Annotated in this window: 52 protein-coding genes, 1 tRNA gene, 1 pseudogene and 2 CRISPR repeat arrays (2 of these 56 only partly in view); of the genes and pseudogenes, 33 read left to right on the top strand and 21 right to left on the bottom strand. The window is 73.1% G+C overall.

All coding sequences use genetic code 11. The annotated features are described in order from the left end of the window. On the bottom strand, window positions 1-1,471 hold the 5' portion of the coding sequence (locus ACVMYR_RS01885) for a metallophosphoesterase family protein (RefSeq protein WP_457120961.1). Its footprint begins 284 nt before the window's first position; the window shows 1,471 of its 1,755 coding nt (coding positions 1-1,471); the start codon lies at window positions 1,469-1,471; the stop codon falls past the left edge of the window. 220 nt (window positions 1,472-1,691) lie between these two features. Between ACVMYR_RS01885 and ACVMYR_RS01880 the strand changes: the two genes are divergently transcribed. The 7 genes from ACVMYR_RS01880 (at window position 1,692) to ACVMYR_RS01850 (ending at window position 5,505) form a co-directional block, all read left to right on the top strand. Continuing rightward, window positions 1,692-1,765 (top strand) — tRNA-Thr (locus ACVMYR_RS01880). A 413-nt stretch (window positions 1,766-2,178) separates the two neighbouring features. After that, window positions 2,179-2,457, top strand: coding sequence for a hypothetical protein (locus ACVMYR_RS01875; RefSeq protein WP_431891656.1), 279 nt, complete (start codon window positions 2,179-2,181; stop codon window positions 2,455-2,457). A gap of 264 nt (window positions 2,458-2,721) precedes the next feature. Further along, window positions 2,722-3,645, top strand: a complete 924-nt coding sequence (locus tag ACVMYR_RS01870) for a hypothetical protein (RefSeq protein ID WP_457120960.1) — start codon at window positions 2,722-2,724, stop codon at window positions 3,643-3,645. A gap of 6 nt (window positions 3,646-3,651) precedes the next feature. Further along, a complete protein-coding gene (locus ACVMYR_RS01865) occupies window positions 3,652-3,966 on the top strand; it encodes a hypothetical protein (protein ID WP_043961506.1) in 315 nt (104 codons plus the stop codon). Then, on the top strand, window positions 3,963-4,613 hold the full coding sequence (locus ACVMYR_RS01860) for a hypothetical protein (protein ID WP_457120959.1): 651 nt from the start codon (window positions 3,963-3,965) through the stop codon (window positions 4,611-4,613). Before ACVMYR_RS01865 ends, ACVMYR_RS01860 begins: the two co-directional genes overlap by 4 nt. 39 nt (window positions 4,614-4,652) lie before the next feature. Next, window positions 4,653-4,913 carry a hypothetical protein gene (locus tag ACVMYR_RS01855; protein ID WP_077935728.1) on the top strand — a complete coding sequence of 87 codons (261 nt, stop codon included), beginning with the start codon at window positions 4,653-4,655 and terminating at the stop codon, window positions 4,911-4,913. 52 nt (window positions 4,914-4,965) lie between these two features. Continuing rightward, window positions 4,966-5,505 carry a DUF4240 domain-containing protein gene (locus ACVMYR_RS01850; protein WP_457120958.1) on the top strand — a complete coding sequence of 180 codons (540 nt, stop codon included), beginning with the start codon at window positions 4,966-4,968 and terminating at the stop codon, window positions 5,503-5,505. Between the two features lies 1 nt (window position 5,506). Here the strand turns inward: ACVMYR_RS01850 and ACVMYR_RS01845 are convergent, their stop codons facing one another. After that, a complete protein-coding gene (locus ACVMYR_RS01845; RefSeq protein ID WP_077935730.1) occupies window positions 5,507-5,992 on the bottom strand; it encodes a GNAT family N-acetyltransferase in 486 nt (161 codons plus the stop codon). Between the two features lie 127 nt (window positions 5,993-6,119). On the opposite strand from ACVMYR_RS01845, the gene ACVMYR_RS01840 reads away from it, so the two are divergent. Beyond that, entirely contained in the window at window positions 6,120-7,391 is a 1,272-nt protein-coding gene (locus ACVMYR_RS01840) for a serine hydrolase domain-containing protein (protein WP_457120957.1), read from the top strand. A 66-nt stretch (window positions 7,392-7,457) separates the two neighbouring features. Here the strand turns inward: ACVMYR_RS01840 and ACVMYR_RS01835 are convergent, their stop codons facing one another. After that, window positions 7,458-8,075, bottom strand: coding sequence for a pyridoxamine 5'-phosphate oxidase family protein (locus tag ACVMYR_RS01835; protein ID WP_077935732.1), 618 nt, complete (start codon window positions 8,073-8,075; stop codon window positions 7,458-7,460). 214 nt (window positions 8,076-8,289) lie between these two features. Here ACVMYR_RS01835 and ACVMYR_RS01830 point away from each other — a divergent pair, with 214 nt between their 5' ends. The 3 genes from ACVMYR_RS01830 to ACVMYR_RS01820 are packed head-to-tail and all read left to right on the top strand — an operon-like array spanning window position 8,290 to window position 10,540. Beyond that, complete coding sequence (locus tag ACVMYR_RS01830; protein ID WP_077935733.1) at window positions 8,290-8,796, top strand: DUF2231 domain-containing protein; 507 nt, start codon at window positions 8,290-8,292, stop codon at window positions 8,794-8,796. After that, window positions 8,793-9,392, top strand: coding sequence for an Hsp20/alpha crystallin family protein (locus ACVMYR_RS01825; RefSeq protein WP_457120956.1), 600 nt, complete (start codon window positions 8,793-8,795; stop codon window positions 9,390-9,392). Before ACVMYR_RS01830 ends, ACVMYR_RS01825 begins: the two co-directional genes overlap by 4 nt. A 14-nt stretch (window positions 9,393-9,406) precedes the next feature. Continuing rightward, window positions 9,407-10,540: a glycosyltransferase family 9 protein gene (locus tag ACVMYR_RS01820; protein WP_457120955.1), complete on the top strand. Its 1,134-nt coding sequence runs from the start codon at window positions 9,407-9,409 to the stop codon at window positions 10,538-10,540. Window positions 10,541-10,585: 45 nt separating this feature from the next. Here the strand turns inward: ACVMYR_RS01820 and ACVMYR_RS01815 are convergent, their stop codons facing one another. Together ACVMYR_RS01815 and rfaE2 are read right to left on the bottom strand one after the other, a co-directional pair. Then, window positions 10,586-11,398, bottom strand: coding sequence for a glycosyltransferase family 2 protein (locus ACVMYR_RS01815; protein ID WP_077935751.1), 813 nt, complete (start codon window positions 11,396-11,398; stop codon window positions 10,586-10,588). Between the two features lie 122 nt (window positions 11,399-11,520). Then, window positions 11,521-13,581, bottom strand: a complete 2,061-nt coding sequence (gene rfaE2, locus ACVMYR_RS01810) for a D-glycero-beta-D-manno-heptose 1-phosphate adenylyltransferase (RefSeq protein ID WP_457120954.1) — start codon at window positions 13,579-13,581, stop codon at window positions 11,521-11,523. A gap of 101 nt (window positions 13,582-13,682) precedes the next feature. Between rfaE2 and ACVMYR_RS01805 the strand changes: the two genes are divergently transcribed. Together ACVMYR_RS01805 and ACVMYR_RS01800 are read left to right on the top strand one after the other, a co-directional pair. Next, window positions 13,683-14,234, top strand: coding sequence for a type 1 glutamine amidotransferase domain-containing protein (locus ACVMYR_RS01805; RefSeq protein ID WP_043961515.1), 552 nt, complete (start codon window positions 13,683-13,685; stop codon window positions 14,232-14,234). Window positions 14,235-14,295: 61 nt separating this feature from the next. Continuing rightward, window positions 14,296-15,966 carry an MDR family MFS transporter gene (locus ACVMYR_RS01800; protein WP_077935737.1) on the top strand — a complete coding sequence of 557 codons (1,671 nt, stop codon included), beginning with the start codon at window positions 14,296-14,298 and terminating at the stop codon, window positions 15,964-15,966. Window positions 15,967-16,058: 92 nt separating this feature from the next. On the opposite strand, the gene ACVMYR_RS01795 is transcribed toward ACVMYR_RS01800, so the two are convergent. Further along, the gene (locus ACVMYR_RS01795) at window positions 16,059-16,550 is read right to left on the bottom strand and encodes an NUDIX domain-containing protein (RefSeq protein ID WP_077935738.1); all 492 of its coding nucleotides are present in this window, start codon (window positions 16,548-16,550) and stop codon (window positions 16,059-16,061) included. A gap of 56 nt (window positions 16,551-16,606) precedes the next feature. Here ACVMYR_RS01795 and ACVMYR_RS01790 point away from each other — a divergent pair. Continuing rightward, window positions 16,607-18,257, top strand: a pseudogene (locus ACVMYR_RS01790) (fatty acid--CoA ligase). 219 nt (window positions 18,258-18,476) lie between these two features. On the opposite strand, the gene ACVMYR_RS01785 reads toward ACVMYR_RS01790, so the two are convergent. Continuing rightward, complete coding sequence (locus ACVMYR_RS01785; protein ID WP_457120953.1) at window positions 18,477-19,502, bottom strand: NADPH:quinone reductase; 1,026 nt, start codon at window positions 19,500-19,502, stop codon at window positions 18,477-18,479. Between the two features lie 140 nt (window positions 19,503-19,642). Between ACVMYR_RS01785 and ACVMYR_RS01780 the strand changes: the two genes are divergently transcribed. Further along, window positions 19,643-19,822: a hypothetical protein gene (locus tag ACVMYR_RS01780; protein WP_457120952.1), complete on the top strand. Its 180-nt coding sequence runs from the start codon at window positions 19,643-19,645 to the stop codon at window positions 19,820-19,822. 55 nt (window positions 19,823-19,877) lie between these two features. Here ACVMYR_RS01780 and ACVMYR_RS01775 read toward each other — a convergent pair whose 3' ends face one another. From ACVMYR_RS01775 to ACVMYR_RS01760, 4 genes are all read right to left on the bottom strand, one after another. Beyond that, on the bottom strand, window positions 19,878-21,014 hold the full coding sequence (locus ACVMYR_RS01775) for a glutathione-independent formaldehyde dehydrogenase (RefSeq protein ID WP_077935742.1): 1,137 nt from the start codon (window positions 21,012-21,014) through the stop codon (window positions 19,878-19,880). Window positions 21,015-21,102: 88 nt separating this feature from the next. Further along, a complete protein-coding gene (locus ACVMYR_RS01770) occupies window positions 21,103-21,765 on the bottom strand; it encodes an HAD family hydrolase (protein ID WP_357746641.1) in 663 nt (220 codons plus the stop codon). Window positions 21,766-21,887: 122 nt separating this feature from the next. Then, window positions 21,888-22,712: an SCO6745 family protein gene (locus ACVMYR_RS01765; RefSeq protein WP_077935752.1), complete on the bottom strand. Its 825-nt coding sequence runs from the start codon at window positions 22,710-22,712 to the stop codon at window positions 21,888-21,890. A gap of 157 nt (window positions 22,713-22,869) precedes the next feature. Then, window positions 22,870-23,535 carry an FKBP-type peptidyl-prolyl cis-trans isomerase gene (locus tag ACVMYR_RS01760; protein ID WP_043961523.1) on the bottom strand — a complete coding sequence of 222 codons (666 nt, stop codon included), beginning with the start codon at window positions 23,533-23,535 and terminating at the stop codon, window positions 22,870-22,872. 164 nt (window positions 23,536-23,699) lie between these two features. Here ACVMYR_RS01760 and ACVMYR_RS01755 point away from each other — a divergent pair, with 164 nt between their 5' ends. Then, window positions 23,700-24,092: a PPOX class F420-dependent oxidoreductase gene (locus ACVMYR_RS01755; protein ID WP_043961524.1), complete on the top strand. Its 393-nt coding sequence runs from the start codon at window positions 23,700-23,702 to the stop codon at window positions 24,090-24,092. Window positions 24,093-24,180: 88 nt separating this feature from the next. Here the strand turns inward: ACVMYR_RS01755 and ACVMYR_RS01750 are convergent, their stop codons facing one another. The 3 genes from ACVMYR_RS01750 to ACVMYR_RS01740 all read right to left on the bottom strand — a co-directional run bounded on the left by ACVMYR_RS01750 (window position 24,181) and on the right by ACVMYR_RS01740 (window position 27,593). Further along, entirely contained in the window at window positions 24,181-26,565 is a 2,385-nt protein-coding gene (locus tag ACVMYR_RS01750) for an ATP-binding cassette domain-containing protein (RefSeq protein WP_457120951.1), read from the bottom strand. Between the two features lie 2 nt (window positions 26,566-26,567). Further along, entirely contained in the window at window positions 26,568-26,978 is a 411-nt protein-coding gene (locus tag ACVMYR_RS01745; RefSeq protein ID WP_077935753.1) for a VOC family protein, read from the bottom strand. A 150-nt stretch (window positions 26,979-27,128) separates the two neighbouring features. Beyond that, window positions 27,129-27,593, bottom strand: coding sequence for a nitroreductase/quinone reductase family protein (locus ACVMYR_RS01740; RefSeq protein WP_229406478.1), 465 nt, complete (start codon window positions 27,591-27,593; stop codon window positions 27,129-27,131). Between the two features lie 77 nt (window positions 27,594-27,670). Between ACVMYR_RS01740 and ACVMYR_RS01735 the strand changes: the two genes are divergently transcribed. Next, entirely contained in the window at window positions 27,671-28,477 is an 807-nt protein-coding gene (locus ACVMYR_RS01735) for a TetR/AcrR family transcriptional regulator (protein WP_457120950.1), read from the top strand. Window positions 28,478-28,624: 147 nt separating this feature from the next. Here the strand turns inward: ACVMYR_RS01735 and ku are convergent, their stop codons facing one another. Continuing rightward, a complete protein-coding gene (ku, locus tag ACVMYR_RS01730) occupies window positions 28,625-29,689 on the bottom strand; it encodes a non-homologous end joining protein Ku (RefSeq protein WP_396788827.1) in 1,065 nt (354 codons plus the stop codon). A gap of 87 nt (window positions 29,690-29,776) precedes the next feature. On the opposite strand from ku, the gene ligD (ACVMYR_RS01725) reads away from it, so the two are divergent. Both ligD (ACVMYR_RS01725) and ligD (ACVMYR_RS01720) read left to right on the top strand, forming a co-directional pair. Beyond that, window positions 29,777-30,718 carry a non-homologous end-joining DNA ligase gene (gene ligD, locus ACVMYR_RS01725; RefSeq protein ID WP_457120949.1) on the top strand — a complete coding sequence of 314 codons (942 nt, stop codon included), beginning with the start codon at window positions 29,777-29,779 and terminating at the stop codon, window positions 30,716-30,718. Next, window positions 30,708-31,613 carry a non-homologous end-joining DNA ligase gene (gene ligD, locus ACVMYR_RS01720; RefSeq protein WP_431891703.1) on the top strand — a complete coding sequence of 302 codons (906 nt, stop codon included), beginning with the start codon at window positions 30,708-30,710 and terminating at the stop codon, window positions 31,611-31,613. The genes ligD (ACVMYR_RS01725) and ligD (ACVMYR_RS01720) overlap by 11 nt, the downstream gene beginning before the upstream one ends. A 68-nt stretch (window positions 31,614-31,681) precedes the next feature. On the opposite strand, the gene ACVMYR_RS01715 is transcribed toward ligD (ACVMYR_RS01720), so the two are convergent. Next, complete coding sequence (locus ACVMYR_RS01715; RefSeq protein WP_457120948.1) at window positions 31,682-32,848, bottom strand: helix-turn-helix domain-containing protein; 1,167 nt, start codon at window positions 32,846-32,848, stop codon at window positions 31,682-31,684. A 323-nt stretch (window positions 32,849-33,171) separates the two neighbouring features. Between ACVMYR_RS01715 and ACVMYR_RS01710 the strand changes: the two genes are divergently transcribed. Continuing rightward, the gene (locus ACVMYR_RS01710) at window positions 33,172-33,702 is read left to right on the top strand and encodes a hypothetical protein (RefSeq protein WP_457120947.1); all 531 of its coding nucleotides are present in this window, start codon (window positions 33,172-33,174) and stop codon (window positions 33,700-33,702) included. Between the two features lie 352 nt (window positions 33,703-34,054). On the opposite strand, the gene ACVMYR_RS01705 is transcribed toward ACVMYR_RS01710, so the two are convergent. Both ACVMYR_RS01705 and ACVMYR_RS01700 read right to left on the bottom strand, forming a co-directional pair. Beyond that, the gene (locus ACVMYR_RS01705; RefSeq protein ID WP_457120946.1) at window positions 34,055-34,300 is read right to left on the bottom strand and encodes a hypothetical protein; all 246 of its coding nucleotides are present in this window, start codon (window positions 34,298-34,300) and stop codon (window positions 34,055-34,057) included. A gap of 67 nt (window positions 34,301-34,367) precedes the next feature. Continuing rightward, the gene (locus ACVMYR_RS01700) at window positions 34,368-34,664 is read right to left on the bottom strand and encodes a hypothetical protein (protein WP_396788833.1); all 297 of its coding nucleotides are present in this window, start codon (window positions 34,662-34,664) and stop codon (window positions 34,368-34,370) included. A gap of 367 nt (window positions 34,665-35,031) precedes the next feature. On the opposite strand from ACVMYR_RS01700, the gene ACVMYR_RS01695 reads away from it, so the two are divergent. The 11 genes from ACVMYR_RS01695 (at window position 35,032) to ACVMYR_RS01645 (ending at window position 50,140) form a co-directional block, all read left to right on the top strand. Next, window positions 35,032-35,250 (top strand): GntR family transcriptional regulator, encoded by a 219-nt coding sequence (locus tag ACVMYR_RS01695; protein WP_077935775.1) that lies wholly within the window; start codon window positions 35,032-35,034, stop codon window positions 35,248-35,250. Between the two features lie 196 nt (window positions 35,251-35,446). Further along, a CRISPR array of direct repeats spans window positions 35,447-36,887; the repeat unit is 28 nt; unit sequence GGATCACCCCCGCATGCGCGGGGAGCAG. Between the two features lie 233 nt (window positions 36,888-37,120). Then, the gene (locus ACVMYR_RS01690; RefSeq protein ID WP_457120945.1) at window positions 37,121-40,096 is read left to right on the top strand and encodes a CRISPR-associated endonuclease Cas3''; all 2,976 of its coding nucleotides are present in this window, start codon (window positions 37,121-37,123) and stop codon (window positions 40,094-40,096) included. A 247-nt stretch (window positions 40,097-40,343) separates the two neighbouring features. Continuing rightward, entirely contained in the window at window positions 40,344-42,023 is a 1,680-nt protein-coding gene (casA, locus tag ACVMYR_RS01685) for a type I-E CRISPR-associated protein Cse1/CasA (protein ID WP_457120944.1), read from the top strand. After that, complete coding sequence (casB, locus tag ACVMYR_RS01680) at window positions 42,020-42,715, top strand: type I-E CRISPR-associated protein Cse2/CasB (RefSeq protein ID WP_077935759.1); 696 nt, start codon at window positions 42,020-42,022, stop codon at window positions 42,713-42,715. The genes casA and casB overlap by 4 nt, the downstream gene beginning before the upstream one ends. 2 nt (window positions 42,716-42,717) lie before the next feature. Then, on the top strand, window positions 42,718-43,869 hold the full coding sequence (gene cas7e / locus ACVMYR_RS01675) for a type I-E CRISPR-associated protein Cas7/Cse4/CasC (RefSeq protein WP_457120943.1): 1,152 nt from the start codon (window positions 42,718-42,720) through the stop codon (window positions 43,867-43,869). Continuing rightward, window positions 43,866-44,588: a type I-E CRISPR-associated protein Cas5/CasD gene (gene cas5e, locus ACVMYR_RS01670; protein WP_457120942.1), complete on the top strand. Its 723-nt coding sequence runs from the start codon at window positions 43,866-43,868 to the stop codon at window positions 44,586-44,588. Before cas7e ends, cas5e begins: the two co-directional genes overlap by 4 nt. Before the next feature lie 8 nt (window positions 44,589-44,596). Further along, entirely contained in the window at window positions 44,597-45,280 is a 684-nt protein-coding gene (gene cas6e / locus ACVMYR_RS01665; protein WP_043963781.1) for a type I-E CRISPR-associated protein Cas6/Cse3/CasE, read from the top strand. Further along, window positions 45,277-46,248 (top strand): type I-E CRISPR-associated endonuclease Cas1e, encoded by a 972-nt coding sequence (gene cas1e, locus ACVMYR_RS01660; RefSeq protein WP_457120941.1) that lies wholly within the window; start codon window positions 45,277-45,279, stop codon window positions 46,246-46,248. Before cas6e ends, cas1e begins: the two co-directional genes overlap by 4 nt. Then, a complete protein-coding gene (gene cas2e, locus ACVMYR_RS01655) occupies window positions 46,248-46,658 on the top strand; it encodes a type I-E CRISPR-associated endoribonuclease Cas2e (protein WP_396788837.1) in 411 nt (136 codons plus the stop codon). The genes cas1e and cas2e overlap by 1 nt, the downstream gene beginning before the upstream one ends. Before the next feature lie 25 nt (window positions 46,659-46,683). Further along, a CRISPR array of direct repeats spans window positions 46,684-48,603; the repeat unit is 29 nt; unit sequence CTGCTCCCCGCGCACGCGGGGGTGATCCC. A gap of 322 nt (window positions 48,604-48,925) precedes the next feature. Continuing rightward, window positions 48,926-49,270 (top strand): type II toxin-antitoxin system HicB family antitoxin, encoded by a 345-nt coding sequence (locus ACVMYR_RS01650; RefSeq protein ID WP_457121283.1) that lies wholly within the window; start codon window positions 48,926-48,928, stop codon window positions 49,268-49,270. Between the two features lie 114 nt (window positions 49,271-49,384). Continuing rightward, complete coding sequence (locus ACVMYR_RS01645; protein WP_457120940.1) at window positions 49,385-50,140, top strand: TIGR03089 family protein; 756 nt, start codon at window positions 49,385-49,387, stop codon at window positions 50,138-50,140. 85 nt (window positions 50,141-50,225) lie between these two features. Here the strand turns inward: ACVMYR_RS01645 and ACVMYR_RS01640 are convergent, their stop codons facing one another. The 3 genes from ACVMYR_RS01640 to ACVMYR_RS01630 all read right to left on the bottom strand — a co-directional run bounded on the left by ACVMYR_RS01640 (window position 50,226) and on the right by ACVMYR_RS01630 (window position 53,562). Further along, window positions 50,226-52,547, bottom strand: coding sequence for an esterase-like activity of phytase family protein (locus ACVMYR_RS01640; RefSeq protein WP_457120939.1), 2,322 nt, complete (start codon window positions 52,545-52,547; stop codon window positions 50,226-50,228). A gap of 136 nt (window positions 52,548-52,683) precedes the next feature. Next, window positions 52,684-52,980, bottom strand: coding sequence for a hypothetical protein (locus tag ACVMYR_RS01635; RefSeq protein WP_074475262.1), 297 nt, complete (start codon window positions 52,978-52,980; stop codon window positions 52,684-52,686). Between the two features lie 96 nt (window positions 52,981-53,076). Continuing rightward, on the bottom strand, window positions 53,077-53,562 hold the full coding sequence (locus ACVMYR_RS01630; RefSeq protein ID WP_457120938.1) for a carboxymuconolactone decarboxylase family protein: 486 nt from the start codon (window positions 53,560-53,562) through the stop codon (window positions 53,077-53,079). A gap of 198 nt (window positions 53,563-53,760) precedes the next feature. Here ACVMYR_RS01630 and ACVMYR_RS01625 point away from each other — a divergent pair, with 198 nt between their 5' ends. Beyond that, the gene (locus tag ACVMYR_RS01625; RefSeq protein WP_457120937.1) at window positions 53,761-54,690 is read left to right on the top strand and encodes an RNA polymerase sigma-70 factor; all 930 of its coding nucleotides are present in this window, start codon (window positions 53,761-53,763) and stop codon (window positions 54,688-54,690) included. A 67-nt stretch (window positions 54,691-54,757) separates the two neighbouring features. After that, window positions 54,758-55,034 carry the 5' end (the start) of an Eco57I restriction-modification methylase domain-containing protein gene (locus ACVMYR_RS01620; protein ID WP_457120936.1) on the top strand. Its footprint extends 1,454 nt past the window's final position, so only the first 277 of its 1,731 coding nucleotides appear in the window; its start codon is at window positions 54,758-54,760; its stop codon lies off the right edge, out of view.

Raw genomic sequence — 55,034 nt, 5'->3', positions numbered from 1 at the left:
CGATCAGCGGGCCGTACACCACCGCCGCGGCGGCCACGGGCAGCGGCCACGGCCAGTCGTGCAGGGGCACCGACAGCCAGGCCCAGGTGCCGGCGGCGGCGAGCGCCACCTGCGCCAGCCCGTGCGTGACGCCGAGGATCCAGTGCCGCACGTGCCGCTTGCCGCCCGCGCTCGGCGGCTTCGCGAAGAAGACCGCACCGAGCATCGTCACCAGCAGCATCGCCACCAGGGGGACGCTCAGCAGCCGCTGCTCGGTGCCGCCGGCCCGGCCCGCCGCCACCCCGGCCATGGCCAGCATGAGCAGGGTGTGCACGGTGCCCAGCAGGGTGCCGAAGCCCGGGTTGCGTCTCGGCAGCCGGGCGAAGACGCCCCAGCCGTACCGGCGGGAGCGGGCCCGGTCGGGGAAGGTGGCCGCGAGGTCGTACGGGAGGCTGCGGCTGGCCCGCCGGGACAGGGTGTCGCGCGGGGGCACCTCGATCCGCTCCGGCAGGTGGTGGGTCGGGTACAGGTAGGCCCCGCCGCTGCCGCAGGTGACGAGCTGCCGGTCCGGGCCGGCGTACCGGGCGTAGTGGTGCAGGTCGCCGGAGACCAGCAGCCGCACCCGCGCCCCGGTCGGCGCGACGATGGTGCGGATGAAGTAGTCGATCGAGTCGTACGCCGTCGGGTGGTCGACGGCCTTGACCCACGTCGGCGCCGGCACGGCCAGGATCACCCGGCTGCCCGGCCCCAGCCGCTTCGCGACCGTGTCGAAGTAGGTGAGCTGCGGGTCGTCCAGGTACGAGCCGGACTGGTCGTCGAGGCCCAGCAGCCACCAGCCGGCGGGCAGCTCGACGGCGAAGTACGAGCGGGACTGGCCGGTGCCCCAGCCGCCGAAGTGCCGGTCCCGGGAGCGGACGAACAGCCGCAGGAAGGCGGTCAGCCCGTCGTACCAGTCGTGGTTGCCGGGGACCGCGAACAGCGTGGGCCGCTCGGGCGGCGTGACCGGCAGCGCGGCCTGGTACGGCCCTTTGCAGCGGTCCTCGTACGCCTCGTAGGAGGCCGACGGGTAGACCTGGTCGCCCCCCATCACCAGGGTCTGCGCGCGGGGTAGCCGGTGCCCGTCGACGGTCAGCTCCGGCTGGGCGAGCAGGTACGCGACCGAGTAGGTGGCGTCGAAGCCGTCGCCGAGGTCGGCCACGTAGTCCAGCCACAGCCCGCCGTCCGGCCCGACCTGGCGCTCGATGCGGGCCTCCAGCGAGTTCTGCAGCTCCCGCTTGTCCAGGTACGCCCCGAACAGCATCGCCAGCAGCGTACGCAGGCCGGTGCTGATCAGCAGGAGCGGCGCGAGCCACGGCACCGGCCTGCGCGGGGTGAAGCCCAACTCCGGCGGGTCGATGCTGCGCGGCCGGCGGGCCGTGCGGGCGAAGGCGCGCTCGTCGTCGGGATCATCGAGAGGGGCCGGGCCGTCGACGGGGGTGCGATCGTCGGTCACCAGCCGCAGCGTAGTCCGGGTGGGGCCGATCCGCTGTCGGGTGTGAGCAGGGACGGGCCGGATGTCCGGTTGCCGGGCCTGGGTGCCGGGGTCCGGGTGCCGCTGGGCCCGGATGCCGGGCGCGGGTACCCGTCGCCGTGGCTGTTCCCGCCGTCGTTCCGTTGCGGGAGGCATCCCGCTGTGGTGGAGGCGGGGGCGTGCCGTACACTCGACGTTCGTTGCCGCCTTAGCTCAGTCGGCTAGAGCGACGCACTCGTAATGCGTAGGTCGACGGTTCGATTCCGTCAGGCGGCTCGGTGACGAAGCCCAGGTCAGATGGCCTGGGCTTCGTCGTTTCCGGTATCTGTCGCGCCGCGCCGCCGCCCGGGCCGGGCCCTGCCGCGTGCGGCCGCCGCGCCGCAAGCTCTCCCGCCCGGCGTGACACGGGTGTGCCTCCACCGGTCGACGCCACCCGTCCCGCTCCCTTTGCTCTGCACCCAGATACGCAACGGCTTACCCAACGTGATCGGCCGTCCCCCGCCGCGCCCTGCGTCACCGTGGCGGAGATGCAGGTCGGCGCTGGTGCTGCGGATATGGGTGCAGAGCAAAGGGAGCGCGAGGTGTGGGCGAGGGCGGGCGCGGGGTCACCGTGGGTGGCGGCTGCCCCGCGCCCCGCGCCCCGCGCACCGGCTGGTCCGGGGGTGGGCGGGCTGTGGGAGCCTGTCGTGATGTCCCGTAGCCGCGTGGCGTTGTCCGTCGGGGTTCTCCTGCTCCTCGCCTCCTGCCTGCTGCCGTGCCTGCCCCTGTTGCAGGTGGCCGGGACGTCACTGCCCTATCAGGACCCGACGCCCGAGATGCTGCAACAGCACGCCGCGAACGTCGCGGCGGCCGAACGCCGGCTCGCCGTGTGCGCGGCCGTCGCCGCCGCTCTGGCTCTCCTGGGTCTGGCCGCCCTCGTCCTCGCCTATGTCTGGAGGCGGCGACGCCCGCCGGCGATGTCGGCCTAGTGGCGGATCCGGCCCGCCGGATGCCCCCATGTCGCCGCCCCGCCGCCCCTGCCCGCCCGCCCGGTCCGGGTGTTCGGGCAGGTCAGGGCTTGGATAGCACTATCCGAAGCTGGGGCGTTTGCCCTGGTGAAAGCGTGATTATCTAGTTACCCTTGGGTCAACTGCCCGCCGTTGTGCACCACTTGGTCGGGCTTGTGCCTAACGGAGGGTATGCGTACTCGGTAGTCATCTGGCCCGGCTCCCAACTACCCGAAGGGAGCGCCCATGACCCGGGCCCCGGCGAACCTGATGGCCGTCCGAAGCCTGCTCCTGACCCACCTGGACGTCGACCCGAAGACCTCACGCCCGCAGGACCTGGAACCAGCGGAGGTCGGCATCGTGGGCGACGCCTCCCACCGGGGCGGCTACCACTGTGGCTCCGACCGCGTCGTGCCCGGTGACTACTCCGTGGTGGAGTCCACCCGGGACAGCTCGGGGCTGACCCTCGACGCGTCAGCCCTGGACGTCGGCGGCTTCAGCGTGAAGTCCGGCGGCCGCACCCACGACCTGCGTTCGTTCTCGGTCTGGTGTGTGCAGCAGTGCACCGCCGGCACGGCCGACACGCGGGACATCAGGGAGATCATCTATTCCCCCGACGGCAAGACGGTCAAGCGGTGGGACCGGCTCGGCAAGCGCAGCACCGGCGACAGCTCCCACCTCTGGCACACCCACTTCAGCTTCTTCCGCGACTCGACCAAGGCGGGCCGGGACCAGACCCCGCTGTTCCGCCGCTACCTGACCGAAATCGGGCTGATCAGCCCCCCGACACCGGAGGACGACATGAGCGAGAAGGCCGAGAACGAAATCCACCAGGTCTACCTAGGCACGTTCTACGGCGGGAGCAGCATGGGCCGAGCCGTCGACCCGGACGGCGCCGGTCCGGCGGCGGCCAGCAACAGCCTCGTCGCCAAGCTCGACTACCTGATGGCCCGCCTGGACGGCGTCGTCGCCGGGGTCACCACCCTGCAGGGCAAGGACTGGACGGACGAGCCCGCCATCATCGCCGGGGTGCTCTCCGGCCTGTCCCCGCAGCGGCTCGCCGAGGCGCTGGCGACCGCCGGGCTCACCCCGGCGGCCATCGCGGCGGCGGTGCCGCAGGACATGGCCCGCAAGGTCGTCGACGAGTTGACCGCCCGGCTGTCGAGCTGACGTCGTGTGGACCTGGCGACTCTCGTCCCGCCCGGTGGCCTCGGCGCGGTCGGAGCCGGCGGGTTGCTCGTCATGGTCGTCCTGTACCTCCTCAACGCGAACCGGGCCGACCGCAAGGAGTACCAGGAGGCCATCGACCGGGCCGAGCGGCGCGCCGACGAGGCGGAGGTGCGCCGCTCGGCCGCCGAGGCCCGGCTCGACACCCTCCAGCAGGCCGTGGACGAGGCGCGATCCGCCCGGCGGGCGGCCGAGGACCACGCCGACTCCCTGCTGCGGGAACTGACGAGACTGCGTCCGCACGAGCCAGGCGGTGATGCGTGACCGACGAGACCCTTCAGCTACGGCTACGGATGAACCGTCTGGGCCGCCGCCGCGCGGTGATCGCCGTCGCGGCCACCGCCCTCATCGCCGCCACGATCGGCTGGTGGGCGGCGTCGATGGGGCGGCAGACCGTCCAGCAGCAGCAGCGGGCGGCCACCGCGGTGTCCGGCGCCGAGCAACTGTGCCAGCAGGTCCGGCAGCTCGGCGGGACGTGCGTCGTCGACCCGGAGGATCTGAAGGGCGTACCCGGGGATCCCGGCCCGGCCGGTCCGCCAGGGCCACCGGGGGTGCCCGGCCTCGACGGTGCCGCCGGTCCCACCGGCCCGCCGGGACCGCGCGGTGAGCAGGGCCCGCAGGGGCCGTCCGGCCCCGCCGGATCCGCCGGCCCGGCTGGCCCGGGTGGTCCGGCTGGTCCGGGTGGTCCCGTGGGCCCGCCGGGGCCGTCCGGGCCGGAGGGGCCCAGGGGCGAGATGGGGCCGCAGGGCGAGGCCGGCCCGGACGGCCCAGTCGGCCCAGTCGGCCCAGTCGGCCCGAGCGGTCCGAGCGGTCCGCCGGGGCCCTGGTGCCCTGACGGTACGACCGCACAGGTCGTCACCGTCGTCACCGCCGACGGCCCGCAGCGCATCGTCGCCTGCGTGACCGAATGAACGACCGATGTCCGCGACCGAGCCCTTAGGAGGCCCGTCATGCCCGAGTCCGTTCCCGTTCCCCTTCCCGCGCACGCGGCGGCGGCCTCCGAGCCGCTGCTGACCGTCGGCGGGGTCACCGCCGCCGGTGCCGCCGTGCTCAGCCTGCTGGTCGCCTTCGGGCTGCCGGTGTCGGCCGACCAGCAGACCGCGCTGCTCGGCCTGGTCGCGGTGCTCGCCCCGCTGGTCGTGGCGGTGCTTGCCCGTGGCCGGGTGTACTCGCCGGCCACCGTGGCCGACCTGCTGGCCCGCCACCGGTAGCCGCTCCGCCCGCCCGGGGAGGATGTCGGTGCCGCCCGCTAGCCTGCGGCTCATGAGCGTGTCGGTGGACGGTGTCGCGAAGCTGCCCGGTGTCGAGGACGAGGCCCGGTTCTGGGCCATGGTGGAAGCCGCGTGGGAGCGGCTGGGCCCCGAGCCGGCGGCGCTGCGCCGGGCCCTGCGGGAGCGGGACCCGGCGGCCGGCGACGTCGACCCGGACGCCCTCGACGAGTGGTTGGACCCGTTCGTCGACCAGTTGCGCGCCCTCGCCGCCGACCTGTCGAGCGAGGAGCTGACCACCCTGGACCGGGTGGTCGAGCGGAAGCTCTACGACCTCGACCGCGCCGACATCCACGCCGTCACCGACGGCTCCGACGACGGCTTCCTCTACGCCCGGGGCCACATCGTCGCCCTCGGCCGCGAGTTCTACGAGGCGGTGCGGGCCAACCCCGACCTGGCGGTCACCGACGCCGAGTGCGAGAGCATCTGTTACCTGTTCGCGCACCTGCACGACAAGCTGTTCGGCGACTGGCCGCACACCGGGTCGGGCATCTCCCGGGAGTCGTTCGGCAACGCCGACGGCTGGCGGCAGTAGCTCAGAACGCGCAGTACATGACGTGCAGGCCGACCCGGCCCAGGGTCGGGTGCGCGAACGCGCCGGGCACGGTGCCGACCACCTCGAACCCGAGCCGGCGGTAGATTGCGACCGCCGCGTGGTTGGACTCGGCCACCGCGTTGAACTGCATCCCGGCATAGCCGCGCCCGCGCGCCCAGTCCAGCGCGTGCCGGCACAGGGCCGTGCCGACCCCGTGCCCGCGGGCGGCGGCGGCCACCATGAAACTCGCGGTGGCCACGTGCGATCCCGGCCCCGGCCGGTTGGTGCCCATCTTGGCCGTGCCCAGCACCCGGTCACCGTCGACCGCCACGACGGTCCGCCCGGGCGGGTGCTCCACCCAGATGTCGTACGCCTGCTCGGCGGTCGTCGCCGGGTCGTACGTGAAGGTGTCCCCGGCCCGGACGACCTCGGCGACGATCTCCCACACCCGGGGCCAGTCGGCGTCGGTGAACTCCCGGATCAGCACGCCCGCGACGCTACCGCAGCGCGGCGCGGGTAGTGCTGGCACCACCGTGGACGGTGGTGTGCCCTGGACGACGGTCGGGCAGTGGGCGGCAATGACCCGACGCCGGAAGGTCGACATGCTCGAATGCATGACGACGACGCGGAACACCACCCCCAAGCAGTCCCGCCTGATGCGCGCCACCGCGATCCTGGCGACCGCCGCGGCCGTGCTGGCCGCCCCCGGGGTCGCCACCGCCGCCGGGGCCGACGGGCACCCGGCGGCGTCCGCCCCCGCCCAGCGGGGCGGCAACCCCGTGCTGGAGGACGTCGCCCGCCGGATGATGGCGGTCGGCCCGCCCGGGTACGCGGCCCGGATCGGCGACGGCCCCCGGGTGACCCGTACGGCCGCCGGGCTCGCGGACATCTCCACCGGGCGACGCATGGCCGCCCGCGACCAGTTCGAGGCGGGCAGCAACACGAAGACGTTCACGGCGGTGCTCGCCCTGCAGCTGGTGGACCGTGGGCAGCTCAGGCTGGACGCGCCGGTCTCCCGGTATCTGCCGCAGGTCGTGCCGAACGGCCGGAACATCACCGTCCGGATGCTGCTCAACCACACCAGCGGCCTGTTCAGCTACACCGGCGACGAGGCGTTCATGGCCGGCCTGGCGGGCGACCCGCAGCGGGTGTGGACCGAGGCGGAGCTGCTTGCCGTGGCGTTCGCGCACGAGCCGAACTTCGCGCCGGGCACGGGCTGGTCCTACTCGAACACCAACTACACGCTGCTCGGAATGATCATCGAGAAGCTGACCGGCAGGGGCCTGCCGGAGCTGGTGCGGCAGCGCATCGCCGCGCCGCTGGGCCTGCGGCACACCTACTTCGCCGACCCGCGCGCGGTCCACACCGGGCCCGGCTACGCCCACGGCTACGGGGTCAGGCTCGCCGGCCCGCAGCCCAGCTACGTCGACACGGCCACCTGGCCGATCGGCGGCTGGGGCGGCGCCGCCGGGGCCGTCATCTCCACCACCGACGACCTCGCCCGGTTCTTCTCCGCCGTGCTGCGGGGCGAGCTGTTCTCGGCCGAGCAGCTCAGGCAGATGACGACCACGGTCGAGCTGCCGGCGGACTTCCCCATGAAGGGCGGCTACGGCCTCGGGCTGATCAGGCTCGACTCGGCGTGCGGCACGGTGTGGGGCCACGGCGGCGACACCCTCGGCCACCACAGCATCGCCCTGGCGACCGCCGACGGCCGGCGCACCGTGGTCAGCGTCGCCAACGCGGAGCCGTTCGACGCCGAGCCCAACGCCGGCTGGGACCGCTACTACCGGGTGGCCATGGCCGCCACCGACGCGTCCGTCTGCGCGATGCTCGGCAGGCCGGTGCCGGCCTCCGTGCTTGAGGACCTGCACAGCGTGGGTGGCTGACGAGATCACGTCGGGGAGGTGGCGGTATCCGGAGCCGGGGATACCGCCACCTCCCCGACATTCGCGTCAGCCGTAGATCTTGCGCTCGTATGCCGGGCCGTAGTAGACCTCCAGGTCTTCCAGGCTCTCCGTCGGGACCTCGAGCTCCTTGGCCAGCCGGGCCCGGGACGGCAGCGCGTCGGGCTGCCAGGTCTCCGGCCGCCACAGCTCCGAGCGGAGGAACGCCTTCCCGCAGTGGAAGAAGATCTGCTCGATCTCCACGACGATCGCCAGGACGGGCCGGTGGCCCCGGACCACCATGTCATCGAAGAACGGGGCGTCGCGCACCAGGCGGGCCCGGCCGTTGATCCGCAGCGTGTCCGTCCGGCCGGGGATCAGGAAGATCAACCCGACGTGCGGGTTGTCCACGATGTTGTGGTAGCCGTCCGCCCGCCGGTTGCCCGGCCGCTCCGGGATCGCGATCGTCGTGTCGTCCAGGACCAGGGCGAAGCCGGGCGGGTCGCCCTTCGGCGAGACGTCGCAGGCCCCGTCCGCACCGGCCGTGGCGACCAGGCAGAACGGCGAGGCCGCCAGCCACTGCCGGTCCCGCTCGTGCAGGGCCCGCCGCTCCTTGGTCACCGCCCGGGGCATCGGCGCCCCCAGCAGCTCGCGCAGTTCCTCGTGCGAGGTGATCTCCACCGTCACGTCAGCCTCCCCGTAACCGTTGACCCCGGTGGCGGCCCGCGGCGGCGCTGCCCGGCCCGTCAGGGTCGAGCCTAGGCGAACGCCGCGAGCGCGAGGTTTGTCACCGGACGTCCCGGGTACGGCCTCAGGCGGCGCAGCCGAGCCGTGACAGCAGCCCAGCCCGCACGTTCGCCCAGCCGGCAACTCGTGCACGGACCGACCAACGGAGGCCGCGATGGAGAGCCGACTCAAGGTGCTCGGGCACCCCGTGCACCCGATGCTGATCACGTTCCCCGTCGGTCTGCTGGTCACCGCCGTGATCTTCGACGTCGTCGACACCGTCGGCGGCCCGGCCTTCCTCGGCGAGGTGGCGTACTGGAACATCACCGTCGGCCTGATCGGCGGCCTGCTGGCCGCGGCGGCCGGCGCGTTCGACCTGCTGGCCATCCCCACCGGCACCCGCGCCAAGCGGGTGGGCCTCACCCACGCCGCCGCGAACCTCGCCGTGATCCTCCTCTTCGCCGCCGTCTGGGTGGTCCGGCTCAACGCCGAGTCGCGGGCCGCCGGCGGCGCGCTGATCGCCATCGAGGTCGTCGCGCTGGCCATCCTCGGCGCGAGCGCCTGGCTCGGCGGCGAGCTGGTCGACCGGCTCGGCGTCGGCGTCGACACCGACGCCGACCTCGACGCGCCCAGCTCGCTGCGGCCCCGGGCGGCCGGCCAGCGGATCGGAGACGTGCGATGAGCCAGCAGTCCGACGGCCGTGGCTGGCGCGGCCGGCAGCAGAGCTGGGACCCGATGGGGGAGCTCCAGTCGCTGCGCGCCGAGCTGAGCCGCCTCGTCGGCGGCGGCCGGTCCGGCCCGCCCGAGGTGGAGCTGGGCGAGACCGCCGACGGCTGGGAGGTCGTCGTCCGACTGCCCGGCGTCGCCCCCGAGGAGGTGGCCGTCGAGCTGGACGACCGGGAGCTGTGCGTCCGGGCCCGCTCGGAGGCCGAGGTCAACGCCGACCAGGGCATCCCCGGCGGCTTCGAGACCCGGGGCTTCGAGTACCGCGTCGGCCTGCCCGCCCGGGTGGACCCCGACCGCATCGACGCCGTGATGGACCACGGCCTGCTCCGGGTCCGGCTGCCCCGGGCGGCCCGGCCCACCCCGCGCACCATCACCGTCGGCCGCACCGGCTACCGGGGAGCCGACGGGGGCCCGGCACACCGGGCAGTCGGCACCGGCCCGGGCCACCGGACGAGCACCGGCTCGACGGGCGCGCCTGCCCCCGTCGATCCCGCCGCCGACCGGGAGCTGCATCACCCGGACACGGCCGTCGACGAGATCGACCGGCCGTAGCGGGTCGGGCAGAGATGGTCACCCCGTCGACGTCCGGCCCGCAGGGCGGTGCCGCCGCACCGGCCGCGCTGGGCGAGCGCGTCCCCGACGTCGCGCGGATCGCCGTGCTGCGCGCCAACGCGCTCGGCGACTTCATCTTCATCCTGCCCGCCCTGGAGGCGCTGCGCGCCGCGTACCCGGAGGCGGAGATCGTGCTGCTCGGCGCGCCGTGGCACGCGCAGCTCTGGCGCGACCGGCCCGGCCCGGTGGACCGGGTGCTGGTGGTCCCGCCCGCGCCCGGCATCCGCGAGCCCGGCGCGGGCGAGCCGGAGTCGTCGATGGGCGACTTCCTCGCCGCCGCGCGCGCCGAACGCTTCGACCTGGCCCTGCAACTGCACGGCGGCGGGGGCAACTCCAACCCGATCGTCGGCGGCCTCGGCGCGCGGGTCACCGCCGGGCTGCGCGCCGAGGACGCCCCGCCGCTGGACCGGTGGATCCGCTACGTCTACTACCAGCACGAGGTGCTGCGCTACCTGGAGGTGGTCGGCCTGGTCGGCGCGCCGCCCGCCGGGATCGTCCCCGTGCTGGCGGTCACCGACGCCGACCGGGCCGAGGCCGACGCGGTGCTCGGCCCGCCGGGGCGGCCCCGGGTGGCCCTGCACCCCGGGGCCACCGACACGCGGCGGCGCTGGCCGGCCGAGCGGTTCGCCGAGGTGGCCCGCGCCCTGGCCGGCGACGGCTACGAGGTGCTGGTCACCGGCACCCCCGCCGAACGCGACGTGGTGGACCGGGTGGTCGCGGCGGCCGGCGTGCCGGTGCGCCCGCTCGTCGGCGCGCTCGGCCTCGGCGGGCTCGCCGCCTGCTACGCCGGCTGCGCGCTGGTGGTCTCCAACGACACCGGCCCGCTGCACCTGGCCGCCGCCGTCGGCACCCCCACCGTGGGCGTCTACTGGATCGGCAACCTGATCAACGGGGGGCACCTGCTGCGCGGCCGGCACCGCCCGATCGCCTCCTGGACGGTGCGCTGCCCGGTCTGCGGCGTCGACTGCACCCCCGGGATCTACCCGCACCGCCCCGGCGACGGCGAGTGCCCGCACCGGGACTCGTTCGTCGCCGACGTGCCGGCGATCGAGGTGCTGGAGGCGGCGCACGACCTGCTGGCCGGGTAAGGAAGGGCCCCCTGTTAACGCATACGGTCGAGAAGGGTCCCCTGCTCACACCCGCTCGGGGGAGTCGGCGAGCACGACCTCCCACGCCTCGACGTCCCGCTCGGTGACCGTGGTCGGCGACTCCAGGTGGTAGGCGCCGCTGGGCAGGACGCCCGCGCCGCCGTGGCGCTCCAGCACGGCGAGCTGGGCGGCCACGTCCTCGCCCTGGTGGTTGGGCTGCACCCGCCGCCAGAAGTCGAAGCCGCCCGAGTCGACCAGCGCCGCCCGGTCGTACAGCACGCACCCGCCGACCCAGGAGACCTTGTACGCCCGCCACGCCCCCGCCGGCAGGCGCAGCCCCTCGGTGACGTGCAGCAGGTTCGCCGCCGAGTGGATCGCCGCGCGCTCCCACTGCGGCGTGCCGGGGCGGACCCGCTCCGGCACCGGCCGGCCCGCCCACTCCTCGTAGTGCCGGTGGGTCTGCGGCCGGACGTCGTCGACGTACGACAGCCCGTGCACCGCGTTGCCGACGAAGCCGCAGCCCAGCTCGCCGATCGCGGTGACCAGCCGGCGCAGGGTTCCCGGCTCCAGCCAGACGTCGTCGTCGAGACAGAGCACGTAGCGGGCGACCGAGGCGTCCAGCAGGTACGCCCGGTGCTCGGCCAGCCCGCGCCGGGGCAGCCGGCGGGTCAACAGCACCGGGTGGCCCCGGTGGCGCAGCGCCCGCACCATCGTCGCGGCGGCCGGATGGGCGTACGCGGGGTCCCCGTCGGACTGGTCGCTGACCACCACGCCGAACCCGGCGACGCCCTCCTGGGCGGCCAGCCCGGCGAGGGTGACCGCCAGCTCGGCGGGCCGGTTGCGCGTCGGGATCAGCACGTCGAGCTGCCGCGGGAGGCGGAAACCGTCGGCCGTGCCGGGGTCGAGCGGTCGGCCGACGCCATCCGAGGCGGGGGCACGCGGCCGGTCGACGCCACCAGCGCCGGGGTCGAGCGGTCGGTTCACGCCGGCCGGCCCGGCGTCGACGCCGTGGAACCGTAGGCGTCCACCTGCTCCGGCTCGCCCGGGACAGCCGATCGGCCGTGGGCGTCCACCCGCTCCGGCCCGCCCGGCACGGTCCCGTGGCCGTGCGCCCGGATGCGGTCGATGATCGCGGAGGTGGAGCGGTCGGGCACGTACCCGAGGGTGCGGACCTGCCCGCCGAGCCGGCGCACCAGCGGGGCCTCCGGCACCATCTCCGGCGGGTAGTCGCCGCCCTTGACGTACACGTCGGGGCGGACGACCTCGATCAGGTCCGCCGGGGAGTCCTCCTCGAAGATCACCACGTGGTCCACGCAGGCCAGCGCGGCGAGCAGCGCGACCCGGTCCTCCACCGGGTTGACCGGCCGGTCCGGGCCCTTCAGCCGGCGTACGCTGCCGTCGGAGTTGACCGCCACCACCAGCAGGTCCCCGAGGGCCCGCGCCTGCTCCAGGTAGCGCACGTGCCCCGGGTGCAGCACGTCGAAGCAGCCGTTGGTGAAGACCACCGACCGGCCCGCGCCGCGCTGGGTCTCCACGATGGCCGCCAGCTCGTCCGGGGCCACCAGCACGGGGTGCCCGGCGTCGTCGCCGCGCGCGCCGAGTGCGTGCAGCAGGTCCTCCCGCCGGCACACGCAGGTGCCGGTGTCGGACACGGTGATGGTGGCGGCGAGCTGGGCGAGCTGCGCGGCGGTCGGCAGGGGCGCGGTGGCGGCCAGCGCCAGCGTCATCGCGGCCAGGTAGGCGTCGCCCGCGCCGACGGCGTGGCTCGCCGGGACCGGGGTGCTGTGGCTGCGCCGGGAGGCGCCGTCCGCGCCGCCGACCACCGCGCCCTCGGTGTCCAGGGTCACCGCGACCACGTCCGCGCCGGTGTGCGCGCGCAGCTCGGCGAGGCGGGCCTCGGCCAGCACGGCCCGGTCCACCCCGGCGCCGGCCAGGGCGCTCACCGTCACGCCGGTCCCGGTGACGCTGAGCCCGTCGCCGGTCATCGCCACCCGGTCCTCGCCGGGCGTCGGCTCGCCGGTCCCGCCCGTGGGCGGGCCGAGCGGCACCCCGGCCGGCGGCGGCGTGGCCCCCGGCGCTCCGGCTCCCGGCGCTCCGGCTCCCGGTGCTCCGGCTCCCGGTGCTCCGGCTCCCGGCGCTCCGGCTCCCGGCGCTCCGGCTCCCGGTGCTCCGGCTCCCGGTGCTCCGGCTCCCGGCGCTCCGGCCCCCGGTGCTCCGGCTCCCGGCACTCCGGCCGGTGCGGCGGCCGCCGGGGATCCCGCCGCGCCCGGCGCGGTGCCCACGCTCAGCTCCGAGGGGCCGTCCGCCGGGTCGGCCGCCGGGTGGTCCAGGTGCAGGTGCGAGTCGGTACGCGAGGCGGCGCGGGCGAGCAGTCGGGTCGCCTCCGCGAAGCTGGGGGTGACCACGGTCGGCGCGAGCCCCCGCCAGTCGGCCAGGTCGTGGGCGTCGAGGGCGATCGTGGCGTACCGGTCGCGGGCGGCGACCAGCCAGGCGCGGACGGGCGCGGGCAGCGCGCCCAGCCCGTAGTCGCAGACCACCAGGGTCGGCGCCTCGCCCCCGGCGGCGGCCCGCAGCTCCTCGGTGGCGCACTCCAGGGCGGTGAGCAGCCGCTGCACCCCGTCGCCGTCGAGCGCGTCGTCGGGGTCGCCGGAGTCCTCGCGCAGCAGGATCTGGTTGCCGGCGAGCATCCGCCGCTTCACGGGGGTGTGCCGGCCGGGCTGGGCGACGGTGCGGTCCCAGACCCCGGCCCGGTCGAGGCAGTCGTGCAGCTCGTCCCCGGCGACGTCCGCGCCGACCGGGGCGACCAGCACCGCCCGCCCGCCGAGGGCGGCCACGTTGACGGCGGTGTTCGCCGCCCCGCCGGCCGCCGAGATGCGCCGGCGCAGGGTGAGGACGGGGGCCGGGGCCTCCCGGCAGAGCCGGTCGGACTCGGCGAACCGCCACTCGTCGAGCATGGCGTCGCCGATCACCAGCACGGGGCGGCCCAGCCAGCTCTCCACGACGGTGGCGAGCCGGCGCTCTTCCGCTGCTGCTCCTGCCATGCCACCCGGGTCCCCCGGCCCTGCGGGATCAAACCTGGGCCGGTTTCGGGCGGCGGGCCCCGGGAACCGTCCAGAGGAACCCCGGAGAGGAGAGACACGACATGGCAGGCACGACACTGCAGGGCAAGCGGATCGCCTTCCTGGCCACCGACGGCGTGGAGGAGGTCGAGTACACCCGGCCGCGCGAGGCGGTCGAGAACGCCGGGGCGACGGCGGAGCTGGTCTCGCTCAAGCCGGGCAAGATCCAGGCATTCGACCATCTGGACCACGGCGGGACGTACGACGTCGAGGTGACCGTCGCCGACGCGGACGCCGGCCGGTACGACGGCCTGGTGCTGCCCGGCGGGGTGGCGAACCCGGACTTCCTGCGCACCGACCCGGACGCGGTCCGGTTCGTGAAGGCGTTCTTCGACGCCGGCAAGCCGGTCGGGGTGATCTGCCACGGCCCGTGGACCCTGGTCGAGGCGGACGTGGTGCGGGGCCGCCGGATCACCTCGTGGCCGAGCCTGCGCACCGACCTGACGAACGCGGGCGCGACCTGGGTCGACGAGCCGGTCGTCACGGACGACGGTCTGGTCAGCAGCCGCAAGCCGGATGACCTGCCCGCCTTCTGCGCCAAGATCGTCGAGGAGTTCGCCGAGGGCCGCCACTGAACGGGGAACGCTTCTTCCCGCCCGGCCCGCATGATCCGCGCCGGGCGGGAAAGAAGGCGGGATGACCACGCAAGAAAGCCCGGTGTTGCACCCCCGGCAGCTACGCCTGCTCATGTTCGGCCTGATGACGGGCATGCTGCTCGCCGCGCTGGACCAGACCATCGTCGGCACGGCGCTGCCCACCATCGTCGGCGAGCTGGGCGGGATCGACCACTACTCGTGGGTGGTCACCGCCTACCTGCTCGCCTCCACCGCCTCCACCCCGCTGTACGGCAAGATGGCCGACCTGTACGGCCGCCGCCCGGTGTTCCTCTTCTCGATCGGGACGTTCCTGCTCGGCTCGCTGCTGGCCGGGCTGTCGCAGGACATGACCCAGCTGATCGTGACCCGGGGCGTGCAGGGCCTCGGCGCGGGCGGCCTGATGACGCTCGCGTTCACGATCATCTCGGATGTGGTGTCGCCCCGGGAACGCGGTCGCTACCAGGGCCTGTTCGGGGCGGTGTTCGGCATCGCCTCGGTGGCCGGGCCGCTGGTCGGCGGCTACTTCGCCGAGGCCAACTGGCGGTGGATCTTCTACCTGAACGTGCCGCTGGCGATCCTGGCCATCGTGGTCTGCTACCACGTCATGCGGCTCATCCCGTTCCAGCGGCGGGAACACGCGATCGACTGGCTCGGGGCGGCGCTGCTGGTCGCCGGGGTGAGCTGCCTGCTGCTCGCGCTGAGCTGGGGCGGCAACTCGTACGCCTGGGGCTCCGCCGTGATCATCGGGCTGTTCGTGGCCGGGGCGGTGCTGGGCGGGCTGTTCCTGCTCCAGGAGGCGCGGGTCGCCGAGCCGATCCTGCCGCTGCGGCTGTTCCGCAGCCGGACGTTCGCCCTGGCCAACGGGGCCGGCTTCGTCCTGGGCCTGGTGATGTTCGGGTCGATCATCTTCATCCCGCTGTATCTCCAGATCGTCAAGGGCGCCTCGCCGACCCGCAGCGGCCTGCTGATGCTGCCGATGATGGCCGGCATCATCGTCACCTCGGTCCTCACCGGCCGGGCGATGACCCGGATCGGCCGGTACAAGTGGTTCCCGGTCGCCGGGTCGGCGGTGCTGCTCGCCGGCATGCTGCTGTTCACCCGCCTGGCCGTCGACACGTCGCTGTGGGTGGCGTTCGGCTATCTGACGGTCATCGGCGTCGGGCTGGGGCTGTCCATGCAGTCGCTGATCCTCGCCGTGCAGAACTCGGTGGGCCCCCGGGACCTCGGCGCCGGCACCTCCTCGGCGACGTTCTTCCGGTCGCTGGGCGGCTCGTTCGGGGTGGCGATCCTCGGGGCGGTGCTGTCGTCCCGGCTCGCCGACCAGCTCGCCGCCCGGATGCCGGCCGCGCTCGCGCAGCTCCCGCCACAGCAGCGGGCGGCGGTGCTGGCCGGCGGCGGCAACAACGTGTCGATCAACGACCCGGCGACGATCCTGGCCCTGCCCGGCCCGGTCCGCGCCGCCATCCAGGCCGCCTTCGTGGAGTCGCTGCACCTGGTCTTCCTCACCACCGGGCTGGTCGCCGTCGTGGCGGTGCTGGTGACCCTGGCGCTGCCCGACGAGAAGCTGCGCGGGGCCGGGCCGCGCGGCGCGTCGGGCGGGGCGGACCCGCTGGGCGGGAAGGCCCCCGCCCCGGGCGGCAAGCCGCTGGCGAAGGAGTCGCGGGACGAGGCCGCCGCCGAGATGGAGGCCAAGAGCCAGACGATGCTGTGAGCCCCGCCCCGCCCCGCCCCTTCCCGGGCGGGCTGGGGCCGGGCGGCCGGGCCCAGGCGGGGTGGAGCCGGGCGGCCGGGCCCGGGCGGCGGCTACTTCAGGATCATCCGGTTGGCCTGCTCGAAGACGTCCAGGTCGGCGAGGGTCTCGGTGACGGAGGCCGACAGCGGGGTGGGGAACCGGTCGCGGTGGAAGAAGCCCGCGTCGGTGGTCTCGTCGGTGGCCCGGACCAGCTCGCCGTCCCAGTCCTCGACCCGGAAGGCGACGGTGAAGACCTGGTAGGTGTGGCCGTACATGTTGGTGGTGATCCGGTCGGGGCCGGTGTAGAGGGCGAACGCGCCCACCCGCAGGGCGCGCAGCCCGGTCTCCTCGCGCACCTCGCGTACCGCGCAGTCGGCGATCGACTCGCCCAGCTCCATCGCCCCGGCCGGCATGGCCCACTGGCCGTTGTCGGAGCGCCGGATCAGCAGCACCCGGCCGGCGCTGTCGCGGACCACCGCGCGGGCGCCGACGAACATCAGGGTGCGGTCACCGGCGAGGGCGCGAAGCTGCCCCACGTACGAGTCGGCCCAGGAGATGCTCACCCGGACAACCTAACGGGGGTTCCCAACGGATGACCGCCGACACTAGCTTGTTACCCATGCGTAGCACGATGATGGACGCGCCGCTCCAGGTCGCCCGGATCCTCGAACACGGCGCCACGGTGCACGGCACCGCCGAGGTGGTCACCTGGACCGGCGGCGAGCCGCGTCGCATGTCGTACGCCGAGGTGGGGCGGTCGGCGGCCCGGCTGGCCCACGCGCTGCGCGACGAGTGCGGGGTGACCGGCGACGAGCGGGTCGCCACGTTCATGTGGAACAACAACGAGCACCTGGTGGCCTACTTCGCGGTGCCCAGCATGGGCGCGGTGCTGCACACGCTCAACCTGCGACTCTTCCCCGACCAGGTCGCCTACATCGCCAACCACGCGCAGGACCGGGTGGTGCTGGTCGACTCGACGCTGATCCCGCTGCTGGCCCGGGTCATCGGCGACCTGGCCACGGTGCGGCACGTGGTGGTCGTCGGCGGGGGCGACCCCGCACCCGCTGGTGGCGGCGGCCGGCGACCGGATCGCCGTACACCACTGGGACGCCCTGCTGGCTGGCAAGCCGGAGGTCTTCGACTGGCCGGAGGTCGACGAGCGCGACGCGGCCGCCCTCTGCTACACCTCCGGGACCACCGGCAACCCCAAGGGGGTCGCCTACTCGCACCGGTCGATCTACCTGCACTCGTTGCAGATCTGCATGCCGGAGGGGTTCGGCCTCGGGCCGACCGACCGGGAGCTGGCCATCGTGCCGATGTTCCACGCCATGTCCTGGGGGCTGCCGTACGCGGCGTTCCTCTCCGGCGCGTCGCTGATCATGCCGGACCGGTTCCTCCAGGCCGCCCCCATCGCCGCGATGATCGCCGCCGAGCGGCCCACCCTGGCCGGCGCGGTGCCGACCATCTGGAACGACCTGCTGGCCTACCTCGACGCGCACGACGTGGACACCTCCTCGCTGAAGGAGGTCATCGTCGGCGGCTCGGCCTGCCCGCCCGCTCTCATGCACGCGTTCGACGAGCGGCACCACATCGACGTGATCCACGCCTGGGGGATGACCGAGATGTCCCCGCTGGGCTCGGTGGCCCGGCCGCCGGCGGGGGCGACCGGCGAGGACGCCTGGCGCTACCGGTACACGCAGGGCCGCGTCCCGGCCGGTGTCGCCGCGCGGATCGTGGGCCCGCTGGGCGAGCCGCTGCCCGCCGACGGGGCCTCCGTCGGGGAGCTGGAGGTCCGGGGGCCGTGGGTGACCGCCCGGTACGTCGGCGACGACGCCCCGGACGAGGAGAAGTTCCGCGACGGCTGGCTGCGCACCGGCGACGTCGGGACGCTGTCGCCCGACGGTTACCTCACCCTCACCGACCGGGCGAAGGACGTGATCAAGTCCGGCGGCGAGTGGATCTCCTCGGTCGAGCTGGAGAACGCCCTGATGGCCCACCCGGCGGTGCTGGAGGCCTGCGTGGTGGGCGTGCCGGACGAGCGCTGGGACGAGCGGCCCCTGGCCACGGTGGTGGTCCGCGAGGGCGCCGAGGTGACCGCCGAGGAGCTGCGCGACTTCCTGGCCGGTTCGGTGGCGCGCTGGCAGCTGCCGGAGCGGTGGGCGTTCGTCGACGCCGTGCCGAAGACCAGCGTCGGCAAGTTCGACAAGAAGGTCGTCCGGTCCCGGTACGCCGAAGGGGTCCTGAGTGTCCGGGAGCTGACAACGCCGTAACAATTTCAGGCGCATCGTCGCCTGAATGGGCAGGGATGTACTCCTAGACCTCCCTCCCCCCAAGGGCGGCCCCGGCGTTCGCACCGCGCCGGGGCCGCCCGCCCAGGGGCGGTTCATCCGCCCCTTCATTCTTGCGAAACTTGTTCGGCTCTGTCCTGGCGACGGGGAAACAGCCGGTGAACGCGCCCGTTCGGTGCCGGTCCGGTCGGCGCCCGCGTCCTACCCGGCGCTCGCCTCCTCGGCGGTCGTGACCAGCACCTTGCCGACCACCGAGTTCTCCACCGCCTCGTGCGCCGCGGCCGTGGCCGCCAGCGGGTGGTGGTGCAGCGGCAGCCCCGCCTCCTCGCCCACCCGCACGCCGCCCTGCGCGGCAGCCGCCGACACGTCGGCGACGGCCTGTGCCTTGGCCACCGCCGGGGCGGTGTAGACCAGCACGAACTGCCAGCGGGCGTTCGGGGCCATCAGCGGCCGGATCGGCAGCGTCATCTCGCCCCCGCCGTCGTCGGCGTAGACGCAGACCGCCCCGCCGGCCCGCAGCAGCTGCACGTCGGCCGCCGCGTTGCGCGCCGCCGACACCTCGACGATCGTGTGTACGCCGTCCGGGGCGATCTTGCGGACCTCCTCGACGACGTCCTGCTCCCGGTAGTTCACGACGAACGACGCGCCGGCCGCCGCCGCGAGGTTGGCCTTCTCCGGGCTGCTGACCGTGGCGACGACGGTGGCGTCGGCCCAGCGGGCGAGCTGGATCGCCGCGTTGCCGACCGCCCCCGCCCCGCCCTGCACCAGCACGGTGTGGTCGGCCAGCGCCCCGGCGTGCAGCTTGCCCGGCATCATCTCCCCGGCGGTCAGGCAGCGGTGCGCGGTGAGGAACGGGATGCCCAGGGCCGCCCCCACGTCGAAGGAGGCGTCGCCGAGGGGCACCGCCTGCCGGACCGGCACCACCGTGTACTCGGCGGCGGTGCCCCACGGGCGCTGCCAGGCGGCCTCCCAGAGCCACACCCGCTCGCCGATCAGGTTCCGGTCGACCCCCGCCCCGACCGCCTCGACCACCCCGGCGCCGTCCTGGCCGGGCGTCTGCCAGCCCGCCGGCGGCGGCGACGCCCGGCGGGCCTTCCAGTCGGTCGGGTTCACCCCGGAGACGGCCACCCGGACGAGCACCTCGCCGGGCCCCGGTTCCGGCACCGGCCGGTCCACCAGGCGCAGCACCGAGGTGTCGCCGTTGCTCTCGTACACGATCGCCCGCATCGCCGTCGCTCCTCACCCTCGCCTGCGGCGGGCCCGTCGCGGACCCGTCCCCGGTCCGCTACCCGGGTGATCTCGCTTCATTCCGATCCCACCCGCCACCGGAACCGTATAACCAGGTACACGGAGGTAGGGGAGTGCTGATGCGGGACAAACCGGTGGTGGGCGCGCTGCCGCCCCCGACAGGCCGGACCGGACCGGGCGCGGGCCGGGCGAGGCCGGACGCGGGCCGCGCCGACCCGCCGCGCGACGAACCCCCGCCGGCCCCCGACGACCCGGCCGGGCGGCGGCTGCCGTGGACGAGCCGGAGCCGGGCGATCTGAGCCCTGCCCGAGCTGGCCGCGCGGTCGGCTTCAGCACCAGCCGCGCCGGGCCGGACTATGCGGCCGGCTTCAGCACCACCTTCGAGTAGCCCGCCTCCCGCTGGTCGAAGCGCTGGTACGCCTCCGGCGCGTCGGCCAGCGGCAGCTCCTTGCTCACCACGAAGCTCGGCTTCGCCCGCCCCGCCATGATCATGTTCCGCAGGTACTCGTTGTACGACTTCACGTTGGCCTGCCCCGTCCCCATCCGCAGGCCCTTCTCGAAGAACTTGCCGACCTTGAACACCAACTCGCCCCGGCCCGCCCGCTCGTCCGGCGCACCCGGGTCGTGCGCCAGATACAGCCCGACCACCCCGAGCGACCCCGTCGGCCGCACGACGTCCACCAGGCTGTTCAGCACCGCCGCCGGGTGCTCCTCGCCGCCGGCCCCGGACGCCTGGTAGCCCACCGCGTCCACGCCCCGGTCGGTGCCGACCCCGTCGGTCTGCTCCCGGATCTGCTCGACCGGGTCGCCGGCGGTGAAGTCGACCGGGATCGCGCCGATCGACTCGGCCAGCCGCAGCCGGTCCGGGACCTTGTCCACCAGGAACACCTCGGCCGCGCCCATCAGCAGCGCCGAGTACGCGGCCATCAGCCCCACCGGCCCGCCGCCCATCACGGTGATGTTCTCGCCGGGGCGCAGCCCGGTCATCGCCACCCCGTGGTATCCGGTCGGGAAGATGTCGGCCAGCATCGCGAAGTCGTTCTCGTGCTCCGTGCCGGGCGGCAGCCGCAGGCAGTTGAAGTCGGCGAACGGCACGCGCAGGTACTCGGCCTGCCCGCCCCGGTACGGCCCCATCGCGACGTAGCCGTACGCGCCCCCGGCGAAGCCCGGGTTCACCGTGAGGCAGAACCCCGTCTTCCCCTCCCGGCAGTTGCGGCAGAACCCGCACGCCACGTTGAACGGCATCGAGACCCGGTCGCCCTTGCGGATGTGCACGACCCCGGGCCCGACCTCCTCGACCACGCCCATGTTCTCGTGGCCGAACACGATGCCCGGCTCGGCCAGCGTGCGGCCCTCGTACATGTGCAGGTCCGAACCGCAGATCGCGGTCGTGGTGATCCTGACGATCACGTCGTTCGGCGCCTCGATCCGCGGATCGGGGACCTCGTTGACCGCCACCTCGTGCGGCCCCTGGTACACCACAGCTCTCATGCCACCGACGGTAGGCGGGCAAGCCGGGTGAAGGCCGCGATTCAGGCAGACCGGCCGCCCGGCCCGCATGGCCGGGCTGCCCGCGCGGTCAGCCGAGGTCGGCGACGACCTCCGGGGTCAGGTCACCCACCGCCGGCAGCACCACGGCCGCCAGCGCCTCGGCGTCCGGATCCAACGGGTACGCCCCGTGCGGCACCGCCACCACCCGCATCCCCGCCGCGGCGGCCGAACGCACCCCGTTCGAGGAATCCTCCACCGCCACGCAACGCGCCGGATCGACACCGAGCCGACGGGCCACCTCCAGGTAGACGTCCGGGGCCGGCTTGCCCCGCTCGGTCTCCTCCGTCGACAGCGTCGCGCCGAACGCCTCCGTGAGCCCCGTCGCCGCCAGCGCCGCCGCGATCAGCCGCGTCGGCGAGGAACTGGCCAGCCCCAACGGCCACCGCGCCGCCAGCCGGCGTACCACCTCGTCGGCCCCGTCGATCACCGGTACTCGCTCGGCGTACCGCCGGGCCATCTCGTCGACCACCTCGACGGCGACCTGCTCGGCCGTCCGGTCGACGCCCAGCTCGCCGCTGAGGTAGCGGGCCCACTCGCCCGTGCTCATCCCCATCAGCCGTCGCTGGGTGTCGGGCTGCCAGGTGCCGCCGTGCGTCGCCACGTACGCCCGGCGCACCTCCTCCCAGACCGGCTCGGAGTCCACGATCACGCCGTCCAGGTCGAAGACCACCGCATCCGCCACGGGCACCATCCTGCCCGAGCCCTCGCCCGCCCGCTCTCCGGGGCGGCCCGCTACCGGCCTCGTCGGCGGCCGGTGGCCCGGCACCGGTCGCTCGTGGGCGGGCCCGGCGGCGTGTGCCGCCGCCCGGGATGTCAGGCCGGCAGCGGCGGCAGGCGGATCGGGTTCTCCGGCGGGATCACCGTGTGCCCGGCCCGGGCCAGCGGCTCCAGCAGCTCCCGCAGCCGGTCGGTGCGCTCCGCGCCGAGTGCCTGCCACGGATGCAGGGCGGCCACGTCGGTGGCGTCCTCCACCGCCCGGAACTCCGCCCGGCCGTGCTCGGTCGGCTTCCCGTCCCCGGTCAGCCAGCCCCGCTCGGCGAGCCGCGCGGCCGCCGCCTCCCACTCCTGCGGCGACCAGCCCCGGCCCAGCAGGTTCAGCTCCGGCATGCCCTCGGCGACCCGCCAGGCGAGCGTCTCCACCGGGTCCAGGCCGGCGGCGACCAGCGCCGCGATGTGCCCGTCGCCCCGGTGCTCCCGCAGCGTCGTCGCGGCCTGCCACAGCCGGGCCAGCGGGTATTCGGCGGCCGGCAGGGCCGCGTTGGCCGCACCCAGCACCCGGCCCTCCGGCCGCGCCGCCCCGGCCGCCTCCTCCAGCAGCTCGGCGGCCTCCGCGAGGTGCCGCTCCGGCAGCTCGTACGCCAGCTCCGCCAGCGCCTGCACGGCACCGGTGAGCCGGGCCCGCAGCGCCTCGGCCGGCGTCACCAACTGCCACACCGCCGGCACGGCCCGCGCCACCACGGGCGGGGCGAAGCTGAAGAACGCGGCCACCACCGGGGCGGCCTCCACGGCGCCCAGCGGGGCGGCCCGGCCGGCGAAGTAGCCCCGCCAGAAGCCGCGCAGCCCGACCGCCTCGAACGCCGCCCGCGCCCGGGGATGGAAGTAGGTCACCGTGTGCACCGGCTCGAAGTGGGTCCACATCAACCGGGCGATCCCCGGATCGTCCAGCGCCGCCACGTGCACCTCCGCGTCGATGGGGTCACCGTGCGGCGGGCGGGACCGCCCACGGTGACCCCGAACCTACTGGTCGTAGGCGACGGGAAGAAAGACTGTTGTGAACTACCGCACCAGGTGCGGGCTACTGCGCGGCGAGCACGTCGACGACGAACCGCAGCGGTCCGGCCGGCCGGCCGCCCGAGGAGTCGTTGCCGTACGCCAGGTCGGCGGGGATGTCGAGCTGCACCCGGCTGCCCACCTTGACCCCGACGAGGCCCTGGTCCCAGCCCTTGATGACCTGGCCGACGCCGATCGGGAAGGTGGCCGGCTGGCCGCTGTTCCAGGACGCGTCGAACTCCTTGCCGTCGGCGTAGAACACGCCCACGTAGTTGGTGGTGATCTGCTGCCCGGCCTTCACCGCCGCGCCCTTGCCCTCGATCAGCGTCTTGACGGTGAGCTTCTTCAGCTCGCCCTTGCCCGCCTCGACCTTCGGCTTGGTGGCCAGCGCCGGGTCCGACCCCTCGGGCAGCTGCGGGGCGGGCGGCGCGGTGGGCGGCTGCTCCTCGGCCGGCGCGGTCGCCGACGGGGCGGAGGCGACCTCCTCCGGCGCGTCGTCCTTACCCTGGTTGACCACCACGAACACGGTGATCAGCACGCCGACGACGGCGACACCGGCGAGCGCGCCGACGATCGACTGGAGGCGGCGCTTCTTCTCGGCGGCCTTCTTCGCCGCCAGCTGGGCGGCCAGTCGCCGCTCCGCCTTGCCCGGGCCCTGGCCCGCCGACCGGTTCTGCACACGCTCGCTCACGTCGACTCCCTGATCAAGAGGTGGGGGGCCCGGCGGCCGCTGCCGAGGCCAGCGCACACGGTACCCGCCCTGCTGCCCACGGTGCTGCCTCGGCCGCCACCCCCACCGGTCCGAGCGGCTGCGGTTGCCGGCGCGCGGGGGTCGACGGGGGTAACTTGTCGACCATGGCGATCCTCACCGAAGAAGACCTGGCCCTGCTGGCCGAACCGCAGCTCGCCCACGTGGCCACCATCGAGCCCGACGGCAGCCCGCACGTCACGCCGGTCTGGGTGGACACGGACGGCGAGCACATCGTGTTCAACACCGCCAAGGGGCGGCAGAAGTACAACAACATCCAGCGGACCCCGATCGTGGCCGTCTCGGTGGTGGACAAGGCCAACGACTTCCGCACCCTGTGGGTCAAGGGCACCGCCGAGTTCGTCGAGGAGGGGGCCGACGCGCACATCGACAAGATGGCGCAGAAATACCTCGGCCAGGAGACCTACCCGTTCGGGCAGCCCGGCGAGGTGCGGGTGATCGTCCGGATCACCCCCACCCAGAAGCTCGGCCGCGGCTGACCCCCACCTGCAAGGAAGGGCCCCCTATTAACACCTGTGGTGAGAAGGGGACCCCTCTCTACCGGATGCGTTAACAAGGGGCCCCTTCTTACCCCCCGATGTACGCCGCGAGGTGCTCACCCGTGAGCGTGGAGCGGGCGGCGGCCAGGTCGGCCGGCGTGCCCTCGAAGACGATCCGACCCCCGTCGTGACCGGCTCCGGGGCCCAGGTCGACGATCCAGTCGGCGTGCGCCACGACCGCCAGGTGGTGCTCGACGACGAGCACCGACTTGCCGGCGTCGACGAGCCGGTCGAGCAGCCCCAGCAGCTGCCCGACGTCGGCGAGGTGCAGGCCGGCGGTCGGCTCGTCGAGGACGTACACGCCGCCCTCGGTGCCCAGGTGGGTGGCCAGCCTGAGCCGCTGCCGCTCGCCACCGGACAGCGTGCTGAGCGGCTGGCCCAGGGTGAGATACCCCAGCCCCACGTCGGCGAGGCGGTCGAGGACCGCCCGCGCGGCCGGCGTACGGGCCTCGCCGGCGGCGAAGAACTCCCGCGCCTCGGTCACCGGCATCGCCAGCACCTCGGCGATGTCCCGGCCGCCGAGGCGGTATTCCAGCACCGACGCCTCGAACCGCCGCCCCTCGCACTCCTCGCACACCGTGGCGACCCCGGCCATCATCGCCAGGTCCACGTAGACCACGCCCGCGCCGTTGCAGCCGGGACAGGCACCCTCCGAGTTGGCGCTGAACAGGGCCGGCTTCACGCCGTTGGCCTTCGCGAACGCCTTGCGGACCGGGTCGAGCAGCCCCGTGTACGTCGCCGGGTTGCTCCGCCGCGAACCCCGGATCGGGCCCTGGTCGACCGACACCACCCCCGCGCCGGCCGGGATCGACCCGTGCACCAGCGAACTCTTGCCCGAGCCGGCCACGCCGGTGACGACGACGAGCACGCCGAGCGGGATGTCGACGTCGACGCCGCGCAGGTTGTGGGTCGACGCGCCCCGGATCGGCAGCCGGCCCGTGGGCGTGCGTACCGTCTCCTTGAGGGCGACCCGGTCGGCGAGGTGACGGCCGGTCACGGTGCCGCTGGCCCGCAGCCCCTCGACGGTGCCCTCGAAGCAGACGGACCCGCCGGCCGCGCCCGCGCCGGGCCCGAGGTCGACGACGTGGTCGGCGATCGCGATGGTGTCCGGCTTGTGCTCCACCACGAGCACCGTGTTCCCCTTGTCCCGCAGCCGTAGCAGCAGGTCGTTCATCCGCCGGACGTCGTGCGGGTGCAGGCCCGTCGTGGGTTCGTCGAAGACGTACGTGACGTCGGTGAGCGGGGAACCGAGGTGCCGCAGCATCTTCACCCGCTGCGCCTCGCCGCCCGACAGCGTGCCCGACGGCCGGTCCAGCGACAGGTAGCCCAGCCCGATCTCCACGAACGAGGCGAGGGTCTGGTGCAGCTTGTCCAGCAGCGGCGCGACCGACGGCTCGTCGAGACCGCCGACCCATTCGGCGAGGTCGCTGATCTGCATCGCGCAGGCGTCGGCGATGTTGACGCCGCCGATCCGGGCGGAGCGGGCGGCCTCGCCGAGCCGGGTGCCGCCGCACTCCGGGCACGCGGTGAAGGTGACCGCCCGGTCCACGAACGCCCGGATGTGCGGCTGCATCGCCTCGCGGTCCTTCGCGAGGAACGACTTCTGGACCTTGGGGATCAGCCCCTCGTACGTGAGGTTGACGCCCTCCACCTTCACCCGGGTCGGCTCCCGGTGCAGGAAGTCGTGCCGCTCCTGCGTCGTGAACTCGCGGATCGGCTTGTGCGGGTCGAGGAAGCCCGACTCGGCGTAGACCCGCACCGTCCAGAAGCTGTCGGCCTTCCAGCCGGGGATGGTGATCGCGCCCTCCGCGATCGACTTCGAGTCGTCGAAGAGCTGGGCGAGGTCGAGGTCGGAGACCGTGCCCCGGCCCTCGCAGCGTGGGCACATGCCGCCGGTGCGGGTGAAGGTCTGCCGTACGGTCCGGCCGCCGCCGCGCTCCACCGTGATCGCGCCGCTCGCCCGCACCGACGGCACGTTGAAGGAGAACGCGGCCGGCGGCCCGACGTGCGGCCGCCCCAGCCGGCTGAACAGGATGCGCAGCATCGCGTTGGCGTCGGTGACGGTGCCGACCGTCGAGCGCACGTCGCCGCCCAGCCGCTGCTGGTCGACGACGATGGCCGTGGTCAACCCGTCGAGCACGTCGACCTCGGGCCGGGCCAGCGTCGGCAGGAAGCCCTGCACGAAGGCGCTGTACGTCTCGTTGATCAGCCGCTGCGACTCCGCCGCGACGGTGCCGAACACCAGCGAGCTCTTGCCGGAGCCGGACACGCCCGTGAACACGGTGAGCTGCCGCTTCGGCAGGTCGACGCTGACGTCCTTGAGGTTGTTCTCGCGCGCGCCCCGCACCCGGATCAGGCCGTGGCCCCCGGCGCCGCGCCGGGCGGTCGACTCCGACGCCGTCTCCGCCGCCATGCTCAGCGCAGTTCCTGGATCCGGACGAGGTTGCCGGCGGGGTCGCGGAAGGCGCAGTCGCGCACCCCGTACGGCTGCTCGGTCGGCTCCTGGACGACCTCGGCGTCGCTGGCCTGGATCTTCTCGAAGGTGCCGTCCAGGTCGGGCGTGGCCAGCAGGATCCAGCCGTACGTTCCCTTCGCCATCATCTCGGCGATGGTGCGCCGCTCGTCGTCGGTGATGCCGGGGTCGACGGCCGGCGGGGCCAGGAGGATGCTGGTGCCGGGCTGGCCGGCGGGGCCGACGGTGATCCAGCGCATGGTGCCCGTGCCGACGTCGTTGCGGACTTCGAAGCCGAGCACGTCGCGGTAGAAGGCGAGGGACTCCTCCGGGTCGGTGTGCGGCAGGAAGCTCGTGTGAATGGTGATGTCCATGCCGATCACGCTAGTTGCGGCCGACTGACCTGTGCTTCTTGATTCCTGATCGGTCCGGCCGCCGGTTCGTGCCGCCGGTTCGTGCCGCCGATTCGTGCCGCCGATCCGGCCGTCGGTTCGTGTCGCCGGTCCGGCCTGCCCGGCGGCCGCCTAGGCGGGCACCGGGGTCAGGACGACGATCGCGGTGTCCCGGCCCCGGTGGGCGGCGAGGCCGTCCAGGTCGCCGTAGCCCCGGTAGTCGTGCAGCGCCGACCACAGCCGGTCGCGCTCGGCTCCGGTGGCCCGGTGGGCGGTCACCTCGCGGGACTCGCCGCCGAGGTCGACGGTCGCCCGGGGGTGGGCCTGGAGGTTGAGCCACCAGGCGGGGTCGGCCGCGTCCCAGCCGTTCATGGCGAGGGTGACGAACCGGTCGCCGTCGCGGATGTAGCCGACGATGACGGCACGTGGCCGGCCCGAGCGGCGGCCGGTCGTGTGCAGCCGCAGCATGCCGAACCGGCCGCCCGGCGTCGGGGCGCTCAGGCCCACCCGGTCGGCGGTGACGCGGAGGAGAGCCTTGTGGCCCAGCCAGGCGCTGCGGACGAACCACCTCGGCGGGGGCTTGGGGGAGGTGCCCATGGCGGCCTCGTTTCTACGGTGTAGGTCTACACCGTAGAGTAAGTCCTACGCCGTAGGGCGGCAAGTAGGATCCGAAGGTGCCCCGACACGCCGACGACCGCTCCGCGACCCGCGCCCCCGCCCGCCTCAGCCGGGAGGCGATCGTCGCCGCCGCGATCGGCCTCGCCGACCGGGACGGCCTCGCCGGGCTGAGCATGCGGCGGCTCGCCCAGCACCTCGGCGTGGACGCGATGTCGATCTACTACCACCTGCGCGACAAGGACACCCTGCTCGCCGCGATGGTCGACGCCGTCGCCGCCGAGATCGAGGTCGACGGCGAGATCGAGGCCGCCGCGCTCGGCGGCGGTGGGACCGAGGCCGCCGCAGTCGGCGGCGGCGGTGGGACCGGGGCCGGCGGCGAGGCGGCGGCCGGCAGCGGCCCGGCAGGCGCAGGCACCCCCGGGCCGTGGACCGACCAACTGCGGGCGCTGATCATGCGGGCCCGCCGGACGATGCTGCGCCACCCCTGGGCGGCCCGCGTGCTGGAGGCCCGCGACACGCCCACCCCGGCCGTGCTGCGGCACATCGAGCGGGTGCTCGCCGTGCTGCGGGGCGGCGGCTGCTCGGTGAGCCTGAGCCACCACGCCCTGCACCTGCTGGGCAGCCGGATCCTCGGCTTCAGCCAGGACCTGTTCGACGACTCGCCGAACACCCCCGCGACCGAGGCGGAGACCGCCGCGCAGGCAGCCGCCTGGGCCGAGAGCATGCCGCACATCGCGGAACTCGCCGTCGCGGTCTCGCACAGCGGCGCCCTCGGCGGCTGCGACGACGAGGACGAGTTCGCCTTCGCCCTCGACCTGCTGATCGAGGGGCTCGACCGCCGGCGGCTCGCCGAACAGGGCTGACCTCCCCTTGCGGGGCCCCGTCCGAGGTGCGCGCGATCAGTGGCCGGTTGCGGTGGAACCGCACCGGCGTGTCGTGTAGTGGAGGCAGCCACTCATCCCGGCCTGGTCACTCCGGGACGCCTCGATTCCCGGTGACACCGGCCCCGGCTAGGCGGTCTTGCGGGGCGCCGCCTTCTTCGGGGCGGCCTTTCGCGCCGGCGCCTTCTTCTCGGCCTTCGCCCCCGCCGCCTTCGTCGTGGCCTTCCCCGGGGCCGCCTTCTTCGTACCCCCGGTGGACCCGCCGCCGGTCCCGCCGGCCGCCTTCTTCGCCGCCGGCTTCTTCTCGGCAGCCTTCCGCGCCGGGGCCTTCGCCTCCTTCGCGGCCTTCGTGGCCTTCTGCGCCGACCGGGCCGACGTGATCGGGGTCGGCTCGCCGCTCCGCTCCGGCTGCTCCCCGCGCGCCGCCCGGGCCCGCTCCACCGACGCCTTCAGCGCCGCCATCAGGTCCACCGCCGCCGCCGGGGCCTCCTCGACCTCCTCCGGCTGGACGACCTCCCGGCCCTCCACCTTCGCGTCGATGACCTCCTGCAACGCCGCCCGGTAGTCGTCGGTGAAGACCTCCGGCTCGAACTCGCCCGCCATCGAGTCGATCAACGAGCTGGCCATCGCCAGCTCCGGCGGCCGGACCTTCAGGTCCTCGCCCAGGAAACCGAAATCGGGGGTACGCACCTCGTCCGGCCACAGCATCGTGTTGAGCAGCAGCACCCCCTCGCGCACCCGCAGGGTCGCCAACTGCTCCCGCTGGCGCAGCGCCACCTTGACGATGGCCACCCGCTCCGAGTCGACCAGTGCGTCGCGCAGCAGCACGTACGGCTTCGTCGCCGCGCCCTCCGGCTCCAGGAAGTACGCCTTGTTGTAGAGGATCGGGTCGACCTGCTCCGCCGGGACGAACTCCAACACGTCGATCGCCCGCGACGTGGTCAGCGGCAGGTCCGCGAAATCCTCGTCGGTCAGGATCACCATCTCGCCGCCGCCGATGTCGTACCCCTTGGCGATGTCGTCGTAGGTGACCTCCTCACCGCACACCGAACAGGTGCGCTTGTACCGGATGCGCCCCCCGTCCTCCCGGTGCACCTGGTGGAAGCGGATGTCCTTCTCCTCGGTGGCCGAATAGAGCTTCACCGCGATCGAGACCAGCCCGAACGAGACAGCCCCCTTCCAGATCGCCCGCATCCCCCGCTCCTCTCCCCGGTTAACGTTCAGGATCGCAAAGGATCGAAGCGGGCGCGATGACTTCTGTTGCCCTACTACAGTCAGGAAATGCCCGGCGCGCCGCTGAAGCCGATGCTCGCGACGACCGGCCCGCTGCCCGCCGGCGCCGAGTGGGCGTACGAGTTCAAGTGGGACGGCGTACGCGCGCTCGCCGACATCGTCGGCGGCCGGCAACACCTGTACGCCCGCTCCGGCGTGCAGATCACCGCCGCCTACCCGGAGCTGATCACCCTCGCCGAGCAGATCGACGACGCCCTGCTCGACGGGGAGGTGGTGCTGCTCAACCAGGCCGGTCAGCCCTCCTTCACCGCGCTCGCCGAACGGATGCACGTGCGCGATCCGGCGAAGGCGGCCCGGCTCGCGGCGAGCGTACCCGTGACGTACCTGATCTTCGATCTGTTGCGGCTGCGCGGCGCGGACCTCACCGGCCGGCCCTGGCGCGAACGCCGCGACCTGCTGGAGGGCCTCGGACTCGGCGGCGCCCGGTGGGCCGTGCCCCCCGTCTTCGCCGACGGGCCCGCCACCTACGAGGCGGCCGGCGAACACGGCCTCGAAGGGGTGATGGCCAAGCGCACCGGCTCGGCCTACCGGCCCGGCGTCCGCTCGCCCGACTGGGTCAAGGTCAAGCTGGAGGTCACCGGCGACTTCGTCGTCGGCGGCTGGCGGCCCGGGGCCCGCAAGATCGGCGGCCTGCTCGTCGGCGTGCCCCGCCCCGACGGCCGGCTCACCTACCGGGGCCGCGTCGGCGGCGGCATCGGCGCGGCCCTCGAACGCGAACTGCTGCGCGAGCTGGAACCCCTGCGCGCCGGCAGCTCCCCGTTCGCCGCCGACGTGCCCAGCGAGGATGCCCGGGGCGCCATCTGGGTAGATCCTGAGGTCGTGGTGGAGGTGAAGTACGGCCAGCGCACCCCCGACGGCCGGCTGCGCTTCCCCCGGGTGCTGCGGCTGCGCCCCGACAAGCCGCCCGAGGAGGTGGACGATGCCGGCTGACCGGCTCAAGGTCGACGTGCAGGGCCGCTCGCTGGAGCTGTCCAACCTGGACAAGGTGCTCTACCCGGCGGCGGGCTTCACCAAGGGCGAGGTGATCGACTACTACACCCGCATCGCCCCCGTGCTCCTGCCGCACCTCGCCGACCGGGCCCTCACCCGCATCCGCTACCCCAACGGGGTCGAGGACAAGAGCTTCTTCGAGAAGAACGCCCCCGCAGCCACCCCCGCCTGGGTACGCACCGAGAACCTCCCCGCCCCCGGCTCCACCAAGGGCCGCGAGACCATCGACTACGTCGTCGCCGACGACCTGCCCACCCTCGTCTGGCTGGCCAACCTCGCCGCCCTGGAACTGCACACCCCGCAGTGGAAGATCGGCGGCCACCCCGACCTGCTGGTCGTCGACCTCGACCCCGGCCCCCCGGCCGGGCTGCGCGAGTGCAGCCAGGTGGCGCTGCTGCTGCGCGACCGGCTGGCCCTCGACGGGCTCGACTCCTATCCGAAGACGTCGGGCAAGAAGGGCATGCAGCTCTGCTGCCCGATCGCCGGCACCCAGGATGCCGACGTCGTCTCCGACTACGCCCACCGGGTCGCCCGCGAGCTGGAGGAGGCCCACCCGAAGCTGGTCGTGTCGAAGATGGCGAAGAACCTGCGCGGCGGGAAGGTCTTCATCGACTGGAGCCAGAACAACGCGGCGAAGACGACGGTAGCGCCGTACTCGCTGCGCGCCCAGCCCGTGCCGGCCGTGTCGACGCCGCTGACCTGGGACGAGGTGGCGGCCGGCGCGGCCGGAAAGCGCCCGGCTGCTCGCCCCTACACCGCCGCCGAGGTGCTCAAGCGGGTGGACAAGCACGGCGACCTGCTCGCCCCGCTGCTCGACGGCGGCCCCGAGGTGTAAGGAGGGGCCCCCTGTTAACGCATTCTGTTGTACAAGGGGCCCTTCCTAACCAACCAGACCCGGCAGCGCTAGCCGACTGCGGCGACGGTGGCGCCGCTCGCCAGGACGTGCCGCCCGAGGGGACGCAACGTGTGCAGCACGGACCCGCCCGTCCGACGGGTATCGATCAGCCCGGCGGCCCGCAGGACGCTCGCGTGCTGGCTGGCGGTGGCCGCCGACACGCCGACCCGCCGGGCCAGTTCGCTGGTGCTGCATCCCGCGCCCACCGCCGCCAACACCGCCGCCCGGGTGCCACCGAGCAGCGCGGCGAGCGACGCGCCCTCGGCCGCGTCCACCGACGGTGGCGGCCAGGCGGTGTCGAGCCCGGCCGCCTGGGCGGTGTCGAGGCCGGTCGCCCAGCCGGTGTCGGGGCGGTCGGGCGCGGCGGTGCCCAGGTCGGTCGTCCGGGCGGCGTCGGACCGGCCGCGCCCGGCGCGATCGGCCGGCCCGACGGCGTACGCCTGCTCCGGCGGGGCCGGCACCAGGGCGGGACGGTGCGCGACCGGGTACACCAGCACGGGTGGCAGCTCGGGATCGCGGAGCAGGGTCGGCCTCCGCCAGCAGAAGAAGGACGGGACGAGCCGTAGCCCACGGCCGCCGAGGCGGACGTCCCGGCTGAAGCTCGTGCCGTGCAGTTCCAGCACCGGTGCGCGCCACCGCAGGTCGGGGTGGAGCGACCCGACCAGCCCTTCGAAGCCGTGCCCGGTGAGCGTCTGCAACCGGGTGGCCCGGTCGGCGGTGACAGCGGCCCGGATCACCGGCCAGTACGGGGCCACCGCCGCCCGGTGGTAGTCGCGTACCGCGTCGGCGACCAGGCGCAGGCTCGCCGGCTCGGCGCGCGCGAGTGACCGGGTCAGTGGGGTGGGACGGCGCTGCTCGGCGAGCCGCCGCAGGTCACCGGCGAGCCGGCGGGGCCTGGTGGTGAGCAGCGCCTCGATTCCGGCCGCCAGGCCGTACGTGCCGGCGGGCGGGGTGAGGAAGTCCGGTGAGTAGCCGCGGGGCGGGGCCAGCTCGGCGAGCAGCCGTGCCGCCGAGGGCAGCTGACGGCGGGTGTGCCGCCACCACTGTCGGATGCCGGGCGCCTCCGGCCGGCCCTGCAGCAGATGAATGCTGAGCAGCACCTCCCACATCGGGTCGGGTGCCTCGGCGATCCGCACCCGGGCGAGGTCGTCAGGGGTGAACAGAATCCTGATCATTACGACTTTCCCCCGTTCGTGTGACCAGAAATACCAGCCTTGTCGCCCGGGAGATCGTCGGCAACCCCATTCAACCTAATCGACGTACGATGTCGCAGATCCATCTCGCGGCGTGATTGTCGGTGGCGGATTTCGGGCTGAGTCGAAGGGCGTTGCCGCTGCTGGAGGCGTGGGCGACTCTGTTCACAGAGGTGGATTGCAGGGGCGCCTCGACGGAATTGCTGCCTTTGGTCAGCCTTATTCGGCCACGAATGTCAATGGTCGATCCGATCCCTCCGCGTGCCGATGACGGCCTTCTCCTGCCGTACCCGAAAGGAAACCGCATGTTCGAGTCGACCATCAGCCGGACCCGGGCCGCGCTGCTCGCCCTCGCCGCCACGGCGGCGCTGCTCGCGGCCGGCAGCGTGCTCGCCGCGCCCGCGAGCGCCGCCGCCCAGGCCGCCGCCCCCGCCGACGGGCGGCCGGTCTGCGTGACCGTCCTGGCGCCCCTCAAGGCGGGGCAGGAGTTCTCCGAGGTCCTCTCCCGCCGGTGCGGGGCGTCGGAGCAGGCCGCCCTCGCGGCGACCAGGGAGGCCGGCGTCACCGCATCCGTGCAGATATTCACGCTGATCGAGCACGCCAACTACGGCGGGGCCTACGACCACGTCTACGGCGGCGCCTGGTGCGACGCGGCCGGCTACGGCATCAACCCCGGCTGGTACGAGTGGCGGCTGTCGTCGTTCCTGCCCGACGGCGGCTGCTACTACACCACGCTGACCAACCACAGTGGGGCGTCGCGGCGGTTCAACGGCGACACCCCGAGCCTCCCCTCCGGCTTCAACGACAACGCCGCGAAGATCCGCACCACCGCCTGACCGGTGCCCGAGGGGCCCGCACGCACCAGGGGAGTGTGCGGGCCCCGCGCCCTCCATCCGGTCAGGGACTATCGGTGGCGGTGGCTACGGTGCGGAATGCGGCAGGGTGGGCTGCGCGGTGCGAAGAAGCGTAGGCGAAACTGGCGGCGGAGAGCAGGCCGGCGGACCAGGCGGCGAGGACGTGCCGCTGATCCCGTCCCGCCCGCCGCGACCACCCGACCACCACCAGCGCCACGACGCCTGCGGTGAGCGCCGTGCGTACCCCCGATCCCCGCCCAGCCGGGCACCAGGCCGGCGGTGGCGTGGCTGGCGTACACCGGGATGACGCGGCGGCCAGCAGGACGATCGCCGGTTAGCCGCCGCCGATGCGTCGGGCGACCGCCCGGACCAGCAGGGCGGCCCCGCCGTACAGCGGGGCGAGGAAGATCAGCACCAGCGGATAGTCGGTGACGACGAACCCGCCCCAGGAGCACTCGGCGGCCCACGGCGCGAGCGCGAACAGGGCCAGCACCGGCGCGAGCCGACGCCACCGGCCCGGCGTCGATGGCGCGCTTCCCTCGGCAGGTGAGGCGATCCGTGGCTCCCCGTGACCGGTCATCCGTCCACTGTCCGGACCCGACGGTCACCGGGAAGCGGCCGTAGGTCTATGCCGGGCACACCAGGGTCTACGCCCCCGGTGGCTCGCGCCGCCCGTAGGCCCGCTGGTTGCGCCGGGTCGCGCATGGCGCGAGGTGGTCGCTGGGCAGGCCGCACCGCGCGCCGCCGGCCAGTCGCCGGTCACAGAACACCCGATGATGTACGCGCTGCTCGTCCTCGGTCGACACGGTCACCTCCCCGACGTCGACGCACCGGCTGAGCTGGGCCAGGACGCGCGCCGCCGTGCGGGCGAGGATCCGGGCGCGGAGCAGGTCCGGCACGAGGATCGGCACGTGCACGACCCACCGGCTGTTGGGGCCCTTCATCGGCTTGGGGTCGGGGTCTTCGACATTCCAGTGCCCTTCCGTTGGTTGGGGGTGGACCTGCCGGCGCAGCCTCACTCGACGTGCGGCGGCAGGGCACAACTGGGGCCGGGGCGGCCGGGCCGGGGGAATGGCCCAGCCGCCCCGGAACGGGGGGAGTGGTGCTGACGTGACGGGCCACCACCACGGCAAGCGCCAACCGACCGCAGGCACCGCGTCACTGAATGCAACCGTACGGAGCTTTTGAAGCAATGTCAAGAGTAGTCGCAGTGTCCTCACCTATGTCAGCACTGCCAAATGGCTTAGGTGTTTTGCCTGTCTCAGGAGGTGGATCGATACTGGCAGAGCCAACCGACTGCAAGGGGTGCTCGTGCCTATCCCGCCCACCATGAACGAACTGCTCGAGGACCTTGTCAGGCGCATCGACGAGGGGGAGTGGCCTCGTGGTGCCCAGTTGCCGCCCGGTCATGTGCTGGCCGACGAGTACGACGTGTCGCTGTCGACCATCAACAGGGCTTGGGCGACGCTGCGGAAGCGGGGCGTCCTGGTGGGCCGCCCCGGCCGAGGTGTCTTCGTCGCCGAGCGCTAGCAGCAACTAGGCGCAAGCACGGTGGTGCGCGGGGAAGCGCGGCCAGGCCGGATGCGTAACGACGAGTGCCGCAGGGTCACCCCCGCATGTGCGGGGAGCAGCCCAGCCACGTCGCGGACACGTCGAAGATCAGCGGATCACCCCCGCATGTAGCGGGGAGCAGCACATCGGCTGTCCGGCGTCGCTGTCGATGACGGGATCACCCCCGCATGCGCGGGGAGCAGGTCGAGGCGGAGAACACCAACACCACGCACCACGGATCACCCCCGCATGCGCGGGGAGCAGGAGTGGCGACCCGGTCCGGACGCCCCGCAGTGGGGATCACCCCCGCATGCGCGGGGAGCAGACACCCGCGTCGTCGTAGGCTCGCAGCGCCCAGGGATCACCCCCGCATGCGCGGGGAGCAGGCCCCGGAGTTGGATGGTGGGGCGAGCGCCCGGGGATCACCCCCGCAAGCGCGGGGAGCAGGATAGGTCGGACGCGGCCGGCAGGACGTACGGGGGATCACCCCCGCATGCGCGGGGAGCAGTCCGGCTCCGGGTCGGTGTCGGCGTCGGTCACCGGATCACCCCCGCATGCGCGGGGAGCAGGTCGCGACCCGGCGGGCCGACGGGTTCATCCCGGGATCACCCCCGCATGCGCGGGGAGCAGGGGAAGTCGGCGGGGTCCGTGGTCCAGGGCCCGGGATCACCCCCGCATGCGCGGGGAGCAGATTCGGTGGGGGTGGGCCGCCGGGGAACGGCCGGGATTACCCCCGCATGCGCGGGGAGCAGACGACGGCGCGGCGACGAGGGACGGGCTTGACGGGATCACCCCCGCATGCGCGGGGAGCAGCCCGCCGCCGGCAGCGCTGTTCCGGCGGGGCAGGGATCACCCCCGCATGCGCGGGGAGCAGGTCACGAGCACCGACACCACGACCTGCACGGCCGGATCACCCCCGCATGCGCGGGGAGCAGCACGGTGCCGGCTCCCGCTTGGGTCAGGGTCGGGGATCACCCCCGCATGCGCGGGGAGCAGGTGGACCGCTTCCTGGCCAGCAAGTCGAGCCTGGGATCACCCCCGCATGCGCGGGGAGCAGAGCCGGAGTACCTCCCGCTGCTCGGGCGTCGCCGGATCACCCCCGCATGCGCGGGGAGCAGGGTCGGTTGGGGGTCAGGGGTGACCTGACCCCCGGATCACCCCCGCATGCGCGGGGAGCAGCGTGTGGCCGATGGTGGCCACCGCAGCGCCGGGAAACGGCCGCGGATCACCCCCGCATGCGCGGGGAGCAGAAGACGATCACCGGCAACACGATCACCGGTGCGGGATCACCCCCGCATGCGCGGGGAGCAGCTGTACGGCCTGGTCGTAGTTGAGTTGGGCGCGGGATCACCCCCGCATGCGCGGGGAGCAGTGCCGTGATGCAGCGTCCTACCGACGTGACGCGGGATCACCCCCGCATGCGCGGGGAGCAGCCCGGCCACGACCGCGTTGCGGTCGGCGAGCAGGGATCACCCCCGCATGCGCGGGGAGCAGGGCGACTGGTTCGTCACCATGTCCGGCTCGACGGGATCACCCCCGCATGCGCGGGGAGCAGATGGCCGGTGATGTCGGGTCGATCGCTGACCGGGGATCACCCCCGCATGCGCGGGGAGCAGGCTTTCTGACCTGCGATGCTAAAGATCAACTTCCTGGTTTTCGTTCACTTGCCTCTCAAGGCCATCGCTGTTGGAATCGAGCGCGCCGGTTGGGTTGGTGTGAGTCGCAGCCGGATCAGCGTACCGATGGAATCTCCGCGAGGGCGTCCGACGGGGAGGGGTTCCGGCGACCGGATTAATCTTGCTCGATCTCCAGCCAGGCCGCGTCCGGGCGTATATGAGCGTCGTTCTCGATGCTGAAAGCGGCCGCGTGGTCGGTCTGCGAGTCGTCCCTGGGAGTTGGTCGTCAGGTGTCGTACCCCTCTGTTCTCATCTCCTCCGTGCCCGATCGACCTGGTCTCAGCGAGAGTGCCCGTCTTGTCTGGGGCAAGACGAACCGCGACCGGGGCTTCTGGCTTCCGCTGCATCGTCACCTCGCCGACAGCGCCGATGTCGTCGGCCTGCTGTGGGACATGTGGCTACCGGAAAGCGTTCGGCGGCCCATCGCTGCGCCGTTGCCCGGTGGGGCCGACGACGGCCGCCGGCTGGTCCGCTGGCTCGCCGGCATCCACGACATCGGCAAGGCCACCCCGGCGTTCGCCTGGCAGGTGAAGCACCTGCGGGAAGACATGCGAAGACACGGCTTCGACTTCGATGATCGGGTGGAGAAGGACCGCCTTTGCGCCCCACACGGGCCGGCCGGGCATCTCGCCCTGATCGACTGGCTGACCGGTGCGAAGGGCTGGACCCGGGACCAGGCCGAGGCGTACGCGGTGGTCGTCGGCGGCCACCACGGGGTGCCGCCGACCGACGGCGACCTCAAGGCAATCCGCGACCGGCCCTACCTGCTCGGAGTCGACGGGCTGTGGCCGCAGGTGCGCGAGGAGCTGCTCGATTGGATGAGCCAGCACGCCGAGGTGACCACCAGGCTGCCGGTCTGGCGGGAGGCCGCCCTGCCGCAACCGGTGCAGGTGTTGCTGACGGCCATTGTGATCGTCGCCGACTGGATCGCCAGCAACGACGATCTCTTCCCGTACGGCTTCCAGCGGGAGAATGCGCCGGACCGCCTTGCCCAGGCGTGGGATGAACTCGACCTGCCGACCCCCTGGCAGGCAGTCGACGTGAGTGGCCTGGATATCTCGACCTTGTTCTCCCGGCGCTTCGAGTTGCCGGCTGGGACGCGGCCCTACCCGGTCCAGGCGGCAGTGGTGGAACAGGCGCACACCATGCCGCTGCCGGGTCTGCTGATCGTCGAGGCGCCCATGGGTGAGGGCAAGACCGAGGCCGCGCTCGCGGCCGTGGAGATTCTCGCCCGGCGCAGCGGTGCGGGCGGTTGCTTCCTGGCGCTTCCTACCCGCGCGACCGGGGACGCCATGTTCAGCCGGGTGCTGACCTGGCTCAGCCGGCTCCCTGATGCGGATCTGGGCAGGGGTGCCCGGGATGCGGCCCTGGCGCACGGCAAAGCGATGCTCAACGACGAATACTCCCGGCTCTACCGGGGGGTGCTGCCCAGCGCGATCGCCCTGGACGAGGGCGGGACACAGACCGCCGTGCACGGCTGGCTGGCCGGCCGGAAGCGCAAGCTGCTGTCCAGCTTCGTCGTTGGTACCATCGACCAGTTGCTCTTCGCCGCGTTGCAGGCCCGGCATGTGGCCCTGCGACACCTCGGCCTCGCCGGCAAGGTGGTCGTTATCGACGAGGCGCACGCCTACGACGTCTACATGAGCCGGTACCTGGACCGGGCGCTGGAATGGCTGGGGGCCCACGGCGTACCCGTGGTCATCCTGTCGGCGACCCTTCCCGCTGCGCGGCGGGCCGACGTGATGCGGGCCTACGACGACGGTCGGTTGGGCCGTCGGCAGGCGGGCGGCGCTCGCCGCAGGTATCGCGCGGGCGGCACCGCCGCCGACGACTACCAACCTCTGCGCGATGATCGACGGTATCCGCTGCTCAGCGTTTCCGGTGTCGACCGGCAGCCGGTGGCGGTGGGCTGCGCGGCGTCTGGCCGCAGCCTCGACGTAGGGCTGGAAGGCGCGGATGACGACCTGGCTGCCCTCGCCGACCGGCTCTGGGCCGACCTTGCGGACGGTGGCTGCGTCCTAGTCGTCCGCAACACCGTTGCGCGGGTGTTGGACACGGCGGCCGGGTTGCGCGAGCGCCTCGGGCCGCGGATTCCGGTGTCGGTGGCGCACTCCCGCTTCATGGCCGCCGACCGTGCGGCCAAGGACAAGTGGCTGCGGGACACCTTCGGCCCTCCCAGCCACCTCGCCAAGCTCGGACGCACCCGGCCGAGCCGCCACGTCATCGTGGCCAGCCAGGTCGCCGAGCAGTCCCTGGACATCGACTTCGACCTGCTGGTCACCGACCTTGCCCCGGTGGACCTGATCCTGCAACGGCTCGGCCGGCTGCACCGGCACCACCGGGGCGACCGCCCCGCCCGGCTCGCGCATCCTCGGTGCCTGGTGACCGGCGCGGACTGGGCCACCGAGCCGCCCGCCCCGGTGACCGGCTCGGTCCGGGTGTACGACCGTTTCGTCCTGCTCCGGGCGGCGGCTGTGCTCCTGCCTTACCTCGACGGCAAGAGTGGCCTTGCCCTTCCGCAGGACATCGCGTCCCTCGTGCAGGACGCATACGGCGCCGAGCCGGTCGGCCCGCCCTCGTGGCAGGACGCGCTGGCCAAGGCCGAGACGCAGGCGCTGAAGCGGACCTTCGCGGCTGGCGAGCGCGCGGAGACGTTCCGAATCCGGCCGGTCAAGCAGCCGGGGGTCTCCCTGCTGAGCTGGCTCGACGCCAACGTGGGCAACACCGATACCGCCAACGGCGACGAACGGCGCGGCCGGGCACACGTGCGCGACGACGCCGCCGAAACGCTGGAGGTGCTGCTGCTGGTCCGCCGGGGAGACGAACTGCGCACCCCGTCCTGGCTTGCCGAGGGTGGCGATGTGACTGTCCCGACGGACTTCGCGCCGTCGAAGGCGGTAGCCCGCGCGATGCTGCGGTGCGCTCTGCCGCTGCCGAGGGCGCTCACCGCCAACGGTGGCACCGAGCGGATCATCGCCGAACTGGAGGCACGCAACGCCTTCCCGGCCTGGGAGAAGGATCCGCTGATCGGCGGCGAGCTGATCCTCGATCTCGACGAGCGGGGGCAGGCCCGCCTTGCCGATCACGTCCTGACGTACGACCGGCACAGCGGCCTGCGCGTCGAGAAGGCCGACCCGCGTGGCGACTGACCGACGGTTGTCCGCTATCAGACAGGCCGCGCAATGCTGCTGACTCTTGGTTACCAACTTCGGTGGCCCGCGCCTTGTTGAGCTGCGGAAAACCCTGCCTACGCAGGGAGCATCGTGAATATCGGTAGCGACAGTGGATCACCCCGCGTGACGCGGGAAGCGACTACAGTGCAAGCGCCGTCGCATTGGTAGGGACAGGTTCAGGCCCTGATCTCATTGCCGGTCGAAGTGGATGGAGAACCTTCAGATGCCGGATGCCACCACCTCTTCCTTCTCACTGATCGAGCAGCCGTGGATACCGGTGCTCGACCTGTCCGGCCGTCGTCGTTTGGTCACCCTGAACGAGCTGTTCGCCCAAGCGGCGGAGCTGCGGGCCGTCGTCGGTGACCTGCCGACCCAGACGTCCGCGATCCTAAGGCTGCTCCTCGCGATCCTGCATCGGGCGGTCGACGGACCCGAGGACGAGCACGCCTGGCAGGGGCTGTGGCGGCGTTCCGAACTGCCGGCGGACGACATCGCCGGCTACCTCGACGAGTACCGGGACCGCTTCGACCTGCTGCACCCGGTCACGCCGTTCTACCAGGTGGCCGGCCTACGTACGCAGAAGGGAGACGGGTTCGGCCTGGAACGGCTGATCGCCGACGTGCCGAACAACGCGCCCTACCTCACCACCCGGCTCGGGCCCGGCCTCGCCCGGCTGACACCTGCCGAGGCGGCCGTCTGGCTGGTCCACTGCCAGGCGTACGACACGTCGGGCATCAAGTCCGGGGCGGTCGGTGACGACCGGGTCAAGGGCGGGAAGGGCTACCCGATCGGCCCCGCCTCCTGCGGCTCCCTCGGGCTGGTCTACCTCGAAGGCCGGACACTGCGCGAGACACTGCTGCTCAACCTCGTCCCGCTCGACAGCGACTACCTCCGGCAGGACCCGGAACGTGACTCCCCGGTCTGGGAGCGCGAGCCGCACGGCCCGACCGAGGAGGTCGAGCGCGCTCGTGGCCCGCACGGGCTGCTCAACCTCTACACCTGGCAGTCTCGCCGGATCCGCCTCTTCGGCGACCAAGCCGGGATCACCGGTGCCATGATCGCAAACGGGGACCGCATCGCCTGGCCGAACCTGCACCAGCAGGAGCCGATGAGCGGCTGGCGGCGCAGCGCCAACCAGGAGAAGAAGCTCGGGCAGCCCCTCGTCTATCTGCCCGCCCTCCACGACCACACCCGGGCCCTCTGGCGCGGGCTGACCAGCTTGCTGCCCGCCCCGACCGAACGACCGGGGGCCGAAGCCGCGAGCCGACGACCGCCGGCGGTCAGCCAGTGGCTGGCCCGGCTCCGGATCAGGCGGTTGATCGACGACCAGTACCGGGTCACCGCCCGCGCCGTCGGCGTCGTCTACGGCAACCAGATGTCGGTGGTCGACGAGGTCTACCAGGACGCGTTGACCATGCCCGTGCAGGCGTTCGACCCGGCGGGTCCGCTTGCCGTCACCATCGTGGACAGCGCCGCCGACGCCGAGGCCGCTGTCCTCACGCTACGCCGGCTGGCCGCCGACCTGTGCCGCGCCGCCGGAGGGTACGGGGACCGGGCCGAGGACCCGCCCGCTGCCGCCGCAGACCGGGCCGCCGAAATCGGCTACGCCAAGTTGGACGTCCTGTTCCGGCGCTGGCTGGGCGACCTCGGCCCCCACAGCGACCCGGCGCGGGCGCGCATCCAGTGGCAGACGTTGGCCGATCGCTGCGTGCGCCGGCTCGGCCGGGACCTGGTGGAGCAGGCTGGCCCGCAGGCCTGGGCCGGCCGCTACGTCGACCAGGAGAAGAAGAAGCACCTGAGCAGCCCGCTCGCGGACAAGTTCTTCCGCGACGCCCTGCGTCGCGCCCTGCCGATGGCTGCTGTCACCGAGAACCCGCCCGTTTCCCAGGAGGTGCCGGCGTGACCGTCACAGCCCCAGCCGACAACGAAACTCAGAGCCCGGAGCCCAAGCGGTACGCCCGCCCGCGCGGGCCCTTCGGGGGATACGTCGCCACCCGGGTCGTGGTGTTGCAGGAGGGCTACCTTCGCGAGGAGAGCTTCGCCATCGCCGCCCTGGCCAGGCTGCGGGGCGTGGTCGGCCGGGAGCCCGGCGAGGACTTCACGATCCTGGAGCAGACCCGCGTGGCGGAGAAGTACCTCGGGGATCGCCTCGGCGACGACCCGACTCACACCGAGCGGGCCATGCACACCGCGCTGACCCTGTACGCGGTGCATCAGCAGTCGCTCCGCGACACGCCCATGCACCAGGACGGCATCGGACTTGGCGGGGCGGTCAGCCTGCTGTGCAGCGACCCGGACAGCGCCGTCGCCGTGCGACGGCGGTTCGCCGCCCTCGGCACCGCCACCAGCTACGCCGCCGTCACCACCCATTTGCGCAGTCTGATCCGGCTTCTGCGGGACCACCGGATCGCCCTCGACTACGGAGTGCTCGCCGAGGACCTGGCCAGGCTGCAGAAGCCATGGGGGCCCGCCCAGGTCCGCGGCCTGTGGGGCCGTGACTTCTACCGCCAGCCCGAGCCCGGGGACCGGCGGGGCGACGACAGCACCGACTCGAAAGCCGACTCCGCGCCCGCAGGCGCCACCTCCGAGGAGTGACCATGAGCCGCACGATCCTGGACGTCCACATCCTGCACACCGTGCCGCCGAGCAACATCAACCGGGACGACTCCGGCTCCCCGAAGACCGCCACCTACGGCGGCGTGCGCCGGGCCCGGGTCTCCTCCCAGTCCTGGAAGCGGGCGGTCCGGCTGGCGTTCCGCCGTACCCTCGACGACTCCCAGCTCGGCGAGCGGACCAAGCGCATCGGAGAGGCGATCGCCGCCCGGATCGCCGACCTCGACCCAGAGCTGAAGGATCGGGCGTCCGCCCTGGCAGCCGATGTGCTGAAGGCGTCCGGTCTGGTGAAGAAGGAGGCCGCGGCGAAGAAGGGCAAGAGCGAGGCGGCGGCGAAGTCGGACGTCGAGTCCGGCTACCTGATGTTCCTCAGCCACCGCCAGCAGGAGAACCTGGCGCGGGCCGCGATCGACGCCGAGCGGACCGGGGACAAGCTCGACACCAAGCAGCTCCAGAAGCTAGCCGACACCGACCACTCCATCGACATTGCCATGTTCGGCCGGATGCTCGCCGACGTGCCGGACCTGAACGTCGACGCCGCCGTCCAGGTCGCCCACGCCCTCAGCGTCCACGCCGTCGACAACGAGTTCGACTACTACACCGCCGTGGACGACCGTAAGCACGACAACCAGGAGACCGGTGCCGGCATGATCGGCACGATCGAGTTCAACTCCGCCACCCTCTACCGGTATGCGACGGTCGACGTCGACCGCCTGCACGAAACCCTCGGCGACGCCGACGCCACGCGTGAGGCCGTGACGGCATTCCTGCAGGCCTTTGTCACCAGCATGCCGTCCGGCAAGCAGAACACGTTCGCCAACGGCACCCGCCCCGACGCGGTCATGGTGCGGCTGCGTGACACCCAGTCGGTCAACCTGGTGGGGGCCTTCGAGGAGCCCGTTCGGGAGCGGCAGCTCGGGGATCGCTCCGGCATGGTCGCCGAGGCCGCCCAGAAGCTCGCCGACTACACCACCGAGATCGAGGAGACGTACGGAGATCCCGCCGTCGCCGCCTGGGTCACCCACGTCGGCAGCCGTACCGCCGCCCTCGCACCTCTCGGCGAGGTGCTGCCCCTGCCCGGCCTGGTCAGCGCCGTCGGGACGACTGTCGCGGACCGCCTCGGCACGCCGGCATGAGCGTCCTGCTGCTGCGGCTGGCCGGCCCGCTCCAGGCATGGGGGTCGACCAGCCGCTTCACCCAGCGGCACACCGAGATCGCGCCCACCAAGAGCGGAGTGATCGGGCTGCTCGCCGCAGCCCGGGGGCAGCGGCGCACCGATCCGCTGACCGAGCTGCTCGGCCTTGACTTCGGGGTACGGATCGACCAGCCCGGCCAGATCCTCCGCGACTTTCAGGTTGCCCGCACCCTCGACGGCCGGGACAGCATGCCGCTGACCAACCGCTACTACCTCTCCGACGCGGTGTTCCTCGCCGCGATCGGTGGCGACAGCGAGCTGCTCGACGGCCTGCACGAGGCGGTACGCCGGCCGCAGTTCCCGCTCTATCTGGGCCGCCGGTCCTGCCCGCCGGTCGCGCCCGTCACCCTCGGCGTCCGCCCCGGCACGGTCGCAGAGGTGCTCGGTGACGTGCCGTGGCAGGCTTCGAAGCGACTGCGTGAGCGCGCACCATCGACCGTTGGGCTGGAGGCGCTCCTCGACGCTCCGCCGGGGGCCGAGGCCACCGAGACTTTCCAGGACGAGCCGATCAGCTTCGACCCGGCCCACCGGCAGTACGGGTGGCGGGCTGTCGTCCGTACCCGGGTCCTCGTGCCCAACCCCGACGGCCGTCCTTCCGTCGCCGCCGGTGTCCCCGGAGGCCCCGCCCTGGCCGACCACGACCCGCTCACGTGGCTGTGAGGACGACGATGTACCTGACCCGGTTCCTCATGAACACCGCCCGGCAGGGCGCGCGCAAGTTGCTCGCCTCGCCGCAGGCGATGCACGCCGCCGTACTGTCCGGCTTCCCCCGTCCCGAGGACCACACCCGCGACGACGCCCGCACCCTGTGGCGCGTCGACCAGCGGCGGGACCGGCAGGTCGTGCTCTACATCGTGAGCCCGACCGAGCCCGAGCTGACCCACCTCGTCGAGCAGGCCGGCTGGCCGAGGAGCAGCGAGTCCTGGGAGACCCGCCCCTACGACCGCCTGCTCGACTCCTTGGAGAAGGGGCAGCGATGGGCGTTCCGGTTGACGGCCAACCCCAGCCGCACCGGCCGTAAGACGGAGAACTCGCCGACGACGCAGAGATTCGGTCAGGTCACCGCCACGCAGCAGATCGAGTGGCTGACCAGCCGAGCCGAGCGGCACGGGTTCACCATCGCCCGGCAGGCTGACGGGGAGCTGAACCTCGTCACCTACGACCGCCAGGTTCGCCGGTTCACCCGAAACCACGGACAACGGCCGGTCACGCTCGTCACGGCCACCTACGACGGCGTCCTCGACATCGAGGACCCGGCCCTGTTCCGTAACGTCCTCACCCGGGGCATCGGCCACGCGCGGGCGTACGGGTGCGGGCTGCTGACCCTCGCGCCCGCGCAGCCGACCTCGTGAAGAAGATCCCGGGTGTGCCGCCGGCTGAACTGGCGGAACTCAACCGCGCGCAGGACCGGATCAGTTTCGTCTACCTCGAACGATGCGTCATCCACCGGGACAGCAACGCGATCACCGCCACCGACGAGAAAGGCGTCGTGCATCTGCCGGCCGCCACCCTCGGGGTCCTCATGCTGGGTCCCGGCACCAGCATCACCCAGCAGGCGATGATGCTGATCGCCGACAACGGAGCCACGGTCGTCTGGGTCGGTGAGCACGGCATCCGGTACTACGCACACGGGCGCTCACTCGCCCGGTCAAGCCGCCTCCTCATCGCCCAGGCCGCCGCCGTCTCGCACCGGGACCGGCGACTCCAGGTGGCGCGCGCGATGTATCGGATGCGCTTTCCCGGGGAAGACACCAGCAGGCTCACGATGCAGCAGTTGCGCGGCAAGGAAGGAGCGAGGGTCCGCCGCTGCTACCGGGAACACTCGCTGCGCACGGGCGTGTCGTGGAACAACCGGGAGTACGACCCGGACAACTTCGATGGCAGCGATCGAGTCAACCAGGCACTGTCGGCGGCGCACGCCTGCCTGTACGGCATCGTGCACGCGGTCATCGTCGCCATCGGCGCATCGCCGGGGCTCGGATTCGTCCACACCGGCCACGAGCGGTCGTTCGTCTACGACATCGCTGACCTGTACAAGGCCGAGATCAGCATCCCGGTCGCCTTCGACATCGCGGCCGGCGAGTCGACCGACATCGGCTCGGACACCCGTCGGGCCGTCCGTGACCGGGTCCACGACGGCGCGCTGCTCGACCGGTGCGTCCGCGACATTCGAGGCCTGCTGCTCACCGATGGCTCGGCCGGACCGATCGACGAGGAACAGCTCGACGAGGAAGCCGGCAGCGATGCCGTACGCCTGTGGGACGAGGAAGGCTACGAACTCGCCGGCGGCCGGAACTACTCCGGGGACGTGGACTTCTGATGACCGTCATCATCCTCACCGCCTGCCCTGAAGGGCTGCGTGGGCACCTGACACAGTGGCTGTTGGAGATCTCTGCCGGGGTGTACGTGGGGCACGTGAACAGCCGGATCCGACAGCGGCTCTGGGCCAAGGTCGTCGAGATGGCCGGGCCAGGCCGGGCACTGCTCGTCTACCAGCGGCCAGGCGAGCAACGACTGACCTTCGAGGTACACGACCATCACTGGGAGCCGGTGGACTTCGACGGGATCACGCTGATGCGTCGGCCTACGGATCGGAGGTCGTACAACCCGGCAGTAGGCCCGGGGTGGAGCAAGGCATCCAAGCGCCGGAGGTTCGGGCGGAGGGCCCCAGATGGGGGCAGCGGATCGTCGGTGCCCTCCGAACCAAGTGAAGGAAAATGGGGTAGTTGATCTTTGGCGTCCCAGCTCAGGAAGTCTGCTCCCCGCGCACGCGGGGGTGATCCCCCACCCCGAACGCGACAGCGCCCCGCACGGCTCTGCTCCCCGCGCACGCGGGGGTGATCCCATGACGGCCCGCGGCGACCAGGGGCAGATGTGCTGCTCCCCGCGCACGCGGGGGTGATCCGCCGAGCCCTCCGGTCTGCGGGGGCGGGATGAGCTGCTCCCCGCGCACGCGGGGGTGATCCCGGTGTCACCCCATGAGTACGAACAGCCCATGACTGCTCCCCGCGCACGCGGGGGTGATCCCCAGGTAGACCGGATCCACTTACGCCTCCTCATCTGCTCCCCGCGCACGCGGGGGTGATCCCGTGAAGTCCGTGAAGTCCGTGAAGTTCGACAGCTGCTCCCCGCGCACGCGGGGGTGATCCCTCAGGAACAGATGATTCGCGGAACTGTACGCCCTGCTCCCCGCGCACGCGGGGGTGATCCCTGTACGCCAACTTCGGGACATCTACCGGCCGTCTGCTCCCCGCGCACGCGGGGGTGATCCCCTGATCTTCATCCTGGACGCCGCCGGCAGCCGCTGCTCCCCGCGCACGCGGGGGTGATCCCCGGCCCGGGGGCAGCATCTACCGGCCCGACTGCTGCTCCCCGCGCACGCGGGGGTGATCCTGTCCCAGGGCAAGCAACGGATCGCGGTTGCCCCTGCTCCCCGCGCACGCGGGGGTGATCCCGTGCGCAGGCTCGCCTCGACATCGACGTGCACCTGCTCCCCGCGCACGCGGGGGTGATCCTCGCCGGGACCGCGCAGGGAGCAGGTGGGACGTCTGCTCCCCGCGCACGCGGGGGTGATCCGTGCTCGTGAACGACGTGTCGGCCGCCGACGAACTGCTCCCCGCGCACGCGGGGGTGATCCCGGGTCGCAGAAGTTCGTCTCGCTGCCGGAACGCTGCTCCCCGCGCACGCGGGGGTGATCCGTCGGACCCGTACGGGACCGGGTACGGGGTCGGCTGCTCCCCGCGCACGCGGGGGTGATCCCGGCAACGCCGTGCGCGTCTTCCAGACCACCGCCTGCTCCCCGCGCACGCGGGGGTGATCCGGACGGCACCAACCAGGTCATCGGCTCGTTCGCCTGCTCCCCGCGCACGCGGGGGTGATCCGACGGTGACGCAGCCGGGGCGGGGTGAGGACGCCTGCTCCCCGCGCACGCGGGGGTGATCCCCGCACGGTGGCGCGGGCGGCGGCCACGGAGACCTGCTCCCCGCGCACGCGGGGGTGATCCCGGAAAGTCCTGCGGGCGGTCGGCGCTGTTGATCTGCTCCCCGCGCACGCGGGGGTGATCCCGCGGCCTATCCCGTGTGGGTAGGCGAACGGAACTGCTCCCCGCGCACGCGGGGGTGATCCCTACTTCCTCCACCGCGACCAGCCCGTGATCGGCTGCTCCCCGCGCACGCGGGGGTGATCCCAGGCCGGCGTCAACTGAATCGAGGTGGCCCGCCTGCTCCCCGCGCACGCGGGGGTGATCCCGGGTTCCGGCCGGGCGGTCAGATCGTGTCGACCTGCTCCCCGCGCACGCGGGGGTGATCCCCGAGGTGCAAGCGGTGTGGTGGGGCACGGTGTCTGCTCCCCGCGCACGCGGGGGTGATCCCGCGGATCCGGTGGGTGCGCTCACCTGCAAGATCTGCTCCCCGCGCACGCGGGGGTGATCCCAACTGCGGTTCACCGAGGACGAGCGCCGCCAGGTGCTCCCCGCGCACGCGGGAGTGATCCCGCGCGCTCTTGTTCGGGGTACTGGAGCTCGCGCTGCTCCCCGCGCACGCGGGGGTGATCCCGTCCGCATCTTCACCGGCGGATGCGACCTGACCTGCTCCCCGCGCACGCGGGGGTGATCCCCGGCAGATCAACCACATCGAAGCTGCGATCGACTGCTCCCCTTGCACGCGGGGGTAATCGCGGATCTTGAAGGCGACGCCGGACCGGCCGACGGTGGGAGGCGTAGCGGCGATGGTACCGCCTGCAGTACCATCGGCTCGTGCCGTCCGTAGCCAAGCTCGTTGCAGTGATGTGAAGCAACCAGCAGAACGTTGCCTACAACGATCTCTACGCGGTGTGCGAGCACTACTTCGGGAAGCCCCGGCAGGCCGGCACCTCTCACGCGGTGTTCAAGATGCCCTGGGCGGATACCCGCGAGTCAAGATCCAGAACGACAAAGGCAAGGTCAAGGCATACCAGGTACGGCAGGTGCTCAAGGCGATCGACAAGAAGGAGGCCCTGTGATGGACCCCGAAACCCATCTTGACATCACCCACTACACCTACCGCGTCACCTGGTCCGCCGAGGATCGTGAGTTCGTCGCGACCTGTGCCGAGTTCCCGTCGCTCTCCTGGCTCGCGTCGTCGCAGGTCGGCGCGCTTCAAGGGCTCCAGGACCTGCTTCGCGACGTGATCGCGGACCTGGCAGAGCAGGGCGAGCATGTGCCGCAGCCGATCGCCGACCGCAGCTACTCGGGCAAGTTCAACCTCCGCGTCGGTGAGAGCCTGCATCGCGAACTCGCCATCCAGGCTGCCGAGGACGGGATGAGCCTCAACCAGTACGTCATCCGGAAGCTCCGGGCCGCCTGATCGCTCCCGCTTGGCGGAGGTGCTTAGGCGTCGCATGCCGTCGTCGCAGAGTCAGTTCGTGGCGGTACGGTGACCTTCCGTGGCCCGAGTGGGCCGCTCACAGGGAGGTGTGCGATGGGAGCGCCGGACTTGATGCCCCTGCCGGTGGCCGGGCCCGCCGAGGTCGACCGGCCGCTGTTCACCTTCTGTGACGACGCTACCGGCGACCGGGTCGCCCTGACCGCCGCTGACCTGGGCGGCTGGGCGGCGCGCACCGCCGGGCTGCTGCGCGACGGCTGCGGGCTGGCCCCGGGCAGCCGGGTCGCGGTGCTGCTGCCGCCGCACTGGCGTACCGCCGCCGTGTTGTTGGGTGCCTGGTCGGTGGGTCTGGCCGTGTCGTTCCGGCCCCGGGCCACCGCCGGGCTGCCGGTGCTGGAGCCGGGCGGCGACCGGCCGTACGACGCGGTGTTCGTCACCCCGCAGCGGCTCGACGACTGGCTGGAGGACGTGCCCGACGGGGTGCACCGCTATCTCGTCGGCACCGGGCCGGGCCCGCTGGCGGACGTGCCGGTGGGCTGGCTCGACTGGGACGCCGAGGTGCTCCGGCACACCGAAACGCCGCCCGACTACGCCGGCGTCCACCCGGCGGAGGCGGCCACCCCCGACGGCACGAGCTTCGGCGCGTGGGGTCGGCTCGCCCGGGAGGTGGCCGATCAGCTCGGCCTGCGGTCCGGCGACCGGCTGCTGGTCGACGCGGTCGAGCACGAGCAACCACTCAAGTGGCTCCTGGCCCCGCTGTCGGTCGGCGCGTCGGTGGTCGTGTGCGCCAACCTGGACCGGTCCCGCCTCGACGCCCGGGTCGCCGCCGAGGAGATCACCCGGGTGCTCTGACCGACGACGCCATGCCGGGCAGGTGGGGGTATCCGAGCGGCGGGATACCGCCACCTGCCCGACATTCGAGCAGAGGAGCGGGGCGTCAGCGGCGGCCGAAGACCTTTGCGGCGGGGCCGAGCCGGAGCAGGACCGTCTCGCCCGTGGCGTCCTGGACGCCGTCGTTGTCGGTGATCGCGTACACCTGGCCGTTGCCGGCGACGGTCAGGCCCTCCAGCTTCTCCTGGGTCCAGCCGTTGGTCGCGCGCAGCGCCGGCAGCACGTCGACGGCGAGCGTCTTCGGCAGCACCGCCAGCGGGCCCGGCGCGGCGGGGCCGGCGGGCATCGGCACCGTGTAGACGCGCTTGAGCGCGGCGGCCGGGCCGTTCAGCTTGTCCCGTTCGATGATGGCGAGCCGGTTGCCGACCACGGTCACCTCGGACAGCCCGATCCAGTCGCCCGCGACGGCGGTGGACTCCAGCCGGTAGCCGAACCAGCTCCACGTCCCGGCGGTCACGTCGTACCGGCCGATGCGGGCGACGCCCGCCGGGTCGGTGGACACCTCGCGCTGGAGCACCGCCCAGACGATCTCCCGGCCGTGCCGGTCGGTGCTGGCGGCGACCCCCTCGAAGCCCTGCTTGCCGAGCCCGGCGGCGACCTCCGCCGGCAGGGGCACGGTCTGCTGGGTCTTCCCGGCGGCGTCGAGCCGGACCAGTTTGTTCTCCGCGCCCTTGGCGCCCTCGACCGCGAGCCAGAAGCCGCCCTGCGGGCGGGCGAAGATCCCCTCCGCGTCGTAGGCGGCCGGGTTGCCGTCGGCGTCGGTCACCGGCAGCGAGTCGGTGATCACCGCCGGGGACCGGCCGGCGTCGACCGTCAGGATCCGGGTCGGGGTGTACGCCGCGTCGGTGACGCTGTAGAGCTGCTGCGGCCGGCTCGGCGCGGCGGAGAGGGCACCGAGCGCCCCCCAGCCGATCGGTGCGCCCTGCGCGTCGTCGGCCGACACGAGGCTCGGGAAGCCGGGGGTGCCACCGCCCAGCCGGTAGAGCGACACGGAGGCGCGTACGCCCGCGTCGGCGTCGTCGGTCTCGCTGGAGACCGCGAGCAGCCCCCGCGACGGGATCGGCAGCAGCCCTTCCGGGCCGTTGGTGGTGGGCAGGACCTGCCGGAAAACCGGGGCGGTGGGCCGGCTGAGGTCGTAGACGGCGACGAAGTTGCTCCGCTCCGAGCCGACGAACGCGTACCGCACGCCGCCGTACTCGGCGATCGCCACGCCCTCCGGCTCGGCGCCCTTCTTCGCGGCCCGGTCCTCGTTGTGCAGGCCGTGGCGGACGGCGAGCCGCTCGAAGGTGTTGCCGGCGTCCCAGGCCACCTGGCCGGTGCGGCTGTCGAAGACGGACCAGCCGCGGGTGCCGCCCCGCCAGTCGCCCTCGTTGGCGGTGGCCAGGTAGCGGTCGTCCACCCACGCGACGGCGTCGGGCTCGCGGGGCACGTCGGTGATCGAGCCGGTCAGCTCGATCCGGCCGTCCTTCACGGTGTCGATGCCGCCGACCGAGGCGGTGCCGGCGCTGAAGGCCCGGGTGACCCGGCCGGTGGGCACGTCCACCAGGACGACGCCGTTGTTCTCCTGCAGGGTGACCGCGAGCTGGTTGCGCCCGTTGATCGAGACGTACTCGGGTTCCGGGTCGGTGGGCTCGGTGATCCCGGCGGCGGCCAGCGCGGGCAGGGCCTGCCCGTCGGCGGCGGTCAGCGGCACGGTCCGCAGCTTCCACCGCTGCGGCGTCGACCTGCCGTCGAGGTCGAGGATCTGCACGAAGCCGGCGGGGGCCTGCGGCAGGTCGCCCTTCTTCCGGCCGGGCGGGGTGGCGTCCTCGTCGCGCTCGTTCTCGATGGCGATCGCCGCGTACCGCTGGTCGTGGCTGATGGCGATCGAGTCCGGTTGGCCGCCGAGGTCGATGCTGCGGACCCGCTGGCGGGTGGCCAGCTCGATGACGTCGAGGCGGCCGGAGGGGGCGGTGTAGCTGGCGCTGGTGTTGACGACGACCAGGACGTACCGGCCGAGGACCGCCACCGAGGTGGGCTCGTCCTCGGCGTCGCCGAGCTGGGCGAGGGAGAGCGTGCCGAGCCCGCGCGGCCGGTCCGGGCGGGAGATGTCGAGGAAGCCGATCCGGCGGGCCGCCGCGTCGGTGTAGACCAGGGTGCGGCCGTCGGGGCTGACCGCCGAGATCTCGGCGACCGTCTCCGTCGCCGGGTCCTCGCCGGCCGGCCGGTTCTGGAACACGGGGTAGGTGGCGGTGCGGTCGAAGGTGAGGCCCCCGGCGGGGTGGTGCCGGCCGGCGGCGGCCGTGCCGGTGACGGCCAGCGTGCCCGTGATGGCCAGCGCGGCGGCGGCGAGGCCGGCCGTCGGGGTGAGAATGCGTTTCGGTGTCACGTCGTCCTCCGTCTTATCGCTGCGACGGAGGCTGGCACGCAGGGCCGAGCGGGAGCTGGCCCGGCCGTGAACGGCGGGCGAACAACCTCAGGCCAGGCCCTGCGTGCGCGCGACGACCGGTGAGAGGGGTGGGGCGTCAGCAGGTGGTGTTGCCGCCCGGGACCCAGCCGTCGATCGCCGGGTCCTCGGCGCCGTGGCCGTAGATCCAGACGTCGTCGTCCTCCGCCCAGACCTGGCCGTGCCAGCGGAAGCCCCGCCCGGCGGTCAGGGTGCGCAGGACCTGGGCGTGCGGGGCGGCCCGCAGCCAGGTGTTCTGCGTGAGGTTGCAGACGATGCCCCACGCGTCGCTCGCCGAGGCGGCCGTGGGAGCCACGGCGGAGCCGGCGAGAGCGACGGTGGCGACCGTCAGTGCGGACAGGATTCGGCGCTTCACTCGGGTCCCTTCCGGCGGCTGTCGGTGACGGTCCCGATTGTGCCACTGTGGACGGACGTCGCGGTGCCCTTGCAGGACGACTCGGTCAGGTTGGCGTCAGTCGAGGGCGGCGGCGAACATGCCGGGCTGGTAGGAGCCGCCCCGCTGGTGCACGATCACGGCCAGCCGGTTGGCGGCGTTGATCAGGGCGACCAGGCAGACCAGCGCGGCGATCTGGTCGTCGTCGTAGTGCTCGCGCACCTGGGCCCAGGTCTCGTCGGACACGCCCTGGTGGGCGTCGGCGAGCCGGCTGCCCTCCTCGGCGAGCGCCAGCGCGGCCCGCTCCGCCTCCGTGAAGACCGTCGACTCGCGCCAGGCGGCGACCAGGTGCAGCCGGACCTGGCTCTCGCCGCCGGCGGCCGCCTCCTTGGTGTGCATGTCGATGCACCAGCCGCAGCCGTTGATCTGGCTGGCCCGCAGCGACACCAGCTCCTGCGTGGACCTCGGCAGCGGCGACTGGTGGATCACCATGCCGGCGTTGGCGAACCGCTTGGCGAACCTCGTGGCCAGCTCGTTGCTGAACAGGTCGAATCGGGTGTCCATGGCTTCCGTCCTTCGCTCGTTCGCTCGTTGCCCCGGAGATGGGACGAACACGAGATGCCGGCGCCCGGCTCCCCGTGACGGCCCGAGCTGGGTGACGATCGCCACAGGCGGAGGTGTCACACGGCGGCGGGGACCGGCGTCTGATGGGCGACCAGCCGAAAGCGAACCGACGCAGCCGAGAACGAACGGGGGCCGACCATGGCGGGCACACCGCAGACCGCAGCCGACGCCGACCGGGGCGCCGGCTCGCCGGACCCGGCCACCGAGGCGTTCCTCGCCCACCGGAACCTGCTGTTCACCGTCGCGTACGAGCTGCTCGGCTCGGCCGCCGACGCGGAGGACGTCCTGCAGGAGACGTGGCTGCGGTGGGCGGGCGTCGACCTCGGTGCGGTGCGGGACCAGCGCGCCTACCTCGTCCGGATCGCCACCCGCCAGGCGCTCACCCGGCTGCGTGCGCTCGGCCGCCGCCGGGAGTCCTACGTCGGCCCCTGGCTGCCCGAACCGCTGCTCACCGCGCCCGACGTGGCCGACGACGTCGCGCTCGCCGACAGCGTGTCGATGGCGATGCTGCTGGTGCTGGAGACCCTCGGGCCGACCGAACGGGCGGTGTTCGTGCTGCGCGAGGTGTTCGACCTCGGGTACGACGAGATCGCCGAAGCCGTCGACAAGAGCCCCGCCGCGGTCCGGCAGATCGCGCACCGGGCCCGGGCGCACGTGGCGGCGCGCCGGCCGCGCCGGGTCGTACCGGCGGCCGAGACCCGCACCGTGCTCGACGCGTTCCGGCGGGCGGTCGAAACCGGCGACCTCCAGCGCCTGCTCGACCTGCTCGCCCCGGACGTCGTCCTCCTCGGCGACGGCGGCGGAGTCAAGCAGGCCGTCCTGCGGCCCGTCGTGGGCGCCGACAAGGTGGCCCGCCTGCTCGCCGGCGGGTGGGGCAGGGTTCCGGGTGTCACGTCGCTGCTGCCGACGCAGGTCAACGGCAACCCGGCGCTCGTCATCCGGCTCGACGGGGAACTCGACACCGTGCTGGCCGTGCACGTCGACGACGGTCGCATCGGCGGGCTCTACGCCGTACGCAATCCGGAGAAGCTGTCGCACATGACGCGGGAGACCAGGCTGAGCCGCTGAGGGCGGATACGCGAGCCGCGTCGTCCTGGTCCGATCTCTGCCCAGCCGGCTGTCCTATGCTCGTCGGGTGAAGGCGGCAGCAGCGGAGATGCGACAGCCCATGCTCGGCGAGATGCTGTCGTCGCTGACCGCCATTCCGGCGGAGTCAGTCGAGCATGGCGAGGTCTTTACCCGCCGCTGGGTCGTCGATCTAGTCCTCGACCTGGCCGGCTACACCGCCGACCGTGATCTTGCCGCTCTGGTGGCGGTCGAGCCGGCCTGCGGCGGCGGCGCCTTCCTGGCAGGGATGGCGGCGCGGGTCAGCGCTTCGTGCCGCAAGCACGATCGGCCGCTGCTCGATGCGA

It is taken from the genome of Micromonospora sp. PTRAS2 (assembly GCF_054052245.1).
The sequence above is the reverse complement of the archived record's forward strand: the minus strand, read 5'-3'. Positions and strand labels throughout refer to the sequence as shown.

Coding starts and splice junctions, on each gene's coding strand:
- ACVMYR_RS01875 (WP_431891656.1), top strand. CDS start 2,179: ATGTCCCGTAGCCGCGTGGCGTTGTCCGTCGGGGTTCTCCTGCTCCTC.
- ACVMYR_RS01820 (WP_457120955.1), top strand. CDS start 9,407: ATGGTCACCCCGTCGACGTCCGGCCCGCAGGGCGGTGCCGCCGCACCG.
- casA (WP_457120944.1), top strand. CDS start 40,344: ATGCCGGATGCCACCACCTCTTCCTTCTCACTGATCGAGCAGCCGTGG.
- ACVMYR_RS01825 (WP_457120956.1), top strand. CDS start 8,793: ATGAGCCAGCAGTCCGACGGCCGTGGCTGGCGCGGCCGGCAGCAGAGC.
- ACVMYR_RS01745 (WP_077935753.1), bottom strand. CDS start 26,978: ATGGACATCACCATTCACACGAGCTTCCTGCCGCACACCGACCCGGAG.
- ACVMYR_RS01705 (WP_457120946.1), bottom strand. CDS start 34,300: ATGACCGGTCACGGGGAGCCACGGATCGCCTCACCTGCCGAGGGAAGC.
- cas2e (WP_396788837.1), top strand. CDS start 46,248: ATGACCGTCATCATCCTCACCGCCTGCCCTGAAGGGCTGCGTGGGCAC.
- ACVMYR_RS01710 (WP_457120947.1), top strand. CDS start 33,172: ATGTTCGAGTCGACCATCAGCCGGACCCGGGCCGCGCTGCTCGCCCTC.
- ACVMYR_RS01785 (WP_457120953.1), bottom strand. CDS start 19,502: ATGCGGGCGATCGTGTACGAGAGCAACGGCGACACCTCGGTGCTGCGC.
- ACVMYR_RS01850 (WP_457120958.1), top strand. CDS start 4,966: ATGAGCGTGTCGGTGGACGGTGTCGCGAAGCTGCCCGGTGTCGAGGAC.
- ku (WP_396788827.1), bottom strand. CDS start 29,689: ATGCGGGCGATCTGGAAGGGGGCTGTCTCGTTCGGGCTGGTCTCGATC.
- cas6e (WP_043963781.1), top strand. CDS start 44,597: ATGTACCTGACCCGGTTCCTCATGAACACCGCCCGGCAGGGCGCGCGC.
- ACVMYR_RS01800 (WP_077935737.1), top strand. CDS start 14,296: ATGACCACGCAAGAAAGCCCGGTGTTGCACCCCCGGCAGCTACGCCTG.
- cas5e (WP_457120942.1), top strand. CDS start 43,866: ATGAGCGTCCTGCTGCTGCGGCTGGCCGGCCCGCTCCAGGCATGGGGG.
- ACVMYR_RS01775 (WP_077935742.1), bottom strand. CDS start 21,014: ATGAGAGCTGTGGTGTACCAGGGGCCGCACGAGGTGGCGGTCAACGAG.
- cas7e (WP_457120943.1), top strand. CDS start 42,718: ATGAGCCGCACGATCCTGGACGTCCACATCCTGCACACCGTGCCGCCG.
- ACVMYR_RS01780 (WP_457120952.1), top strand. CDS start 19,643: ATGCGGGACAAACCGGTGGTGGGCGCGCTGCCGCCCCCGACAGGCCGG.
- rfaE2 (WP_457120954.1), bottom strand. CDS start 13,581: ATGGCAGGAGCAGCAGCGGAAGAGCGCCGGCTCGCCACCGTCGTGGAG.
- ligD (WP_457120949.1), top strand. CDS start 29,777: ATGCCCGGCGCGCCGCTGAAGCCGATGCTCGCGACGACCGGCCCGCTG.
- ACVMYR_RS01770 (WP_357746641.1), bottom strand. CDS start 21,765: ATGGTGCCCGTGGCGGATGCGGTGGTCTTCGACCTGGACGGCGTGATC.
- ACVMYR_RS01765 (WP_077935752.1), bottom strand. CDS start 22,712: ATGTGGACCCACTTCGAGCCGGTGCACACGGTGACCTACTTCCATCCC.
- ligD (WP_431891703.1), top strand. CDS start 30,708: ATGCCGGCTGACCGGCTCAAGGTCGACGTGCAGGGCCGCTCGCTGGAG.
- ACVMYR_RS01650 (WP_457121283.1), top strand. CDS start 48,926: ATGGACCCCGAAACCCATCTTGACATCACCCACTACACCTACCGCGTC.
- ACVMYR_RS01715 (WP_457120948.1), bottom strand. CDS start 32,848: ATGATCAGGATTCTGTTCACCCCTGACGACCTCGCCCGGGTGCGGATC.
- ACVMYR_RS01630 (WP_457120938.1), bottom strand. CDS start 53,562: ATGGACACCCGATTCGACCTGTTCAGCAACGAGCTGGCCACGAGGTTC.
- ACVMYR_RS01840 (WP_457120957.1), top strand. CDS start 6,120: ATGACGACGACGCGGAACACCACCCCCAAGCAGTCCCGCCTGATGCGC.
- ACVMYR_RS01625 (WP_457120937.1), top strand. CDS start 53,761: ATGGCGGGCACACCGCAGACCGCAGCCGACGCCGACCGGGGCGCCGGC.
- ACVMYR_RS01645 (WP_457120940.1), top strand. CDS start 49,385: ATGGGAGCGCCGGACTTGATGCCCCTGCCGGTGGCCGGGCCCGCCGAG.
- ACVMYR_RS01690 (WP_457120945.1), top strand. CDS start 37,121: ATGCTGAAAGCGGCCGCGTGGTCGGTCTGCGAGTCGTCCCTGGGAGTT.
- ACVMYR_RS01700 (WP_396788833.1), bottom strand. CDS start 34,664: ATGAAGGGCCCCAACAGCCGGTGGGTCGTGCACGTGCCGATCCTCGTG.
- ACVMYR_RS01855 (WP_077935728.1), top strand. CDS start 4,653: ATGCCCGAGTCCGTTCCCGTTCCCCTTCCCGCGCACGCGGCGGCGGCC.
- ACVMYR_RS01740 (WP_229406478.1), bottom strand. CDS start 27,593: ATGGGCACCTCCCCCAAGCCCCCGCCGAGGTGGTTCGTCCGCAGCGCC.
- ACVMYR_RS01805 (WP_043961515.1), top strand. CDS start 13,683: ATGGCAGGCACGACACTGCAGGGCAAGCGGATCGCCTTCCTGGCCACC.
- ACVMYR_RS01755 (WP_043961524.1), top strand. CDS start 23,700: ATGGCGATCCTCACCGAAGAAGACCTGGCCCTGCTGGCCGAACCGCAG.
- ACVMYR_RS01830 (WP_077935733.1), top strand. CDS start 8,290: ATGGAGAGCCGACTCAAGGTGCTCGGGCACCCCGTGCACCCGATGCTG.
- ACVMYR_RS01870 (WP_457120960.1), top strand. CDS start 2,722: ATGACCCGGGCCCCGGCGAACCTGATGGCCGTCCGAAGCCTGCTCCTG.
- ACVMYR_RS01750 (WP_457120951.1), bottom strand. CDS start 26,565: ATGGCGGCGGAGACGGCGTCGGAGTCGACCGCCCGGCGCGGCGCCGGG.